Origin of the sequence: Spirillospora sp. NPDC047418 (assembly GCF_040643275.1) — a bacterium.
Lineage (GTDB): Bacteria > Actinomycetota > Actinomycetes > Streptosporangiales > Streptosporangiaceae > Spirillospora.
Genome location: NZ_JBEYTW010000067.1, coordinates 1 through 48,167, shown reverse-complemented (window position 1 = coordinate 48,167; position 48,167 = coordinate 1). Strand labels below are relative to the sequence as shown.

Sequence of the window (48,167 nt, the reverse complement as noted above, 5' to 3'; positions counted from 1 at the left end):
GTAGACCCTTGTGCGAATGCTCGCGGGTGCTAGCCGTTATAAGCCGCTGTTGCGGTACTTCCGTGCTGTACTGCAGCCGCCCGCCCAAGGTCTGGTTTTGGGCTAAACCTAGTCAGACCTGCGTCCCGGCTGCGGCCAGTTGTGCTGATTAACTTCGGCGTCGCCGCCTCCCCCGAGCCGTGCAGCCCTTGCTGGCGAGTTAGCTTGCGAGGCGCTTCCGTGCGCCGGTGAGGTTGACCCGCCAACGGATCATTTCCACGCTGCAGCCGAAGTGATGCGCTGCCTCTTCGAAGCTCATCTTGCGTTTGACCAACCACCAGGCGGCAGCGCGAGGGACCAGAAGAGCGCCAGCGAGGTAGCTGGCCTCGTCCTCTACGTCTTCGTTCCATAGTCGGCAGCCCCGGCGGTCAAGCACGGGCGCCGCCGGGTGAAGCAACAGGCCGTGAGCAGCTTCGTGTGCCACGTTGCTTGCTTGGCGTGCTTCACCATGTGTGTCGTTATGGACGATCACACGTCGAGGCCCGTTAAAGACAGTGAAGGCGGACAAAGCTGTTTGTTCTACTCCGGACAGGAGGGAGACCGCGTCCTGTAGGCCAGGAGTTGACTGGGCGCGGCTGGGTAGTGAACTCAACGTCCAGACTGGGATGTCGAGGTACTCGGCCAAGGTGAAGACGTTAAGCCGATCGACCAGTCTGAGGCCGAGGTCTTCGCGGGTCTCAGCGGAGGTTTGCTCGGCCTCGCTCTTGAACCCGTACCGGTAAGCCATGTTCAGTCCGCCTGTCGCAGGGCTTCGTAGGTGGCCTTGACGACCTTGTCTAGCGCCGTAGCAGCCTCGGGACTCAGGTTGCGGTCGGCTCGCAGGTAGGTCGAGATCATGGCAAGTGGAGCGGTCTCTGTCTTGTTGTGGACGCGGACAACAAAATCATCCGCGTTTAGGCCGCCCCAGTCGACCAGCGCGGCCAGGCTGTCGACATCAGGGCGCTTGCCCTGCGCCAGCCGAGTCAACGTGGACTGGCTGACCATGGCCTGACCTGCTACCTGCTTCCAGTTCAAGCCTCGGTCCTGGCGGGCGGCATCTAGCGCTGCGAAGAATGCTCCGGCGTCGAAGGAGGCGCGCTCTGTCATGAGCTCCCTTTCATTAGTGACGTCTGGTTGCACTGTAGGGATCGCCTGCAGTACGGTTTCACTCTAGACGTCGTCTTGCACTTCAGCAAACGCCGTCGGCGGTCCATCGTGGTCTGTGGTGGATGGCCTGCGGGCAGCGAGATACGGCGATGCCCCAGAGGCAAACCAAGGAGGCAAAATGCCGGGGAAGTCCAGCAACAGTGGCGGCAAGCGAGGCCGCAGCGCGATCACGGGGCGCTTCGTGAAGCAGAGCACCGTGAAGCGGAGTCCCAAGACGACAGTCAACGAGTCGACCAAGCCGAAACGGAAGAAGTAACTGCTCGCCTGGTGGAGCCGGCTCCCTCTCGCGATCCCCCTTGCGGCGCGTAGGGAGCGCCGAAACACTCTCAGCAAGCGAGACCGGCTCCTCGCTCGCTCAGGGAAGGATCATGAACCCTAACCAAGCTCCACCTAACTACACCAGGGTGCGGCTGGAGTGCCGAGGCGATCATGCCGCCATCTCGTTGTGCGTCCGAGTCGAGAGAGGGGTGCCCTCCCAACTCCGTTGTCAGCCAGGAGGCTCCGTAACCGTAGGGGGAGGTTCTCCTGTGTGTCCCGGTTGTTCAGGTCTCCTGCAGAACGGTGCGAAGCTGCAGGAGATCGTCAACGACGCCACCCGCCGCGGCTGGGGCGACCACATCAAAGCGGGCGCAGTCATCATCCATTGCGGCTAGACGACAACAAGACGCAACTACCGTCAGCAAGTTCTAGATACCCCACGATGCGGACAACGAGCCGGGTGGCTGTGTCGTCAGGATCACCGGCACCCGGTCGGCACCTAGCCTGGGCGTACAGCGGGCGCCTGCAGAACGGCGAGACCGAACCGCCCGAATACCTGGCCTCGGCCGTCCGCTGGCTGGAGCGGAACACGGTCGACATGGGCGACCTCGCGCCCGACCGACAGGGTCCGCAACTCGCGCGGCAAGTCCTCGACCGGCTGAGCCGTCGCCAGGACGGCTCTCCGGCGGCGGGCAGCACGGCGACGCGCAAGCGGGCGACCTTCAACAACGCCATGGAGTACGCCTGTGAGCGGCGCGTCCTGCCGGTCAACCCGCTGACCCTGGTGAAGTGGACTCGGCCGCGAGTGGCGCAGACGCTTGACCTCCGGGTGGTCGCCAATCCCGACCAGGCGCGGCGGCTCCTCGACGCCGTCCGGTGCCAGGGCAAGCGCGGTGAGCGCATGGTGGCGTTCTTCGCCGTCATGTACTACGCCGCGCTGCGGCCAGAGGAAGCGGTGGACCTGCGACGGGATGCCCTCGTGAGCCTGCCTGATGACGGCTGGGGCGAGATGCGGCTGACGCACGCCGAACCGCGTAGCGGCTCCCGGTGGACCGACAGCGGCAAGCCTCGGGACAGGCAGCCTCTCAAGCACCGGGCGCCCGGCGAGACCCGGCCCGTGCCGATCCATCCGGAGCTCGTCACGCTGCTGCGCCATCACATCAAGGAGTTCAACATCCCGGCCGGGGGCCGGCTGTTCGTCGGGCCGCGTGGCGGGATCATGACTGACCGGACGTACCTTGGGGCCTGGCACAAGGCGAGGGCGGCGGCGCTCAGTGAGCGTGAGGCAGCCTCGCCGTTGGCCAAGACGCCGTATGACCTTCGGCATGCGGCCGTGTCGACGTGGCTCGGTGCGGGCGTCCCTCCGGCTCAGGTCGCCGAGTGGGCGGGGCACAGTGTGGCCGTCCTGCTGCGCGTCTACGCCAAGTGCGTGGCCGGTCAGGAGGAGGATGCCAAGCGCCGAATCAGCGAAGCGACCAGGCCAAAGACGCCATAGAACTTCGGCACGTATTCGGCACAGCCACCCGTAGAACGCCGTAAACGATCAGAGACAGCCGGACACAACGAGAACAGCCCCTGACCGCGTTGTTGCTGGTCAGGGGCTGTTTCTGCTGGTGTGGCGGGTCCAGGATTCGAACCTGGGTAGGCTAAGCCGACGGATTTACAGTCCGCTCCCATTGGCCACTCGGGCAACCCGCCGCGCGATGGCACTGGAAAGAATAGCGGACGTCGGGAGTGGGTGTGACATCGAGGCGCGGGGTCGGGGGCGTGGGCTTGATCGTTTGGAGTCGATACGCTCTGGGGATCGGGAAGTTGCTGCTGAGGGGATGTGTGGGCCGTGGCCGACTCGTCGTTTGACATCGTGTCGAAGCTCGACCGGCAGGAGGTCGACAACGCGCTGAACCAGGCTGCCAAGGAGGTGGCCAACCGGTTCGACTTCAGGAACGTGGACGCGGGGATCAAGTGGTCCGGTGAGACGATCGAGATCCAGGCGAACACCGAGGAGCGAGCCAACGCGGTGCTGGACGTGCTGAAGGACAAGCTCGTCAAGCGGGGCATCTCACTCAAGGCGGTCGATCCGGGTGAGCCGAAGCTGTCCGGGAAGGTGTACAAGCTGGGCGTGGGGCTCAAGGAGGGCATCGCCCAGGAGGACGCCAAGAAGATCGGGAAGATCATCCGGGATGAGGGGCCGAAGGGTGTGAAGGCCCAGATCCAGGGGGACGAGCTGCGGGTCAGCTCGAAGAAGAAGGACGACCTGCAGGAGATCATCTCGCTGCTCAAGGGCAAGGACCTCGAGGTTGCCCTGCAGTTTGTGAACTACCGCTAGATCTCTGAGAGCGCGCCGGCCCCATCCCCCGCAGAAGGGGGCCGGCGTGCTCTCGTGTTCTATGACGCGGGCGAGGGCGAAGTGGTTCGGGGCAGTTAGCGGCGGCCGGCCATGCGTTCCAGGCGGGCGATGCGGTCGGCGGTCGGCGGGTGGGTGGAGAAGAGCTTGCCTATGCCGGCGCCTGAGAAGGGGTTCGCGATCATCAGGGAGCTGGTGGTCGCCAGTTCGGGGTCCTGGGGTAGCGGCATCGCGCGGGTGCCGGCGTCGATCTTGCGGAGGGCCGAGGCCAGGGACAGCGGGTCGCCGGTGAGGAGGGCGCCGGCGGCGTCGGCGGAGTACTCGCGGGTGCGGGAGACCGCCATCTGGACGACCGCGGCGGCGACCGGGCCCAGGACGAGCATCAGGAGGGCGCCGAGGATGCCGGGGCCGTCGTCGTCCTCGGAGCGGCCGATCGGGAGGAAGATCGCCAGGTGGGAGAGGTACGTGATCACTGTGGCGATCGCGGCGGCGACGGATGAGATCAGGATGTCTCGGTTGTAGACGTGGGACAGTTCGTGTCCCAGGACGGCGCGCAGTTCCCGTTCGTCCAGGATGTGCAGGATGCCGCGGGTGCAGCAGACGGCGGCGTTGCGCGGGTTGCGGCCGGTGGCGAACGCGTTGGGCTGGCGGGTCTCGGAGATGTAGAGGCGCGGCATCGGCTGCCGGGCGGAGGTCGAGAGTTCCCGGACGAGCCGGTAGAGCGTGGGGGCCTCGACCTCGCCGACCGGGTGGGCGCGCATGGAGCGCAGCGCGATCCGGTCGCTGAAGAAGTAGGCGACGCCGTTGGTGCCGAGGGCGATGACCAGCGCGATCGTCAGCCCCATTCCGCCGCCGAACGCCCATCCGGCGACGAGCATCAGGGCGGACAGCGCGGCGATCAGTGCTGCCGTCTTGACGCCATTGCTTCGCAATTCCGTTGCCTCCCCGTCGACTCCGGCATGAACATCAACGGTTTGACCTGGGTGAACGTTCCCAGTCAGGTGGCCTGCGACACCGTCTGCAGGACGATCTGCGGGGCCGCCGACAGGACGATCGCCCCGGCGGCGGTTGCGATGATCGCGGCGCGCGCGGGCAGCCCCGGCGCGACGTCGAGCTCGTCCGAAGGCGAAGGCGACGGCGTGAACAGGCGGACGGCCCAGGCCAGGTAGTAGTACAGGCCGATCACCGTGTTGATCGCCATCACGACCGCCAGCCAGGTTACGCCGCCCGCGACGGTCGCGCGGAAGACGACGACCTTGGCGAACAGACCCATGACGCCGGGTGGCAGGCCGGCGAGGCAGATCAGGAAGAAGGCGAGGGCGGTGGCGGTGGCGGGGCTGCGGCGGGCCAGGCCGCGGTAGTCGTCGAGCGTGCGGCGGCGGTGGTAGCCGATGACGACGGCGAACGCGCCGAGGTTCATGACGGCGTAGAGGGCGACGTAGGCGGTGGTGGCGGCGACGGCCTCGGGGAGGCGGTGCGAGCCGACGGCCAGGGGCGCGAGCATGTAGCCGGACTGGGCGACGGACGACCAGGCCAGCAGCCGGATCGCGGTCCGCTGGCGGAGGGCCAGCAGGTTGCCCAGGGTCATGGTGAGCGCGGCCAGGACGGCGATCACCGGCCCCCAGACGTGGCCGTACGCGGGCAGGCCCAGGGCTAGGACGATCGCCAGGCCCGCGAAGCCTGCGGCCTTGGACACCACGGACAGGAACGCGGCGACGGGCAGCGGGGCGCCCTGGTAGACGTCCGGTGCCCAGAAGTGGAACGGGACGGCGGCGACCTTGAACGCGAACCCGGCGAGGACGAGGAAGGAGCCGACCGACGCGATCGGGTCCAGGTCGGCGGGCAGCCGGGACAGGGCCGCGGCTATTCGGTCCAGGTGCATCGCGCCGGTCGCGCCGTACAGGAGGCTGATTCCGAACAGCATGATCGCGGTGGAGACGACCGATACCAGGAACAGTTTCAGTGCCGCCTCGGACGCCTTTCCGTCGTAGCGGCGGAGGGCTGTGAGTGCGAACACCGGCAGCGACAGCGTCTCGAGTGCGACTACCAGCAGGACCAGGTCGCGGGCGGCCACCAGCGCCAGAGCGCCGATGACGGCGGAGAGCAGGAGGAAGTGGTACTCGCCTACCGGCATCTTCGAGTCGGTGATCTCGCGCAGTGACAGGAGCACGACGATCGCTGCGGCGCCTAGGACGATCCCCTGGAAGAGGAGTGTGAAGTCGTCCGCGACGTAGGAGCAGGAGCGGGGGCCGCCGGCGCGCAGGCCGTCCGGGAGGCAGAACGTGGCGCGGCGGTCGCCGGAGGCCAGCGCGATCACGGCGATCAGCGCCGCCAGCAGCGATCCCGCCGAGAGCAGGGAGAGGACGCGCCGGGGCGCGTCGAACGCGTCCGCCAGCAGGAGGCCGATCGCGGCGATGGCGAGGATCAGCGGCGGCGCGATCGCCGCGTAGTCGATGCCCTGGATCATCAGCCGCCTCCGAACAGTGCGCGGACGGGGCCGGTGGTCACGTCCAGCAGGGTCTTCGGCCAGAGGCCGACGAGGAGGGTGAGCGCGACCAGCGGTACCCAGGCCGCGTACTCCTGGACGGAGACGGCGGCGACCGGGCCGCGCGCCGCCGCCTCCCCGGAAGCAGGCCCGTGGGTCAGCTTCGCGAGCATCCGCAGGAAGTAGGTCGCGGTGAGGACGGCGCCGAGCGCGGCGACGGCCATGAACGTCACGAACGTCTCGCGGGGCAGGTCGGCGTGGGGGCGGTACGCGCCGATCAGGGCCAGTACTTCGCCCCAGAAGCCGGCTAGGCCGGGCAATCCGAGCGACGCGATGGACGCGAACGTCAGGATCGAGGCCAGGCGCGGGGACGTGCCGAGCATGCCGCCGCCGATCGCGGCCATGTCGGTCGTCCCCCAGCGCTCCTTGACCGACCCGGCGAGGAAGAACAGCAGGCCGGTGATCAGGCCGTGCGCGATGTTGCCGAACAGGGCGGCGTTGATCCCGACCGGGGTGAGCGTCGCAATGCCGAGCAGGACGAAGCCCATGTGCCCGACGGACGAATAGGCGATCATCCGTTTCAGGTCGCGCTGCGCGAGGCAGGCTAGTGCGCCGTAGATGATCCCGATGACGGCTAGGAGGCCGAGCCACGGGGCCCAGAACGCGGCGCCGTCCGGGGCGAGCGGCAGCGCCACGCGGACCAGCCCGTACGTGCCCATCTTCAGCAGCACGCCGGCGAGGAGGACGGAGCCGACGGTCGGCGCCTCGGTGTGCGCGTCCGGCAGCCAGGTGTGCAGCGGCCACATCGGTGCCTTGACCGCGAAACCGACCCCCATCAGCGCGAACGCCGTGATCTGGATGCCGCGCGTCAGCCCGGACCCGTGCCGGTCGGCGAGCGCCGTCATGTCGAGGGTGCCGGACGTCGCGCCGACCAGCAGCATCCCGGCGAGGAGGAGGCCGGAGCCGAGCAGCGTGTAGAGGATGAACTTGTAGGCGGCGGCGCGGCGTCCCGTCCCGCCCCACAGCATGATCACCACGTACATGGGGACCAGGACGGTCTCGAAGAAGACGAAGAACAGCACGAGGTCGAGGGCGACGAACGTGCCGAGCATCCCGGTCTCCAGGACGAGCAGGAGCGCGGTGAGCAGCCGGGTCCGGCCGCCCGCCGGCGGGTGCCGCAGCGTGTAGAGGAAGCACAGGAACGTCAGCAGCGCAGTGAGGACGACCAGCGGCAGCGAGATGCCGTCCACGCCCAGGTGGAAGCGCAGGCCGATCGCGGGCGCCCAGGGCCGGTCGATCTCCAGTTGCATGCGGGACGTCGCGCCGAAGTCGAACGCGGTCAGCGCGGAGATCGCGACCAGCAGCGTCGCGGCCGACACGGCGGTGCCGAACGCCCGGACGGCGAAGTCCGTGCGCAGGAACCGGTTCGCCGGGACGAGCAGCGCCAGCGCCCCGAACAGCGGGATCGCCGTCATCAGCACGAAGATCAAAGGAAGATCACCACCCCGGCCACGATGACGACGACGCCGGCGAGCAGGCCGGTGAGGTAGGTCTGCGGGTTGCCGTTCTGCGGGAGGCGGAACAGTTCCGCGAGGCGGCGGGCGCCGTGTCCCGTGCCGACGACGGCGGCGTCCACGCCGATGCGGTCGAACGTCACGACGTAACGCGCAAGGGCCTTGACCGGACGGACGATCGCCGCCGCGTACAACTCGTCCACGAAGAAGCCTCGTGCGAAGACGGGACGGACCGGCCCAAGCGCGCGCGCCGGATCCAGTGCCGGGTCACGGTTCCACACCAGGAAGGCGGCACCCGCCCCAAGCGCCACCAGCAGGACGCTGAGCAACGACGCTCCAAGGTGAGGGCGCAGCTCCGAAGCACCGAGCCCGAAGAATCCAAGGATCGCGGCAGGGACGGCCAGTGCCTCGATCGTCCACGTCATGACACGCGACGGGTCGCGCACCTCGTACGACCCGCGTGTTTCACCGAAGAACGTCATCAGCCACATGCGCATCGCGTAAGCCGCCGTCAGGGCGACCGTGGCCAGCAACCCCAGATACACCAGCCACGCCACCCCGCCCGGCAGCGTGTGGGGCTCGTTGGTCCCGAGCACGAAGCCCTCACCGCGCTTGACGACGAATGACGTGTGGACGAGTCCGCCCAGCTCGCCGCCGTGCAGGGCCGAGTGCTGGGCGGCTTCGATGATGGAGTCCTTGGAGAACCATCCGCTGAACGGCGGGACGCCCGCGAGCGCGGCCAGCCCGACCGTCATCGCCCCGAACGTGATCGGCATGCCGTGCCGGAGACCGCCGTAGTCGCGGAGCATGTTCGATCCGGCCGTCACGATGACGCATCCGGCGGCGAGGAACAGCAGTGCCTTGAACGCGCCGTGCGTGAGCAGGTGGAAGACCGCCGCGGACTTCGCGCCCACGGCCAGCCCGGCGGCCATCACCGCCAGCTGGCTGATCGTCGAGTACGCCAGGACGCGTTTCAGGTCGTCCTGCGCGAGGGCCGCGCACGCCGCGCCGACCATGGAGATCACCGCCATGAGGGCCAGCACGGTCAGTGCGCCCGGCGCGGCGAGGAAGACGGGGTTCAGGCGGGCGATGACGTAGACGCCCGCCGCGACCATCGTCGCGGCGTGGATCAGCGCGCTGATCGGAGTCGGGCCCGCCATCGCGTCCGGGAGCCAGGTGTGCAGCGGGAACTGCGCGCTCTTGCCCGCGACCCCGGCGAGCAGCAGCAGCGCCGCCGCGGTGACCGTCGAGCCGGGCAGCTGCCCCGCCCGCGCGACGATCTCGGTGATCTGGAACGTCCCGGCACCGACGCCGAGGACGATCACGCCGATCAGGAACCCGGCGTCGCCGAGCCGCGTGACGAGGAACGCCTTGACCGCCGCCCGCGAGTTCGCCCGCTCCTCCCAGTGGTGCCCGATCAGGAAGTACGAGCAGATGCCCATGACCTCCCAGCCCACGTACAGCAGCAGGAGGTCGCCCGCGTAGACGACCAGCAGCATCGCGGACGTGAACAGCGAGATGAACGCCGCGTAGGACGAGTACCGCCGGTCGCCGCGCATGTAGGCGACCGAGTACACCTGGACGGCGAGGGCGACGCAGCACACCATGAGCGCGACCACGGCGGACAGGCCGTCCACCTGCAACCCGACCTCGACCGGCACCGACCCCGTGTCGACCAGCGAGAGGACGCCCGTCCGCGGCTCCGGATCGCGCCACGCGACGAACGCGACGACGGCCGACAGCACCGTCGAAACGCCGACCGGGACGCAGGCGATCACCCCCGGGCCGCCGCCCGGCAGGCCGCGCACGGCACGGGTCAGGGACGGGCCGAACAGCATCCCGGCGAACGCGGCGAGGAACGGCGGCAGCGCCACCAGCGAGGCGAGCCAGATCATTGCGCGTCGACCGCCTCGGGCTCCGATTCGGGCTCGGATTCGGGCTCGGCCGGACGCGGCCGGGGCCCGTCCTCTTCCGCGAGCGTCCGCAGGCGGTCGACGTCGATCATCTTCCGGTTCCGGAACACCAGCAGGACGATCGCCAGCCCGAGCCCGATCTCCGCCGCCGCGATCACGATGGTGAACAGCGTGAGGACCTGCCCGCCGTGCAGCTCGTCCTGGTACCAGACGTCGAACGTGACGAGGTTCAGGTTGACCGCGTTCAGCATCAGCTCGACCGACATCAGCACGAGGATCGCGTTGCGGCGCGCCAGCACCCCGTACACGCCGACGGAGAACAGCAGCGCGGCGACGACCGTCGGGTAGGCCAGGTGCATCAGCCCTCCTCCCCCTCACCAGGGCCGGACGCTCCCGGGCCGGAGGAGGCCGGGCCGATGTCGGAGCGCGACAGGACGATGGAGCCGACCAGAGAGGCCAGCAGCAGCACCGACAGCACCTCGAACGGCAGCACCCACGTCCGGAACACGGCGGCGCCGAGCTCCTCCGCCGACCCGCCGCCCGCGCGCAGCGGCATCCGCTCGTCCCGGAACCCGATGACCATCACCGTCACCAGGACGGCGGCCGTGCCGGCGGCGACGGCCAGGGCGGCCCACCGGTTGCCGGAGTCCAGGTCGGCGGACTCCCCGATCGGCGCCCGCGTCAGCATGATCCCGAACAGCAGCAGCACCACGATCGCGCCGACGTAGATGAGGACCTGCACCCAGGCGACGAACTCCGCAGTCAGCACCAGGTAGCCGCCCGCGAGCGCGCCGAACGACACGACCAGCCACAGCGCCGCGTGGACGAGCCGCCGCGTCGTCACGACCAGGATCCCGGACCCGACCGCGACCACGCCGAGCAGCGTGAACACGACCTCCTGGCCGCTCACCGGCCCGGACCCCGGCGCGCCGCGCGGTCCGCCGCCTTCTCCGCCGCGGCGATCTCCTTCGGCGGTTCGGCGGACGGGTCGTGGGCCTGCGGCGGCGGGACGGTCCACATCCATTCGCGGAGCCGCTCCTTCTCGTGGGTCAGCTCGGCGATGTCGTACTCGGCGTACTCGAACTCCGGCGACCAGAACAGCGCGTCGAACGGGCACACCTCGATGCAGATCCCGCAGTACATGCACAGTGCGAAGTCGATCGCGAACCGGTCGAGGACGTTGCGGGTCCGGGGACGTCCGCCGCCCTCGGCCGGGAGGGTCTCCTTGTGGGAGTCGATGTAGATGCACCAGTCGGGGCATTCGCGGGCGCACAGCATGCAGACGGTGCAGTTCTCCTCGAACAGCGCGATGACGCCCCTGCTGCGCGGGGGCAGATCGGGTCGCACTTCGGGGTACTGACGCGTTATGGACCGCCGCGTCATCGTCCGCAACGTGACCGCCAGCCCCTTGGCCAGCCCGCCTCCTGGTAGCCGTCCCACCCGCCCCATGATTGCGTACGACGGGCGCGGGGGGAACGCGATGCGCTCGGCATTCGTCCTACCTGGAGTAGGCCGTGTGGTATCAGGCGCGCTTACGGGCAGGGAGGGGTTGTGAGCCATCACGCAGACCGCCCGTTCGATCCCGAGCCGGGCCGCCGGCCGCGTCCCGCCCCGGGCCAACCGCATCAGGGGCACACGCAGCCGGTCCGCCGGCCGGGGTCGCGCTCGTACGGGCCGGCCGGGTGGCGCGCTCCCGGCCCGCCGTTCCCCGGGGCGCCGTTTCCGGGCCCGCCGATTCCCGGGCCGCCCTCCGCTCCTGTGCCGCCGGCGCCTTCGGAGGCCACCAGTGGCGTGCTGTGGGCGTTCGTGCCGTTCATCACACTCGGCTACGGGACGCCGTTCTCGTTCCTCTACGCGGCCATCCGGAGCGGTTCGTGGGGGCTCGGCGCCACCGCGGCCGGGTACGGGGCCGGCACGGCCGCCGTCCTGACGCTGATGCAGTCCGGGAACGCGGCCCTCACCGTGCTCGGGTCGTTCGTGGGGATCCTGCTGTGGCTTGCCGGTACCGGGCACGCGTTCGCGGTCCGGACGTCCGTCTTCCCCCGCGAGACGCCCCGCAACCGGCAGAACGAGCGCGCGATCGAGTACGCCAAGTACCGCCGGACGCTGCGCGAGGAGGCCCGCGCGCTCGCCGCCGACGACCCGGCGCTGGCCCGCGAGCTGCGGATCGGCCGTCCCGACGCGCCGCGCAGCTACGACGACGGCGGCCTCGTGGACGTCAACAGCGCGCCGCGCGAGATCATCGAGGCGCTGCCGGGCATGACCCCGGAGATGGCGGGCCGCGTCGTCCACCGCCGCGAGGAGCACGGCGGGTTCGTGTCCGCGGAGGAGATGGCGGTGGACGCCGACATCCCCGCCGACGTCCTCCCCCTCATGGCCGACTACACGATCTTCCTGCGCTGACCTCCGGGCCGGCCGTCAGAGCGCGACGCTGAGGACGCCGGTCAGCGCGAGCTGGGCCAGCGACAGCGGGACGAGCCACGCCCACGCGAGCTTCTGCAGCTGGTCCTCGCGCATGCGCGGGTAGCTGACCCGCAGCCAGATGACGCAGAACGCCAGCACGGCGATCTTGAGCATCGTCCAGAGCCAGCCGAGTTCGGTGTTCAGGAACGGGCCCTTCCAGCCGCCCAGGAACAGGACGGCCGTCAGCGCGCACAGCACCACGATCCCGGCGTACTCGGCGAGCAGGAACAGCGCGAACCGCAGCCCGCCGTACTCGGTGTACGGGCCGAAGATGATCTCCGAGTCGGCGACTGGCATGTCGAACGGCGGGCGGCGCAGCTCGGCGAGGCCCGCGACGAAGAACACCACGGCGCCGACGGCCTGCCACGGCAGCCACCACCAGCGCCACTCGCCCACGATCCCCTGCAGCGACAGCGTGCCCGCCGCCATCGCCACCGACGACGCCGCGAACACCATCGGCAGCTCGTAGGACATCAGCTGCGCGGCGACCCGCATCCCGCCGAGCAACGAGTACTTGTTCGCCGACGCCCAGCCCGCCATGATCGCGCCGATCACGCCGACGCCCATCACGGCGAGCGCGAAGAAGATCCCCGGCCCGAGGTCGAGCGCGACCTGGCCGCCCGGACCGACCGGGATCACCAGCAGGACCAGCAGGTACGGGACGAGCGCCACACCCGGCGCCAGCTTGAACACCCACCGGTCGGCGTCGCGCGGGACCACGTCCTCCTTCTGCGCGAACTTGACGCCGTCGGCGACGAGCTGCGCCCAGCCGTGGAAACCGCCCGCGTACATGGGGCCTAGGCGGCCCTGCATGTGCGCCATCACCTTGTGCTCGGCCTGCCCCACCAGCAGCGGAAGCAGCGCGAACGCCGCCGCGACCAGGGCCAGCTTGACGACGACCTCAAGCATGGGGGCCCCAATCCTCGGGGACGCCGGGGGGACGGACGCGGCGGCGGCTCGGGGCGCCGTGGCCCGATTCGCCCGGTTCCTTGGCGCCCGGCCACGGTTTCGCGACGCGGGCGGCGAGCACGAAGTCCTTGCGCAGCGGATGGCCCTCGAAACCGTCCGGCAGCAGCAGCGGGACGAGGTTCGGGTGGCCCTCGAACAGGATCCCGAACATCTCCGCCGTCTCGCGCTCGTGCCACGCGGCGCCCCGGTAGACGCCCGTCGCCGTCGCCAGCACCGGGGCCCGGCGCGGGACGCGCGTCCGGACCAGCAGGTGGTGGCGGCGCTCCAGCGAGTACACGTGGACGACGACGGCGAAACCGTCCTCCAGTTCGTCCACGCCGGTCAGCCAGTCGAAGAAGCCGCAGGCCAGGTCGTCGCGCGCGAAGGTCAGCGCGTCCACCCAGTGCTCGGGCGGGACTCCGACGGCGAGGCCGCCGGACGTCTCCTCCATGCTGACCTCGTCACCGAACCGGGCCGTCCAGGCGTCCGCCAGGCCGGCGGTCACCGCTCGCGTCCGATCCGGTCGTCGTGGTCGTCGTCGGGGCCGTCGTCGTCATCATCGTCGTCGTCGACCAGCCCGGGGATGATCGACGGATCGTGCTCGACCGACCGGACGGGACGCGTCGCCGTCTCGTCCTCCAGGGCCGGGACCGGCCGGGTCACCTCGTCGGCCGACACCTCTTCGACGGGCGCCTCCTCGGCCGGGAGCGCCCGGACGGGCTTCGTCTCGTCCTCGGCGCCCCCGCCCTCCCGGCGGGCCTCCTCGCCCATGACGTCCCAGTGCTCGAACGTCTCCTCCTCCGGTGGGGGCGGGGGCGGCGGCTGGAGGGGGCGGCGCAGCACGGTCGCCGACAGCGGGCGCGGCGCGGGCGGCGGGCTGAGCGCGTCGCCGCCGGTGTAGCGGTCGCCGAGCGACTCGGCCGCGATCTTCTCCTGCAGGTGGACGATCCCGTGCAGCAGCGCCTCCGGACGGGGCGGGCAGCCGGGCACGTACACGTCCACCGGGATGATCTGGTCGACGCCCTTGGTGACGCAGTAGGAGTCCCAGTACGGTCCGCCGCAGTTGGAGCAGGCGCCGAACGAGATGACGTACTTGGGTTCGGGCATCTGCTCGTACAGCCGCCGCACGGCGGGCGCCATCTTGTCGCTGACGGTGCCGGAGACGACCATCAGGTCGGCCTGCCGGGGGCCGGGCGCGAACGGGATGACGCCGAGCCTGATGAAGTCGTGCCGGCTCATCGACGTCGCGATGAACTCGATGGCGCAGCAGGCCAGGCCGAAGTTGAAGACCCACAGCGAGTAGCGGCGGCCCCAGTTGAGCACGAACTTGATCGGCTTGGGCGCGAGCCGCGACAGCGGCCCGACGCTCGGCGGCGGTAGATCGATGGTGCCCACGGCGCCATTGTTACAGCGCGGCGCCCGCCCCTGGGGCTCACACCCAGGACAGAACGCCCTTCTTGCCCGCGTACGCGAGACCGGTCGCCAGGAACGCGAGGAAGACGAACATCTCACCGAGCGTCGTCGCCCCGTAGCCGGGGTCGGAGAAGACCGTCGCCCAGGGGAACAGGAACACCGCGTCCACGGCGAACACCACGTACAGGTAGGCGAACACGTAGTAGCGCACGTACGAGTGGGCCCAGCCCTCGCCCACCGGGTCGACCCCGCACTCGTACGTGGTCAGTTTCTCCGCCGTGGGACGATCCGGACGCAGCATCCGGTTCGCGCCGAGTGCTCCGCCGACGATCCCCGCGCCCACGAGGAGCAGGACGACCACAACGACATATGTGTCGAAATAGTTATGCACCAGGTCCTCCTCGCGTGCGTCTCATCCAGTATCCCCGGATCGAGAGTCAGGGGAGTGTGGCGTCGTACCTCCACCCCGGAGGAGCACAATGTCATGCTTTTGCTGCACACTAGGTTTGCATTGGGTCAGGTTGACCTGGAAGGACGTGACCGGATGAGCAACCCCCCGCCTCCCCCTGGCTGGGAATCCCCGGGCGGAGCCTCCTGGCCGCCCCCGCCGCCTCCGGCGGGACCGGGCGGCCCCGGTCCGGGCGGGCCCGGAGCGCCCGGCGGTCCCGGCGGGCCTCCCCCGCCCGGCGGATACGGCGGGCCCGGAACCCCGCCGCCCTTCTTCCCGCCGCCCCCCGGCGCCCCGATGGGCCCCGCCATGCCGCCGCCGAGGCGCGGCGGAGGCGGCGGGCTCATCATCGGGCTCATCGGCGGCGGGCTCGTGTTCCTCATCATCATCGCCGTGGTCGTGTACGCGGTGACGGTGAGCGGCGGCAAGTCGCCCGAGGAGAAGCTGACCGCGGCCGCGACCAGCATGTCCACGGCGCGCGCCGTGAGCCTGAAGGGCACCTTCGGCGGCTCCAAGACCCTGCGCGGCGAGCTGAACGTCACCAAGGGCGGCCGCGCGATGGGCGATGTCACCTGGGGTGGTGACAGGGTCACCGTGCTCTCCGCGGACGGCAAGCTGTTCGTGAAGGCCGACAAGTCGTACTGGGAGAAGGAGATCAGTACCGACGACCCGTTCTACCTGAAGGCCGGCCAGCAGTGGGGCCGGCTGGACGACGACGAGCTCGACATCGACTTCAAGCGGCAGCTGACGCCGTCGGTGCTGGCCTCCAAGCTCCGCACGGCCAGGACGTCCAGGGCCAAGCCGATCGAGACCACCTGGCAGGGCAAGAAGGCCCTCAAGTTCAGCACCTTCTCCTCCACCATCTACATCACCGACGAGGACGACGCGGAGCTGCTGCGCTACGAGGCGACCTCGCCGCGCGTCACGGTGGACGTCACCCCGCAGGACTCCAGTGACGCCCGGTCCCTCGTCTCCGACATGCGCTCCAGCATGGGCGAGCTGAAGGACTCCTTCAACGGCTCGGCCCGGCCCTCGGTCGACGAGTGGAAGAAGGGCGGCTGCAACAGCAGCAGCGGCTGCACCGTGCAGGCCAAGATCCGCCCGCCGTTCGGCGTGGACAAGCCCGTCACGGTCGAGGTCCGGTTCCGGATCACCGCCACCACGCTGACCGGCAAGGACCTCGGCACCTGCTCGACCCAGATCACCCTCACGAGCACCACCTCGCAGTGGGCGAGCTGCCGGGTCAGCACCAGCGCGTGGCGCAGCTGGGCCAAGGGCACCGGCGGCACGTTCTACAAGCACGCCGAGTACAAGGTGATCGGCGCCACGTCCGCCGAGGTGCAGGCGCTGCAGAACGGCCTCGAGAGCGAGTGAGCCGCAGGTGAGGCGCAGGTGACGCGCATGGAGCGCGGCGCCGCGCGCTGACCCGCGGTGAACCGGGCGCCCGGTGGTGCTCCCCCGTTGAGGGGAAAGCACCACCGGGCGCCCTTATGCTCTTGGGGACGCCCTCCAGTGCCCCGGCGGCCGCCCACCACCCCCCGGTCCGGTCCCGAGCCTCGCCGGCACCCGCTGGAGACGCATCCGCATCCCTTGCTTTGTGTCTGACGGTCGGGCCGAATCCGGGCCCCGGAAGTGAGCAGAGTGAGCCCCGAGTGAGCGCAGAACAGGACGAGCCGTCACAGCCGTCCTCCCCCCCGCCCCATCCCCCCGTCCCGGCCGGCGGCGCCCCCGCCCCGGACACCCCCGCGCCCCCCGGCGCCGTCCCCCCGAACGCCTACGCCCACATGCCCACCCCACCCGGCGGGCCCGGCGGGCCGGTGCGACCGGGCCCCTTCGCCCCACCGGGCGGCTCCACTCCACCCGGGCAGCGGGGTGGTGTGGTCATGCCTGGGAAGGGCGGGCGGCAGGGGGGCGGGCGCGGGCGGCGGGTCATGGTCGTCGCGGGGGCGGCGGCCGTCGTCGTGGTCGCCGCCGGTGCCGTGGCGGCGGTCGCGCTCGGCGGCGGTGACGAGCCGGTGAAGAAGAAGGCCACGCCGACCGTGTCGGCGCCGCCGCCGGCGTGGACGCTCGCGGCGGGCCGCAGGCTCACGTCCGGGACCGGTGTGCGCTACGACGGCACCATGACGCTGAAGGGGCAGCCCGTCCAGGCGCATCTGCGCGTGACGCCGTCCGGCTCGGCGACCGGGCGGATCACGGCGGGCACCCTCACCGCGGACGTCGCCGCGATCGACGGCATCACCTATCTCAAGGCGGGCCTCGCGTTCTGGCGCGACTACGCCGGTGAGATCGCGCATCCCGAGTACTACGCGAACCAGTGGTCGAAGGCGCCCGCGTCGATGCCCGGCTTCGACGTGTCGGACGTCCTCGGGCCCAAGTCCATCGCCAAGGCGCTGCGGAAGACGTCGGGGAACCCGCCGACCGAGGACGTGAACGGCGTCCGGGCGTACAAGGTCACGACGTCCGCCGCCGACTACCTGATCACGGCGTTGCCGCCGTACCGGCTGCTGTCGGTGCGCGCCGCCGGGCAGTACGAGCCGCGGTTCGCCGCCGCGCCCGTCGCGGCGCCCGCGACGCTGTTCACCGAGCTGCGCCCGCGGATCGCCGCGCTCGGCGGCGCGCCCGACCCGAACCTGCACTTCCGGCCGGGGACGCTGACGTTCAGCAACTGCGACCAGAACACCAACGGCTGCACGGTGACCCTGCCCGCCACGCTGACCGCCCCCCAGGGGTCGGTGCCGGACGGCGCGCGGGCCGCGCTGCGGGCGTCGATCACGTCCAGGGGCACGCCGCTCGGGTCCTGCAGGACTTCGGGTGCGGTGCAGGCCGACCGCTCACTGACGCTGCGCTGCACCGTGACCAGCAAGCTGTGGCGGAACTGGACGAAGAAGGCCCTCGACAACCCCGGCTCCTACCCGTACGAGGCGTCCGCCCGCGTCGTCGGCGAGGCGCTGGACAAGACGGACGTCCCCGCGCTGCTCGCGCAGGTCGACCGGGAGCGCAAGGCCGTGCTCAGGCGGAAGAACGCGACGCCGGATCCGGCCACGTCCGGCCCCGCCACACCGGGGGCGCCGACGGCCGAGCGGTCCGACGGGCCGGAGATCGCCACATCACGATCACCAGGGCGTCCCTAGCGCACCACGCGCCCCCACCCCTGGCCGCGCGCGACACCGACATCGGACGCGCGCGATACCGACATCGGACGCGCGTGTCCAGGGGCGGTGCCGCCCGGGCGGATCCGCGCTGTCTACACTTCGCTTCGTGAACTCCACGCCCCTGGGGAGCCGCGGCTCCTCGACGAGCCTCGCGCGGCGGCTGGTCCGGCGACTGCACGTCGACCTGTGCCGACAGCGCAGCAGCCTCTGTTCCGGGATGAACTAGGGCACCGCCCCAGGTCGTACCTTCCGGTGAGCGGTCGTCCCGATAACACCATCCGATCCCGGACATACCATGAAGGCAAGCCTAAGTAGCATCACGATCCCGGGTGCCTCCCCCGGGACGGTGCTGCCCGTCGAGGAGGTCTTCCTCTGTGACCAAACAGGTCCAGCAACTCGACCGCGTCATCATCCGATTCGCCGGAGACTCCGGCGACGGCATGCAGCTGACCGGTGACCGCTTCACCCAGGAGACCGCGGCGTTCGGCAACGACTTGTCGACGCTGCCCAACTTCCCGGCCGAGATCCGCGCCCCGGCCGGGACGCTGCCCGGCGTGTCCAGCTTCCAGCTGCACTTCGCCGACCACGACATCCTCACGCCCGGGGACGCGCCCAACGTACTGGTCGCGATGAACCCGGCCGCACTCAAGGCCAACCTCGCGGACCTGCCGCGCGGCGCCGACCTCATCGTCAACACCGACGAGTTCAGCAAGCGCAACCTCGCCAAGGTCGGTTACGAGACCAGCCCGGTCGAGGACGACTCGCTCGCCGAGTACCGCGTGCACGCGCTGCCGCTGACCTCGATGACGGTGAAGGCCCTTGAGGACTTCGACATCTCCAAGAAGGACGCCGAGCGCGCGAAGAACATGTTCGCGCTGGGGCTGCTGTCCTGGCTGTATCACCGTCCCACCGAGGGAACACTCGGCTTCCTGGAGCGCAAGTTCGCCAGCAAGCCCGAGATCATGAAGGCGAACATCGCGGCCTTCCAGGCGGGCTGGTCCTACGGCGAGACCACCGAGGCGTTCTCGGTGCAGTACGAGATCAAGCCGGCCGACCACGAGCCCGGCCTGTACCGCAACATCACCGGTAACCTCGCGCTCGCGTACGGGCTGGTCGCCGCGGGCGTGCAGAGCGGGCTGCCGATCTTCCTCGGCTCGTACCCGATCACCCCGGCGTCCGACATCCTGCACGAGGTGTCCAAGCACAAGAAGTTCGGTGTGCGGACGTTCCAGGCCGAGGACGAGATCGCCGCGGTGGGAGCGGCGCTCGGCGCCTCGTTCGGCGGGTCGCTCGGCGTCACCACGACGTCCGGTCCGGGCATCGCGCTGAAGAGCGAGACGATCGGGCTCGGCGTCGCGACGGAACTGCCGCTGCTGGTCATCGACGTGCAGCGGGCGGGTCCGTCCACCGGCCTGCCGACCAAGACCGAGCAGGCCGACCTGCTGCAGGTCATGTACGGACGCAACGGCGAGGCGCCCGTCCCGGTCATCGCGCCGCAGTCCCCGTCGGACTGCTTCTACGCGGCGATCGAGGCGGCCCGGATCGCGGTCAAGTACCGCACGCCGGTGATCCTGCTGTCGGACGGCTACCTCGCGAACGGCTCCGAGCCGTGGAAGCTGCCGGACGTGGCGTCGCTGCCGACGATCGAGCCGAACTTCGCCGAGCCCTCGCAGGAGGACTTCCAGCCGTTCAAGCGCGACCCGGAGACCCTCGCCCGTCCGTGGGCGATCCCGGGCACCGCGGGGCTGGAGCACCGGATCGGCGGCCTGGAGAAGGCCGACGGGTCCGGCAACATCTCCTATGACCCGTCCAACCACGACACCATGACCCGGCTCCGCCAGGCCAAGGTGGACGGCATCGCAAGCGACGTCGAGCCGCTCGCCGTGGACGACCCGTCCGGTGCCGCCCGCGTGCTCGTGCTGGGCTGGGGCGGGACGTACGGGGCGATCTCCGCGGGCGTCCGGCGGGTCCGCGCGACCGGCCGGAACATCGCGCAGGCGCACGTGCGGCACCTCAACCCGTTCCCCGCGAACCTGCCCGAGGTGCTGCGCTCCTACGACCGGGTCATCGTCCCGGAGATCAACCTCGGCCAGCTCTCGATGTTGCTGCGCGGCCGGTTCCTCATCGACGTGATCGGCTACAACCAGGTCCGCGGCCTGCCCTTCAAGGCGGAAGAGCTGCAGGGCGTCATCCAGGATGTGATCGACAGTGAGTGAGAACGGCTCTCCCAACGGGAACGGCGCCGTCAACGGGAACGGGAACGGGCACGCCGGCGGGAACGGCAGGTCGCCGCTCTCCCTCGTCCCGAAGACCGACCAGAAGCAGACGCTGAAGGACTTCAAGACCGACCAGGAGGTGCGCTGGTGCCCCGGGTGCGGTGACTACGCGATCCTCGCGGCCGTCCAGTCCTTCCTGCCCGAGCTCGGGCTGCGCCGGGAGAACATCACGTTCATCTCCGGCATCGGGTGCTCGTCGCGGTTCCCGTACTACATGAACACCTACGGGTTCCACTCGATCCACGGCCGCGCGCCGGCGATCGCGACGGGGCTCGCCACGTCCCGGCCCGACCTGTCGGTGTGGGTGGTGACCGGGGACGGCGACTCGCTGTCGATCGGCGGCAACCACCTGATCCACGCGCTGCGCCGCAACGTCAACCTGAAGATCCTGCTGTTCAACAACCGGATCTACGGGCTGACGAAGGGCCAGTACTCGCCGACGTCCGAGCTCGGCAAGATCACCAAGTCGACGCCGATGGGGTCGCTGGACGCGCCGTTCAACCCGCTGTCGCTCGCGATCGGCGCGGAGGGCACGTTCGTCGCCCGGACGATCGACTCCGACCGCAAGCACCTGCAGTCGGTGCTGCGGGCGGCGGCGCAGCACCGCGGCACCGCGCTCGTGGAGATCTACCAGAACTGCAACATCTTCAACGACAACGCGTTCGAGCCGCTGAAGGACCCGGACGTCCGCGACGACATCACGATCCGGCTGGAGCACGGTGAGCCGATCGTGTTCGGGGCGGACCGCTCCAAGGCGCTGCGCCGCACGCCGACCGGGTCGTTCGAGGTGGTGAACGTCGCGGACGTGTCCGCGTCGGAGATCGCCGTGCACGACGCCCACAACCCGGACCCGTCGCAGGCGTTCGCGCTGTCGCGGCTGGACCAGCCGGCGTTCGAGCACACCCCGATCGGCATCTTCCGGAACGTCGACCGGCCGTCCTACGACGAGCTGATGCGGGCCCAGCTCGACGAGGCCGTCGAGAAGCAGGGCGAGGGCGACCTGGCCGCGCTGCTCGGCTCCGGCGACACCTGGCGCATCGACTAGCCGTCCTGATTGATCACCTTTGTACAGGCCCGGCCCCGGTTCGTCCGGGGCCGGGCTTTTTCGCGCGTATTGAACGCGTGCGAACGGGGCACTGTTGGACATGACGACCACTGGAGGATTCGCGGCGGTCTTCCGGCGAGACACGATGCGGGGCGGCGTCTCATGCTGAAAGACTGGCGGAGATCATGGAGCCGGGGAGGTGACGATGCGGGTCATTCCGCGCCGCAACAAGGATCGTCCGCGCGACCGGGCGCCCGCGCCCGCCCCGCCTTCCCCCGCTCCACCCTCCTCACCCCCCGCTGACCAGGCATCGGACGAGCAGGCCTCGGCGTCCACCGCTCCCCTGGAGGCCGGCGGCACGCGACCGCTGGACGCCGGGTCCGGCGGCGATCCGGCGGCGGCGCCGGGCCGGGAGAGCCTCCGGGCCGGGACGAGCGTCCAGGACGCGCCAGGCGCACCGGACGCGGCGCGGCCGGAAGCGGCCACGGCGCCACAGCCGGAAGCGGCCACGGCGCCACACCCAGAAGCGGCCACGGCGCCACAGCCGGGAGCGGCCACGGCGGTGCTGCCGGCCCCGGGCGGCGAGGCGGCCCGGCGGCGCGCCCGCGCGGCCGAGCGGCAGCGGCGGGCGGCGGAGGTCAAGCGGAGCCGCGCGGGACGGCGGCGACCGGTCCGGCAGCCGGCCGCGCCGGCCAGGGCCGCCGACCAGCACCGGTCCGCGCTGCTGGTCATGGTGCTGACGCTGGGGCTGCTGATCGCGGCCGTCGCGGTGACCGGCGGGCTGATCGCGTCCTCGATGCGGACCCGGCCGGTCGCGCTGGCCGCGCCGCTGCACATCTACCCGGTCGCGCAGGCGAGCCCCGGCCCGTGCCCGGCCGGGACGCGGGGCATCACCGGGCAGGCCGCCACCGGCCCGACGTGCTACCGCCTCACCCAGGGCATCGCGATCCACAAGGTCGCCGACCTGCGCATCCAGAAGTCGCGGGTGAAGCCCGGCGGGTACGACGTGGCGCTGACGCTGCGGCCGGTCGACCGGGCGGCGTTCGCGCGGCTGACCCGGGCGACGGTGGGGCGCGACCTCGCGTTCATCGTCCGCGACAGGCTCGTCACGCTGCCCCGCGTCGACATGGCGATCACCGACGGGAAGGTCGTGGTGACCGGCTCGCCGGACAAGGCGACGGCGAAGAAGCTCGTCCGCGACCTCAAGGGGCGCTAAGGCCGCCTAGCCTTCCGGGAGCTCCTCGCCCTGGACGGCCTGGATCTCCAGTTCGACGCGGAGGCTCTCGCCGACCAGTGCGACGCCCGCCTCCAGGATCTGGTTGAACCGGATGCCGAAGTCGGCGCGGCGCAGCTCGGCCGTGGCGCGGAACGCGGCCCGCACGCCGCCCCACGGGTCCGAGCCGCCGCCGAGGTAGGTCAGGTCGAGGTCGACCGGCCGCGTGATCCCGTTGAGGGTGAGGCGGCCGTGCACGGTCCAGCGGTCGGGCCCGGCGGCGGTCAGCCCCTCGCCCTCGTAGGTGATGACCGGGTTGACGTCGGCGTTCATGAAGTCGGCCGAGCGCAGGTGGTCGTCGCGCATCTTGTTGCCGGTGTCGATGGACGCGGCCTCGATGCGCGCCGTGACCCGTGACTCCTCGGCCGGCTCGGCGACCTCGATCCGCCCCTCGAAGGCGGCGAACCGGCCGCGGACGCTGGACAGGCCCAGGTGCTGTGCGACCGCGCCGACCGTGGAGTGCGCCGGGTCGATCGTCCACGGGCCGGGCGCCGGCAGCTCGGTGCCGCCGGCCCGGCCCAGGACGATCTTCCCGACGTCGGCGGTGCCGGACGTCGACACGATCAGCGTGGCGGCGGCCGGCTGGAAGCCCGCCGCCGTCACGATCACCGTGTACGTCCCGGTGGGCAGCGGGCCGGCGGCGAGCACGCCGTCCTCCCCGGTCCGCTCCCGCGCGACCTGGTCGCCGGCCAGGTCGGTCACCGTGACGATGGCGTGCGGCACCGCCCAGCCGTCCTTCGTCCGCACCGTCCCGCGCAGACCACGTTCAGCGTCCATCAACGACCTTCGTGTCGGGGGCCGGCCACCGCCGGACGGCCCGGGGTCCCGCCTGTCATGCGCCGGGGTAGCCGAGCGTCACGTCGTGCTCGTCCAGCCCGCTGCCCGAAAGCGACAGACCGGTGGCGACCGGAGGATATCCGGACGCGATCACGGTGTACTGGCCGCCGGTCAGGTCGGTGAACGCGTACTCGCCGTCCGGGCCGGTGATCACCATCGCGACGACGTTGCCGGCCGCGTCCACCAGCGTGACCCGGGCCTCCGCGATCGGTTCGCCCGCCTCGCCGCGGATCGTCCCGCGGACGCGGGCGCCGGGCGGCATCTCCACGTCCTGCCGGGACTGGCCGTTGCCGACCACCTCCACCGGCAGCGCGACCGGGCGGTGCGCGGCGGCGGACACGGCGAGCGTGTAGGTGCCGGACGTGATGTCCTTGAACAGGTAGTTCCCGTCGCCGTCGGTGCGGCCGGTTCCGACGACGTCGCCGCGCACGTCGGTGACGACGACCATCGCGCCCGCGATCGGGCTGCCGTCGCCGCTGCGGACCGTCCCGGCGAGGCCGCCGTTGCCCGCGAGCAACAGGTCGAACTCGACCGGCTTGTCCCCGACGACCAGCGTCGCGGCCTGCGGCTCGTGCTCGCCGGTCGCGGCGATCAGCACGTAGCTGCCGGGGCCGGGGGTCGGCAGCGCGTACCGGCCGTCCTCGCGGGTGATCGAGCGGGCGAGCTGGTGGCCGTCCACGCCGATCAGGGTCAGCGCGGCGGACGGGACGGGCACGCCGTCGCCGGTCCGCACGGTGCCCTGGACGGGGACGCCGCCGTCCTGCCCGCCGTGCCCGTTCTGCTCGGCGAGGAGCTGCGCCTGCGTCGCCAGGTCGGGCGCCGCCGGTGCCTGCGCGGGCGCGGCGACCGTGCTGAGCGGCACGTCCGGGGCGTGTCCGTTCTCGCGTGCGTGCCGGCCGGCGACCCCGCCGACCGCGCTGGCCGCGCCGATGGCGCCGACCGCGCCGGTCCGCGCGACCGGGGACGGGGGACGGACGACGCCGTCCTCGGCCGGGCCGTCGCCCGCCGGAGGCTTCTTGGCCCCCTTGCCCCGGTCCGCCGACCCGCGCAGCGGCAGCTCCTTCAGCGCGAGGACCGCGAGGAAGCCGATCACCGCGACCGGGACGCCGACCAGGAAGACGGCCTCCATGGCCTTGGTGAACGCCTCGGTGATGATGCCGTGCACCGGCTCGGGCAGGTTCTGGATCTCCTCGGGCGAGCCGAGGTTGCCGGCCGTGCCGGACGGCATCGGGATGCCCGCCGCGCGGAAGCCGGAGGAGATCTCCTCCGCCACCCGGTTGGTGAGGATCGCGCCGAACGCGGCGACGCCCATCGCGCCGCCGAGGTTGCGGAAGAACGAGACGCCGGACGTGGTCGAGGCCAGGTCGGCGGGCGCCGCGGCGTTCTGCGCGGCCAGGATCAGGATCTGCAGCGTCAGCCCCATCCCGACGCCGAGGAGCGCGAGGTCGGCGCCGATCACGACCTTCGAGGAGTCGGTGTGCAGCTGCGACAGCAGGAACATCCCGCCGGCGACGCAGGCCAGGCCGATCACCGGGAAGATCTTGTAGCGGCCCGTCCGGGTCACGATCTGCCCGGAGCCGGTCGAGGTGACCAGCATGCCGAGCACGAGCGGCAGCGTCATCAGGCCGGACGCGGTGGGGCTCATCCCCTTGACGATCTGCAGGTACTGCGGCATGTAGATCATCGCGCCGAACATCGCCATGCCGACGCAGATGGAGACGAACGAGGTCAGCAGGAACATCCGGTTGCGGAACAGCCGGGGCGGCAGGATCGGGTCGCGGGCGATGCGCTCGGCGAAGATCGCGAGGACGAGCAGGACGACCGCGCCGCCGAGCAGGATGTAGGTCCACGGGGAGTTCCACTCGAACTCCGTCCCGCCCATGGACAGGACGAGCATGAGCAGGGCGGCGCTGCCGGTGATGGTGAACGCGCCGAACCCGTCCACCCGGGTGTCGCGCCGCACCTTCGGCAGCTTCAGCACCCGCTGGATGACGAGGAACGCGACCACGGCGAGCGGGACGCACACGTAGAAGCACCAGCGCCAGCCGAGGCCGTCGGCGTCCACGATGAACCCGCCGAGCAGCGGGCCGGCGACCGTCGCGACGCCGAAGACGGCGCCCATGTAGCCGGCGTAGCGGCCGCGCTGCCGGGGCTCGACGACGTCCCCGAGGATGACCTGGGCGAGCGCGGAAAGGCCGCCGACGCCGAGGCCCTGGAACGCGCGGGCCGCGATCAGCTGGCCGATGTCCTGCGACAGCCCGGCGCCCACCGAGGCGAGCACGAAGACCAGCAGGGCGGTCTGGAACATGAGCTTGCGCCCGGCGATGTCCGACAGCTTGCCCCACAGCGGGGTCGAGGCGGTCATCGTGAGCAGTGACGCGCTCGCCACCCAGGACAGCTGGTCCTGGCCGCCGAGGTCGCCGACGATCGTCGGCAGCGCCGTGGCGACGACCGACGTCGAGATCATCGACGTCAGCATCGCCATCATCAGACCGGCGAGGATCTTCAGGATCTGCCGGTGCGTGTATTGCGGTCTAGCGGGCTCGGACGCCGCCTGGCCGTGCGACGTCACGCTGGTCTGTGCCACCCTGCCCCCATGCGTACGGAAATTACCTGTGCCGTGCATGTATCCTAGGTAGACGCTTGTTTACTTGCAACTCGTTGGATACTGAACACTGACCGTTACCGACAGGCCAGGGATGGGGATGCAGGTCGAGGACGAGCGCACGCTCTCCGCTAGGAACCAGGACGCGAGCAGGGCCGGCGGCCGGGGCCGGCGACCGCGGCGGGACCGGGAGGCGACCGAGCGGCGCATCCTGAAGGCAGCCCGCGACCTGTTCGGCGAGCACGGCTACGACGGCGTCACCGTCCGCGAGATCGCGGCGCTGGCCGAGGCGAACGTCGCGCTGGTCAACCGGTACTTCGGCTCGAAGGCGGCGCTGTTCGGCGACGTCCTGGCGGGCGAGTCGGTGATCCGCGGCGTCATCGCGGGCGACCCGGCGGGGCTGCCGCGGCGGCTCGCCGAGCACTTCGTCCGGCAGATCGACCAGGGCCCGGCCACCGCCATGTCCCGGATGCTGGACCGGTCGGCGGGCCAGCCCGAGGTCAAGGAGATACTGCTCCGCTACCTGGAGGACGTGATCGTCCAGCCGATGATCGAGCAGCTGGACGGGCCGGACGCCCGCGCCCGCGCGCTGCTCGCGTCCACGATCATCATGGGCGGCGGTCCGGTCCGGCGGCTGTTCGGCCTGGACGACCTGCGCGCCGCCGACCCGGCCGAGGTCACCGACCGGCTCACCGCCATGTTCACCGCCGCGCTCGCCCCGCCCGTACGCCACCGGGCGTAGCCCGCACGGCGGAGATCGTCTTCCGGTCGGAGACCCGCGCGGCGCGCCGCGCATAGGGTTGCTGACCATGAGGCTGGGGGGCGCTGTCCGGGCGCGGTGGGGCAGGACGGGACGGGCCACGCGCTGGACGGCGGCCGGCGCGGCGGTCGTGCTGGCGGGCGGCGGCGCCGCCTGGGGGTTCACGGCCGGCGACGCGCCGCACGTCGAGACGTCCGAGCAGCGCATCGCCGTGGTGGACGGGCCGGAGAACGACCAGCACGTCGTCCTCGACACGACGTTCTACCGGCCGGTCGGGCGGTCGAAGGGCCCGGCGGTGATGCTGGGGCACGGCTTCGGCGGCTCGAAGCGGGAGGTGGCGGGCGAGGCCCGCGAACTGGCCCGCGCCGGGTACGCGGTGCTGGCCTGGTCGGCGCGCGGGTTCGGGCGCTCGACCGGGGAGATCGCGCTCAACTCCCCCGACTACGAGGTCAAGGACACCCGGCAGCTCATCGACTGGCTCGCGAAGCGCCCCGAGGTCGTCCTGGACGGGCCGGGCGACCCGCGCGTCGGCATGGCCGGGCAGTCCTACGGCGGCGCGATCGCGCTGATGACCGCCGCCTACGACCGGCGGGTGGACGCCATCGCGCCGCAGATCACCTGGAACGGCCTCGCGGACGCGCTGTTCCCGTCCGCGACCGGCGCCGGACCGGCGGAGGGCGTGTTCAAGAAGCTGTGGGCGGGGGTCTTCTTCACGAGCGGCGCGGACCGGACGGCGTGCGGGCGCTTCCTGCCGTCCCTGTGCGAGATGTACCAGGAGGTCGCGGAGACGGGCCGGCCGACCGCGGCGGCGATCGAGACGCTGCGGAGGTCGAGCCCGGCGTCGGTCGCCGACCGGATCCGGGTGCCGACGCTGCTGGTCCAGGGGCAGACCGACTCGCTGTTCCCGCTGAACCAGGCCGACGCGAACGCGCGGGCCATCGCCCGGAACGGCGCGCCGGTGTCGGTGGTGTGGTTCCAGGGCGGGCATGACGGCGGCGACCCGGAGACCGAGCGGGTCGAGGGGCTGGTGCGCGACTTCTTCGACGCCCGGCTCCGCCGCTCGGGACCGGCTCTGGACGGTTTCACGGTGACGCGGGCGGGCGGGCTCGACTCGTCCACGCAGCGGGTCGTCGTGGAGGAGGCGACGACGTCGCGGTATCCGGGGCTCGCCGGTGATCCGGTCGGGATGCGGCTGTCGGGGCGGGAGCAGATGATCTTCAATCCGGCGGGCGGGTCGCCGCCGTCGATCTCGTCGGCGCCGGGGCTGGGCGCGCTGTCCTCGCTGGGCGCGCTGGGCGGGTCGGTGCCGTCCGACATGCCGGGCCAGACCGCCGCGTTCGACACGGCTCCGCTGGACCATCCGGTGCGGCTCACCGGGGCGGCCACGGTCCGCCTCAAGGTGCGGGGAGACGGGCCGCTGTTCGCGAAGCTCTACGACGTCGCACCCGGTGGCAACGCTGCTCCGGCGCGTCGGCTGGCGGCACCGTTCCGGGTGTCGGGTGGTTCGTCTGGCGGCGAGGTGACGGTGACGCTCCCGGCGATGGACTACCGGTTCGACCGCGGCCACCGCCTGCGCCTCGTCATCGCGACGACCGACATGGGCTTCGCCACCCCTGCCGCGCCTTCGTCCTTCAAGGTGCAGGTGGTGTCGCCGCTGAGCGTCCCGACGGTCCCGGCGCTGACGACGGCGTCCGCGCCGTTGCCCGCGTGGGTGTGGGCGCTGCCGGCGGCTGGGCTCGCCATTGCCGTCGCCATCCTCCTGCCCGGGCGTCGTAGGCGCGACTCGTCCGCGGACAGCGACGTCCCGTTGGAGATAACCGGTCTGACGAAGGCGTACAAGAACGGTCATCTCGCTGTGGCCGACCTGTCGTTCCGTGTCGAGAAGGGTCAGGTGCTGGGGCTCCTGGGCCCGAACGGTGCGGGGAAGACGACGACCCTGCGCATGCTCATGGGTTTGATCCACCCCGACTCCGGCGAGATCCGCATCTTCGGTCAGCGCGTGACGCCCGGGGCGCCCGTCCTGTCCCGCCTCGGCTCATTCGTCGAGGGGCCCGGGTTCCTCCCCCACCTCTCCGGCCGCGACAACCTGGACCTGTACTGGCGCGCCACCGGCCGTCCCCAGGACGAATCCCACCTGGACGAGGCGCTGAAGATAGCCGGCCTGGGCTCCGCGCTCGACCGGGCGGTGCGCACCTACTCGCAGGGGATGCGGCAACGGCTCGCCATAGCGCAGGCCATGCTCGGCCTGCCCGACCTCCTCGTCCTGGACGAACCGACCAACGGCCTCGACCCGCCCCAGATCCGCGAGATGCGGGAGGTGCTCGTCCGGTACGCCGCCGCCGGGCGGACCGTGATCGTCTCCAGCCACCTGCTGGCGGAGGTCGAGCAGTCCTGCACGCACGCGGTCGTCATGGCGGGCGGACGCCGCGTCGCGGCCGGCCCGGTCAGCGAGATCACCGGCTCGGGCCGCCGGCTGGAGGACGCGTTCCTGGAGATCATCGGAGAGGCGCCATGACGACCTACGACGTCCGGCGGACGCTGCCCCTGCGCGTCGAGGCCGTCCGCCAGTTCCGGCGCCGCCGGACCCTCGTCGCGTTCGGGATCCTGCTCGTCCTGCCGTGGGTCCTGGTGCTCGCGTTCAAGCTGGGCGGCGACCCGGGCCCCGACGGACTCCCCAGCCTGGTCGACGTCGCCACGTCGTCCGCGCTGAACTTCGCCCTCTTCGCCCTGTTCGTCTCGACGGGGTTCCTGCTGGTGGTGGCCGTCGCCCTGTTCTGCGGCGACACCGTGGCGAGCGAGGCGGGGTGGTCGTCGCTGCGCTACCTGCTGGCCGCGCCCGTCCCGCGCGCCCGGCTGCTCCGCCAGAAACTGGTCGTCGCGCTCTCCTACGCCGTCGTGGCGGTCGTCAGCCTGCCGCTGATGTCCCTCGCGGCCGGGACGGCGGGCTTCGGCTGGGGCGACGTCGAACTCCCCACCGGCGGCACCGTCCCTGTCAGCACCGCACTGGGCCGGATGGCGATCATCGTCGGCTACTCCCTGATCGCCCAGCTGGTCGTCGCCGCCCTCGCGTTCCTGCTGTCGGTGACCACCGACTCGCCCCTCGGTGCGGTCGGCGGCGCCGTCGGCCTGGTCATCGTCAGCAACATCCTGGACGCCGTCACCGCGCTCGGCGCGTGGCGCGACTTCCTCCCGACCCACTGGATGTACGCGTGGATGGACGCCCTCCAGCCGCAGATCCAGTGGACGGGCATGGCGAAAGGCTCGGCGATATCCGTTACCTACGCGCTGATCCTTTTCGCCCTGGCGTTCCGCCGCTTCCGATCGCGCGACATCGTGTCGTGAATTTCCGACACGTATTGTGACCGTCCAACGACGTTACGCCGACAAGATCTTCCAGAAAATCGGTCGAATCGACCGTGTTCGTCGCATAAGCTCAGCGAACCTTGCCCGCGCCGGCCGCGTCGCATGAGGTGACGACGATTAAGCCGGTCCCGTTGGGGGGAGATGATCACCATGGCACGGCAGCAACTCATCAAGCGCCCCAAGCCCCCACGTCCACCGAGCCAGCCCGACCTGAGGACGCCCTCCGGCCGCCTGCTCCCCTACTGAAGCCGCGCCAGGAACCTCTCCCGCTCGACCACCACTCGCTCGACACGGCCGATTCCCACGACGCCCCGCGCGTCGACGGCCCTGATCCCGAACAGCAGCCGCCTACCGTCGACCTCTTCGAGCTCCGCCTCCACGGTCACCCGCGCGCCGACCGGGCTGGCCGCGCGGTGCTCCAGTTCGACGCGCGTCCCGACGGACGTCCGGCCGTCCCCGAGATGGCTCCTGACCGCCTCGACGGTCGCCGCCTCGGCGAGCGCCAGCAGCCGGGGCGTGCCGAGCACGGGGACGTCTCCGCTGCCCGCCGCGATGGCCGTGTCCGTGTCGCCCACGACGATGGACACCTGCCCGTGCAGTCCCGGTTTCACAGTTCGCGCTCCAACCGCGCCGCGACTTCTCGATACCGGCTCACCGGAACGAGGTGCACGCCGTCGAAGGCGCCGCTGTCCCTGAGGGCGAGGATCTGCTCGCAGGCCGCCGCGACGCCCGCCGCCCGATCCCGTTCGACGGCCTCGACGAGCTCCGCAGGGATATCGATGTCGGGAATGGCCGCGGCCAGATTCCGGGCCATCCCGGCACTGGCCAGGACCATGACCCCCGCGTAGACGGGCCCGTCGACCTCGACGCTCTCCCGCCACCGCACCAGGCTCTCGACCGAGTAGCTGACCTGGACGAACGTGAAGTCCGCGGCCTGCTTCCACTCGGGCACGCTCCGGAGCCCGGACGTCACCCCCACCTGGAACGGCCGGCACCCGGCGAACACTTCGTCCTCGCTCGCCGCGCGGGCCTCCTCCATCATGGCCCGGACGGTCAGCTCGCTCGTCCGTCCGCCGGCACGCGGCTTGTCGCCGTAAACGAACAGGAAGCGCTCGACCCCGTACGCGGCGGCGGTGAGCAGATCCCTGCGGAACCCGAGCAGATTGCGGTCCCGCGAGTTCAGGCAGGCGATCCCCCGCGCGCCCATGGCCTGCACCTCATGGGCGACGGCCACACTCGACACGGTGGCCCGGCCAATATGGTTGTCGGGAATCAGGAACGAGTCCGCGACGGGACTCAGCACCCCGATCTGATGCCGCACCTTCTGCAGATCGGGCCGAGTAGGCGGCTCGACCTCGCAAACAACCTCGAACCCCATACCCGCCCCTTAGTCGCCGCGTTTCAACCGCCCCTAATGTACGGGACGGCCTCCCGACCGCGTCGCACTAGGGAAGGGCGCGAAACGTACGTGCGATCTCGTCCAGTTCCTTGATGTCGTCGCCCGGCTTCATCCCGAAGGTCAGCCCGCAGATCTTGTCGCCGGGCACCAGCACCCGGAACTGGACGGCGCGCGCGGCGATCGTGGCCTTCACCGTGTAATCGACCCTTACCGCGGGCATCCCGCCGATCGTCAGAGTGCTGGATTCGACGTCCTGGGCACCGACACGGGCCAGCCCCACCTTGGTGACGAGCTCCAACTGCTCGGCCGTGACTCCGCCGTTCGGCCCGCAGATGCCGCTGATGTTGTTGATGTATCCACCGGAGGCGCCGGCCGTGTCGACCACATAGAGCAGGTTCTTGCCCTCCAGTTGGGCCGCGCCTCGTTCGATGGCCTCCGCCGTGGCGCCGGAGACTCCGGCCTTCCTGAGGGACTCCACGATATCGCCCGTGCCGACGTCGATCTCGATCCATCGCTTGGGGACGGCGATCGACAGCCCGACCTCCGGGCTCTCGATCTTGCGCCACCCGTCTGGTACGGCCTGCGTGGACGGCGCGGCCGTCGAGGCCGGCGTGGCCGAAGCCGACGTGCCGGCACTTTTCGCCGCCCCGGCCGCGTCATCGCCACCGGAGGAACAGCCGGCCAGAAGAGCCGCACTCAACGTCACGGCAACAATCAACGCACGGTTCACCGGGCTTCTGGGGCGGATGCCCCGTCCTTCAGGGCGGGGAGGAAGCCCCTCCAACTAGTCATGTTCTGTCGGTCCCTTCCGCTAGCGTCGTGTGTGTGGCCCGTTACCGTTTGCAGCCGACGTCTGTCCAGGAGCAGGGGCTGCTGGAGCATTGCGGGCACGCCCGGTTCGTGTGGAACCTCGCCGTCGAACAGCAGTCCTGGTGGACACCGCGTCGTGGGCGGGCGCCGGGGTTCCCCGAGCAGTGCCGCCAACTGACGGAGGCCCGCGCCGCGTTCGAGTGGCTGCGCGCCGGTTCCCAGACGGTCCAGCAGCAGGCCCTCAAAGACTTCGCCCAAGCCATGGCGAACTTCTTCACCGCGACGCACGGGCGGCCGACATGGCGGAAGGCCGGGCGGCGCGAAGGGTTCCGGATCGTTGGGCAGCGTGGCCGCGCATGGGAGGTACGACGTATGTCCCGCCGAGTCGGTGAGGTGCGGGTGCCGAAGGTGGGGTGGGTGCGGTTCCGCTGGACCCGCGCCGTCCCGCCGGATGTGAAGTCGTTCCGCGTGTCCCGTGACCGGGCCGGGCGGTGGCATGTCGCGTTCGCGCACATCCCCGCCCCGATCCCCGCGCCGGGGAACGGGCAGGCGGTGGGTGTGGATCGGGGTGTGACCGTGTCGGCGGCGTTGTCCACCGGGGAACTCCTGAACGCCCCCGCCCTCACCGACCGGGAAGCCGAACGTCTCCTGCGTCTCCAGCGCAAGCTCGCCCGTGCTCGCCGCGGCTCGAACCGCCGCGCCCACGTCAAGGCCGCCATCGCCCGGCTGAAGGCCAGGGAGGCCGACCGGCGCCGCGACTGGGTGGAGAAGACCACCACAGCCCTGGCCACCGAGTTCGATGCCATCGCGGTTGAGGACCTGAACGTGCGGGCCATGACCCGGTCGGCGCGCGGCACCATCGACGCGCCCGGCGCGGGCGTGCGGCAGAAAGCCGGACTCAACCGCGCGATCCTCGCCAACGGCTGGGGGCAGGTCCTCGCCCGGCTGGGGCACAAGGCGCCTGGCCGCGTCATCAAGGTCGATCCGCGTTACACGTCGCAGACCTGTCATGCATGCGGGCACCGCGCCCCGGAGAACCGTGAGAGCCAAGCGGTGTTCCGGTGCACGGCCTGTGGGCACCGGGCCAACGCCGACGTCAACGCCGCCCGCAACATCAAAGACACCGCCATCAAAGACACCGCCGTGGGACGCACGGTGGCCGCGCGGGGAGGCACGCCGTTGGGCGGGCCGGTGAACCGCGAACCTCAACCTGTTCTCTTCCCTGCGTAGGGGACGGGTTGGAATCCCCTGCCTTCAGGCGCGGGAGGACGTCAATCAATACCTCGCCAGGGGGACGCCGCGCGCCGACAGCCGCGCGATGAAGCGTCAACACCCTAGACCGGTCCGCCGTTCTGCGACTGCCCATTTATGGGCCCCAAGTCGGATACTGGCCCTCACGAGCGAACCGGCGCACCCGCCGCAGGACGCTGACCAGCACCGAACGCTTTCCGCCCTCCGATGGCAATTCCCCGGTGCAAGGCGATCCAGACACGAGGAGGGTCATGACATCTGATCCGAATGATGCGGAGTTGATCGCCCGGTCGCTCGACGGCGATGAGGACGCCTTCGTCGAGGTCGTCCGGAACCACGAGGCGGCCGTCGGGGCCTACCTCGCCCGCCGGGTCGGCCGGGAGCAGGCCGAGGACCTGCTCGGCGAGGTGTGGCTGGCGGCGCTCGCGTCCCGCGCGGCCTACGACCGCTCCTTCCCCGACGCGCGCCCGTGGCTGATCGGCGTGGCGCACAACATGCTCCGGCGGCACTGGCGCTCCCGCCGCCCCGAGCAGCCGCGGGCGGACGTCCCACCGTCCGGCTGGGACCCGTGGGCCGCCGTCGACGACCGCGTCGACGCCGAGCCGGTGCTGCGCCGCGCCCTGGCGCTGCTCGGCCCGCAGCAGCGGGAGATCGTGACCCTGGTCGCCTGGGAGGACCTGACCGTCGCCGACGCGGGACGGGCGATCGGCATACCGCCCGGGACGGCGCGCCGCCACATGCACGAGGCGCGCATGGTGCTGCGGAACGCGCCGGGGATGGCCGCACTGCTGAACGACCACAACACGGTGAAGGAGGCCCACTGATGGTCGACGAATTGGACCTGCTGAAGAACATGAGGGACGTCGAGCCGGTACGGCCGCACGCCTACGAGGAGGCAAGGGCCGTGCTGCGGTCGGCGACGGCCACCGAGGAGGCACCGACCCGGCGCGCCCGATGGGGCATGCGCCGCAAGGCGGGTCTCGGCGCCGCCGCCCTGATCGCCGCATCCGTGGCGACGGCGCTGGTCGTCACGTCCACGTCGTCCAGCGAACCCATTGCGACACCCGCGCCGGCGACGAAGGCGAACCCGATCCTGACCAAGCTGGTGGCGGAGATCTCGCCCATGCAGCCCGAGTTGTCGGGCGATGCGACGCTGACCGTCCGCAACCTGTCGCCGACCAGTGACAAGGTGGCCGACAACGGCATCGACCTGTACACCGACGACGGCGTCTACTACTGGGGGAACGACGCCGCCGCCCTGCGACGAGCCATCGCCGGCAAGAGAGGCGACAGCACCTACAAGCGCGGCATAGGCGTGGCGCTCTACGCCGTGAAGGGCGACCTCGGCACCGCGCGCGCACGGATGGCCGTCGCCAACTTCCCCCCGGGCACGGACATCGAGGCCGCGAACCGCGCCGGGGAGCGGACGAAGATCGAGAAGCTCAAGGCCGCCGCCAAGGCGCGGGGCGAGAAGTACGTCCCGCCGAAGCCGCTGACCCCCGAGCAGAAGAAGGGCATCACCGACAACCACATCTGGTCGAACGCCATCGACGCGCTGATCGCGGCACCGGAGAACCCCCAGGTCCGGGCCGGCGTGCTCCGCATCATGGCCACGATGCCGAAGGTCAAGGTCACCAAGACCACCACGGCCGGCCACCCCACCCTCACCCTGGCCGACACCTGGGCGGGCGCCGGGACGGAAACGGTGGTCATCAACGCCGACACAGGCCAACCCGTAGCCCTGACGAGCACCCTGACGGACGCCCCCACCCGCACGATCTACTACCACACCACCCGCGTGAACCTAGCCGACATCAAATCCGGCAAGTTCTAACCCACCCACCCCACCCGTGCGGGCCGCCCACTAACCCGGTCGGCCCGCACACCTACGTCTACCTCATGACCGATCACCATCACATACAGCAACGATCAGCTCCGCCGTCCGCACCAGGGGTGTGTCAAGTTAACGGCTGATCTTGGTTGTTGAGGTGTTCAGTTGGCAGTCGGGGTGAGTCGGCCTTCGAACTCGATCTGGAAGGCGTTCAGGGGTGCCTTCCAGCGCATGGTCCATCGCTTGCGGCCCTTGCCGGTCGGGTCCAGGGACATCAGCGCCATGTAGATGCACTTCATCGCTGCGGCCTCGTTCGGGAAGTGCCCACGGGCGCGGACGGCCTTTCGGATGCGGGCGTTCACGCTCTCGATCGCGTTCGTGCTGCAGACGACCTTGCGGATCTCCACGTCGAAGCGGAGGAAGGGCACGAACTCGGCCCAGGCGTCCGACCAGAGCTTGATGATCGCCGGATACTTACCGCCCCAGGCCTCCTGGAACTCCAAGAACCGTTCCTCGGCCACTTCCTGGTTCGACGCCGTGTAGATCGGCTTGAGCGCCTTGGCGATCTTGTCCCAGTCCTGGCGGGCCGCGTAATGGAAGCTGTTGCGCAGCAGGTGAACGATGCAGGTCTGGACAATCGTGCGAGGCCAGACGGTCTCCACCGCCTCGGGCAGGCCCTTGAGGCCGTCGCAGACCAGCATCAGCACGTCCTGGACGCCGCGGTTCTTGCACTCGGTGAACACGTGCAGCCAGTACTTGGCGCCCTCACCGCCGTCGCCGGCCCAGATGCCCAGGATGTCGCGGTGGCCCTCCGCGGTCACCGCCATCACCACGTAGATCGGCCGGTTGGCGACCTGCCCGTCCCGGATCTTGACGTTGATCGCGTCCACGAACAGGACCGGATAGACGCGGTCCAGGGGCCGGTTCTGCCATTCGGCCATGCCGTCCATGACCTTGTCGGTGATCGTCGAGATCGTCTGCTTGGAGACCTGGGCGTCGTAGACCTCGGCCAGGTGCGCGCTGATCTCCCCGTGGGTGAGACCCTTCGCCGACAGCGACAGCACCATCTCGTCCACGCCGGTCAACCGGCGCTGCCGCTTGCGCACGATCTGCGGCTCGAAGGTGCCGCCGGTGTCCCTGGGCACCTTGACCTCGACCGGACCGACATCGGTGAGCACCGTCTTGGCCCGCGTGCCGTTGCGGCTGTTGCCGCTGCCCCGGCCCGCCGCGTCGTACTTGTCGTAGCCGACGTGGTCGGTGATCTCGCCCTCCAGGGCGGATTCCAGCACCCGCTTGGTCAGCTGCTGCAACAGCCCGCCCTCACCGGTCAACTGCAGCCCTTGGGTCCGAGCACGGTCCACCAGCATCGCGATCAGCTGCTCCTCCGACGCCGCACCCCGCGGCGCCTGGACCGGCTGCTCCCCGGACTCGTCCTCAACAATGCTTTCGGTCACCCGGCGTCTCCTTGATCATCGGATCCGCCGTTAATTAGACACTCCCCGCACCAGCCGATCTCGCGTCATCGAGCGTCTCGGCGGGGGGGGGTGGCCGGTCAGCGGTGGCGGCTCATATGGCGACTACCTTGACGGACTTTCCGCAGAGGGTCGTCATGTCGTCCTCCTCGGAGGTCAGGAGGACGACGGGTTTGGGGGACCGGAGCGCCGTGGAGGCAACGACCGCGTCGATCGCGTACTTGTGCCCGTGAAGCCGGTGAGTGCGCAGCAGGTCCATTGCGGCCAGACTGATCTCTTCGGTGACCGGTTCGATGCGGAGCCTGGACAGGTACCAGCGAAGCCGGTCCGGCTTGGTCCGCACGTCCTGGGCCTCGATCGGGGTGAGTGCACTGATCACCACGCGAAAGTCGTTCTCCTGAGCTTCGCGGGCCATCGCCGTGACGCGCTGGTCGGCCTGGCACCACTTCACCAAACCTTCGCAGTCGAGGACGAGTGTGCCGGCGCTCAGCCTGCTTCGTTCCCGACCCACTCGGCACCCTCCTGCAACTCGGGTGCCGCCTTGACGCCACGGAAGATCTCTGCGGCCTCATCGCGCAGCACCTGCGGGATCGGGCCCGACGCGTCCTCGTTGGCACGCAGGGCCTCTTCGAGCAGGTCACGCTCTACCTGACGCTCGACGGCCGCATCGACGTAGGCGGAGAATCCACGCGCGCCCACCCGGTCGCGGACGGCACGGATGTTCCCGGCTCTCAGCGAGACGCTCGCCTTCACCGCCGGGCCTTCTCCCAACCCGAACTCCCTGTCCTCACCCATGGCCGCAGTTTACTACTTCAAGTAGCAAATTATCTTCAGGCTTGGGGAGTAGCCGAGAGGCTGTCATGGGGTCATGAGCGTTGGGTTGGGTGGGTGGTTACGGAGTAGGGTTCGCGGGTGGTCAGGCGGGGGATGGCGTTCGGGGTCGGCGCCTATGCGTTGTGGGGGCTGTTTCCGCTGTACTGGCCGCTGCTCAAGCCGGCGGGGGCGGTCGAGATCCTCGCGCACCGGATCATGTGGTCGCTGGTCGCGGTCGGGGTGGTGCTGGCGGCGCGGCGGACGTGGGTGCGGGGGCTGACGGCGCGGCAGATGTGGCTGCTGGTCGCGGCGTCGGTGGTGATCAGCGTGAACTGGGGCACCTACATCTACGCCGTCAACAGCGGGCAGACGATCGAGTCGGCGCTGGGGTACTTCATCAACCCGCTGATCAGCGTGGTGTTCGGGGTGGTCGTCTTCCGGGAGCGGCTGCGGCCGGGGCAGTGGGCGGCGGTCGGGCTGGGCGCGGTCGCCGTCGTCGTGCTGACGGTGGACTACGGGCGGCCGCCCTGGATCGCGCTGGTGCTGGCGCTCGCGTTCGGCATGTACGGGTTGCTGAAGAAGTCCGCGGCCGTTCCGTCGGCCGAGAGCCTGGCCGTCGAGACCGCCGTGATGTTCCTGCCGGCCCTGGTCTTCGTGGTCGCGCTGGAGGGGCGGGGGGACGCGGCCTTCGGGCACCACGGGCTGGGGAACGTGCTGCTGCTGGTGGGGGCCGGGATCGTCACCGCCGTCCCGCTCATGCTGTTCAACTCGGCGGCGATCAGGCTGCCGCTGACGGTCGTCGGCATGCTGCAGTACCTGACGCCCATGCTCCAGTTCGCCATCGGCGTGTTCGTCCAGCATGAGGTGATGCCGTCCAGCCGGTGGGCGGGGTTCACGCTGGTGTGGCTCGCGCTGGCGGTGCTGACATGGGACGGGCTCCGGGCGGGACGTCGCGAAGCGGCCCCCGAGGCGGTCCGGACGGGCTAAAGTGCCGCACGTCAAATGCCCGGATTCGAGGAGTCGCGTTGCGCCTGGTCACCGTCACCGTGTTGGGAACGGCGCTCGTGGCGGCCGGGATGCTCGCGCCGGCGACGGGCGAGGCGACCGCGACCGGGCGGCACGGCGTGGTGCTGGAGCCGGGCATGGTACGGCCTGGCGAGCGTGTCCGGGTCGAGGTGCCGGGCTGCGCGGGGCGGGTGCGGGTCGTGTCCGAGGCGTTCACCGGACGGGCCGTCGGCGGAACGGCGACCGTGAAGCAGGACGTCGCGCCGAGCACCTACGCGGTCGTGGCGCACTGCGGGTCACGGAAAGTGACCGGCGAGGTCCGGGTGGCGGGGCGGCTCGCATGGCCTGACCTTCTGCCTAGCGGGCACAGCCGCCAGTAATCGCGGCGAGCGGGTTTTTGCTCACGATGTGACTGTCACGGTACGTGTTCATCTTCTGACGTACCGCCTCCTTGCCGCGGCCACCTGCGCGGACGCTGTCAAGATCGCTCGACAAACGGGACAACCCGTCCGGCAAGTGATGGACGTCACCCAAAACGGGCTGATATTTCTTCCTTCTCACCCCTTGATCGCGTTAATTGATCATGTGATACTTCCACGGAAATCTACAAATCGCCCAAGCCTCACATACGTCTCTAATCGCTCCCTCTGCTCCCGCCGCCCCACCCGCCCGGTGTGGACGGCATCGGCAGGGGGTCGATTGCTTTAACTCCGCAATGGGGGGCAGTCGGAAGTGTCCGTTGACGTTGGTGCCGCTCCTGTCCACAGAGCAAAGAACTTCCCGCTCTACCGCACGGTCTCCAGGCTCATGCGCGACCCGCTGCGGGAGATCCTCCGCATCAGCACGGCCGCCGGCGGCGAAATCGCCCGGCTGGACCTCGGCGCATCCCATCCCTACCTCGTCACCCACCCTGACCACGTCCAGCAGGTGCTGCGCAAGCAATCGGAGAACTTCGTCCGGGACGGGACGTTCTGGCGCCCTCTGCACAGCCTCTTCGGCGACAGCATCATGTCCGAGTACGCCGAGTGGGAGCTGAGCAAGCGCATCCTGCAGCCGGCGTTCTCGACCCGCACCATCCGGTCCCTCGGCGACCACATGGCGCTCGCCATCAACGAGGCCGTCCAGCAGCTGGACGCGCCGGCGCGCGAGGGCCGGCCCATCGAGGTGCTGCCGGAGATGGGGCGCATCGTCCACGAGACCGTGATCAAGGTGCTGTTCGGCGACAAGATCCGGCAGGCGGAGGCCGACCGGATGATCCCGGCGATGGAGCGGCTCGCCACCTCGATCGCGTTCCGCTTCCTGCTGCCGTTCGTCCCGAAGTCGATCCCGCTGCCCGGCGACCGCGCGTTCGCCGAGGGGCTCCAGATCATGGACGAGACCCTGCACGAGCTCGTCGACCGGTTCCGCTACGACCCGGGCGAGGGCTACGACATCTTCACCGTGCTGTGCCAGGCCCGGATGAGCGAGGGCAGCGGCCTCGGCGACGGCTGGGTCCGCGACAACCTGCTCGCCATGTGGGCCACCAGCACCGAGACCACGACCGTGGCGCTGACCTGGCTGTGGCCGCTGCTCGCCGAGCACCCCGAGGTGGTGGACCGGCTCCGCGCCGAGATCACCGGGGTGGTGGGGGACGAGGACGTCCGGCCCGAGCACCTGCGCCGGCTGCCGTACGTGCAGCAGGTCGTCCAGGAACTGCTGCGGCTGTACCCGGTCGGCTGGATCTTCCCGCGCATCGCGCTCGCCGACACCACCATCGGCGGCGTCCCGATCAAGACCGGGCAGACCGTGCTGACCAGCCCGTTCCTCACGCACCGCCTCGAATCGGTGTGGGACCGGCCGCTGGAGTTCGACCCCGGCCGGTTCACCGTCGAGGCGAACCGCACCCGGCACCGCTACGCCTACTACCCGTTCGGCGGCGGCCCGCACCAGTGCATCGGACGGCACGTCTTCAACATGGAGGCGGAGCTGATCCTCACCGCCATCCTGAGCCGGTACCGCCCGTCGCTGGTGCCGACCGACGGCCCGGTCGAGGCGCGGATCGGCGCGACCCTGCGGCCGAACCAGCCGCTGTACCTGAAGCTGGAGCCGGCGGGGCGGCCGCGATGACGGAGACCGCGTCCGGGGACCCCACCGAACCTCCCCATCCGGGCAGCCCGCGGAGCCGGGCCACGACCGCCCTCGAGGCGGGGACGATCTGCGCCGTCGCGGGCCAGGCGCAGCGGCAGATGCGCGGCTGGGCCGCCGAGCACCCCGCGCTGTACGACGCGAAGGCGTTCGATCCCGCGCTGTTCAGCACGCTCGCGCTCGCGGCGGCGTTCAGCGGCCCCGGGCTCGGCGCCGAGCGGCTGCGCATGGCCAACCGCGTCTGCCTGTGGTGCTTCGGCCTCGACTGGCTGATCGACTACGCCGCGTCGTCCCGCGCGGAGGTCGCGGGCCTCGTCCGGCGGTGCGCGAGCATCGCGGACGGCGCGTCCCCTGCGGAAGGTGACGTGGACGGCGCCTCGGACAGTGCCTCCCCCGAAGACGAGCTGGCGCGCTTTCTCGCCGACGTCCGCGACGAACTGGCCGGCGCACCGGCCTATCCGGAACTGCGCGACGTCTGGCGGGACGAGCTGCAGCGCATGCTCGACGCGATGGCCCTCGAATGGGAGTGGAAGACCGCGCGGGAGAAGGGTGAGCCCGGCCCGTCCTTCGAGGAGTACCTCGCGAACGCCGACAACCTGGGGTTCTCGTTCGTGTTCGCCTCGCACTGGATCGCGTCCGGGGGCGGCGGGAACGTTCCGGCGGTGCGCGAGGCCAGCCGGGCCGTCCAGCGGGTCGTCCGGCTGCTGAACGACCTCGGCACGTACGAGCGCGACGTCCAGTGGGGCGACCTGAACGGCCTGCTCCTCGACCGGACGCGCGCGCAGGTGCAGGAACGAATCGGGGAGCTGACCAGTGAGGCCCGCACGCTGCTCCACGACGTCGCGAAGGACGTCCCGGAGTTGGCGCGCTACATGGAACGGCAGATGGACTTCTGCGCGGGCTTCTACGGAGTGACCGACTTCTGGGGCACGTTGTGAGCGTCGACGACCGTCCTGTACCGATGACCGCCGTCCCGGCCCCGCGCGCCCCGGGGCACGCCGATGCCGACACGGTCGAAGCCGCGCGGGAGCTGATCGAGGGCCTCGTCGCCTACCCGTGGGGGCAGGTCTCACCGTCGGTGTACGAGACCGGCCGGCTCGTGACGCTCGCCCCATGGCTGAACGGCCACGACGAGCGCCTCTCCTATCTCGTGGAGTCGCAGCGGCCGGACGGCACCTGGGGAGCACCGGCCACCGGGTACGCACTCGTCCCGACGCTGAGCGCGGTCGAGGCCCTGCTCGCCGAACTGACCACCGAACCGACCCCCGAACCGACCGCCGGGCGCCGGACCGCTGTGGACGGCGACCGGCTGGCGCGGTCGGCCGCCGCCGGGCTGCGGGCGATCGACGCACGGATGTGCGGGCCCTCGGGCGCGTCCGTGGAACTGCCCGACCTGCCCGCGATCGAACTGATCGCCCCGTCCCTGACCCAGCGGATCAACGCGTCGCTGGCGCGGCTGCGCGACCGTCCCGTCCCCGGGCTCGACGCATGGGCCGGACGCGAACTCGGCCCCCCGGCGGGGCTGGACGGCGCGAAGCTCGCATTCGTCCGCGCGCTGCTCGGCTCCGGCGCGGACGTCCCGCAGAAACTCCTGCACGCCCTGGAGATCGCCGACGACGGACCGGCCGGCCCCGCCGGGCTCGAACCGGAACCGACCGGCACGATCGGCGCGTCCCCGGCGGCGACCGCGGCCTGGCTGCGCGGGCGGGCGGCGGACGACCCGAGCAGCCCCGCCCGCTGGTACCTGGAGACCGTGGTGGCGCAGCACGGCGGGCCCGTGCCGTGCGGCTTCCCGCTGACGGTGTTCGAACGCGGCTGGGTGCTGGCGTGGCTGGTCCGCGCGGGCATCCCGGTCACCGTCCCGCCCGAACTCGTCCTCAGCCTGACGGCGCCGCTCGGCCCGGCGGGCACCCCGGCGGCGGAGGGCCTGCCGGCCGACGCCGACACCACCGCCGGCGCCCTGTACGCGCTGGCGCTGCTCGGCGCGCACCACCGGCCCGACCCCCTCTACGCCTACGAGACCGACACCCACTTCTGCACGTGGCAGGGTGAAGAGGGCGCGTCGGTCACCACGAACGCGCACGTGCTGGAGGCGTTCGGGCAGTACCTCGACGCCTGCGAGCGCACCGGCGGAGCACCCGGCGCGGACACGGCCCGCTACGCCGCGGCCATCGCGAAGACCGCGGGCTGGCTGCGCGATCAGCAGCGGCCGGACGGCGGCTGGGACGACCGCTGGCACGCGTCCCCCCTCTACGCGACGACGTGCGCCGCGATCGCGCTGGCGCGCTTCGGCGGCGCCGACTCGGCCGGCGCGGTCGACGCGGCCCGGCGGTGGGTCCTCGGATCGCAGCGCCCGGACGGCTCCTGGGGCCGCTGGGACGGGACGCCGGAGGAGACGGCGTACGCGGTGCAACTCCTGCTGCTGACCGATCCGTCCCCCGGCGCGGCCGTGCGGGACGCCGTCGCGCGCGCCGTCCCGCACCTGCGCCGCTCGCTGAGCAGGGCCGACCGCGGCGCGGCCGACGAGCCGGCGCTCTGGCATGACAAGGACCTCTACCGGCCCGCCGCGATCGTCCGGGCGGGGACGCTGGCGGCGCTGCATCTGGCCCGCACGGCCGCGTCCGCGCCCGCCTCGAAGCCCGCGTCCGAACCCACGTCCGGGCCCGCGTCCGTGCCCGCCTCGGAGGCCGCGCCGTAGCCCACGTCCGGGCCCGCGTCCGTGCCCGCCTCGGAGGCCGCGCCGTAGCCCCTGGCCGCGCCCCCGTCCGCACCCCATGTTTCCCCGAGGTGAAATCGGCCACACTCCACCGACCCGACACGCGCACCAAATGCGACAAAGTGTTCGGCGTTGACGATTCACCTTGAGGCGTTATGGTCATGTTGCTAGTCTTCTAAGCCGTATGGAACGGCGGCCTACCGTCGCCCCTGCACCCTCCACACAGCGCGACCCGCCCGGCCCTTACTACCGGCCGATGCGGGTTGCGAGCCATTTCACATATTGTTGGGGCGATAGTAATGCGATTCCGCAACTCGCGCCTGAGAACCAAGATCACGGCCCTGTTGCTCTCCCTCGTGGCACTCTGGGTTTTCGCCGCGTGGGTGACGCTGCGCGAAGGTGTCAATCTGCTCGGCGTCAGCACGCTGGACAGCGCCCTCGCGCAACCGACCGACCCCCTGCTCGCCGACCTGCAGCGCGAGCGCCGGCTGTCGATGGTGCAGATGGCGCGGCCGAGCGCCACCGCCCGCGCGGCGCTGAACGCGCAGCGCCTGGAAACCGACAAGACCCGCGCGGAGGCCGTCGAACTCGCCCGCGGCGGCAACGTCGGGCGCTTCGGCGGCGACACCCTCGAACGGCGCGTCGACCAGATGCTCGACCGGCTGAAGTCGGTGAACGAGGCCCGCCGCGCGGTGGACGCCGGGTCGACCGACCGCGCCCGGATCGCGACCGGATATTCCGAGGTCGTCGACTCCATTTTCCGGGTCTACGATTCGCTGGCCACGCTGGACGACAAGGATTTCGCCCGCGACACCCGCACGCTCCTTGAGCTGAACCGCATGTGGGAACTGCTTTCCCAGGAAGACGCATTGATGGCGGGCTCCCTGGCGACCGGCCGCATCACCCAGCCCGAGCTCATCACGTTCACCCAGACGGCCGGCACCCGGCGGCACAACACCGCGCAGGCGCTCGTCACCATTCAGGACACCGACCGCACCCTGTACGCGGGCCTGACGAAGAACGCGAAGATCACCAAGATCCAGTCGCTCGAAGACGAGATCATGCAGAACCGCCGGACCTTCCCGGCGAAGCAGACCTCGCAGCAGAACGGCCAGAACGGCCAGAGCGGGCAGCAGAACGGCCAGCAGGGCTCGCAGCAGACCGCCCAGCAGAACCGCGGCGCCCTCCGGCCCCCGATCACCGCCCAGCAGTGGGACGCCGTCGCCGAGCCCGCGCTCGCCGAGATGCGCCACCAGATCCAGTCGTCCGGTGACCGGCTGGTGGACCGCGCCACCCCGATCGCCACCGGCGTCATCATCCGGCTGCTGCTGGCCGGCGGCCTCGGGCTGATCGCCGTCATCGCGTCCATCATCGTGTCGATCACCACCGCCCGCGCGCTCGTCCGGCAGCTCGAACGGCTGCGCAACGCCGCCTGGGAGCTGGCCGAGCAGCGGCTGCCCGGCGTCGTCGAGCGGCTCGGGCACGGCGAGAAGGTGGACGTCTCCGTCGAGGCGCCGCCGCTGCGGTTCGGCGCCGACGAGATCGGGCAGGTGGGACGCGCGTTCAACGCCGTCCAGGAGACCGCGATCCGCACCGCCGTCGAGCAGGCCGAGCTGCGCCGCGGCATCCGCGACGTCCTGCTCAGCCTGGCCCGCCGCACCCAGACGCTGGTGCACCGGCAGCTCACCATGCTGGACACGATGGAGCGCCGCCGCGACATCGACGTCAAGGAGCTGGAGGAGCTGTTCCGGCTCGACCACCTCGCGACCCGGATGCGGCGCAACGCCGAGAACCTGATCGTGCTGTCGGGCGCGCTGCCCGCCCGCGGCTGGCGCAACTCCGTCCCGATGGTGGACGTCATCCGCGCCGCGGTCGGCGAGGTCGAGGACTACACCCGCGTCACCGTGCTGCCGTTCGGCCCGGTGGAGCTGGCCGGACGCGCCGTCGGCGACGTCACCCACCTGCTGGCGGAGCTGATCGAGAACGCAGTGTCGTTCTCGCCGCCGGACACCGTCGTGCAGGTCGGCGGCCACCTCGTCGCGAGCGGCTTCGCCATCGACATCGAGGACCGCGGGCTCGGCATGACCGACGACAAGCTCAACGAGATCAACGCGCGGATCGCCGACCCGCCCGACTTCAACCTGCAGAGCTCGGTCCAGCTCGGCCTGTTCGTGGTCAGCAAGCTCGCCGAGCGCTACAACCTGCAGGTGTCGCTGAAGCGGTCCGCCTACGGCGGCACCACCGCGGTCATCGTCATCCCGCGCGAGCTGATCATCGAGCAGGGCCCGGCGCCCGTCCCGGCCGGCACCACCACCCAGAACGGGCTGGAGGTGCGCCGCCCGGCCGCCGTCGGCGCCGCGGCCGGCCCGCCGCCCGCCGGGCGCGCGGTGCCCGCCGGCGCCACGGCGACGCTGCCGCCCGCGAGCACCGGCCCGCAGCCGGCCGGGCCCGCGCTCGTCGCGGTCCCCGCGCCCGCCCCCGCGCCCTCCCCCGCACCGGTGCCCCCCGCGCGGGCGCCCGGCGCGGACGGCGCCCCTGAGGCAGACCCCGAGGCCCCGGGGACGGAACCGCCCGCACGGCACGCCGGCGTGCCCGCGGACGGTGAGCGTCCCGCCACCACCCAGCCGGAGGACCAGCCAGCCGTGCCCGACATCTCCACCACACCGTCCGGCCTGCCCGTCCGGGTGCCGCAGGCGAACCTCGCCGAGCCCCTGCGCGCCGATGAACCCGTCGCCGCCGAGGAACCGGAGGAGCAGGAGGACCCGGGCCGCTCCCCCGCGGAGATCAAGCGGATCATGGGCTCCTACCAGCGCGGCACCCGGCGCGGCCGGTCCGACGCCGCCCGGTCGGACCCCTCCCCCGCGGCGGAGGACGGCGCGGCCGAAGGCCCCGCGCAAGAAGGCGGCACGGATCCCGGCAACAACGCAGCGGAAGGCGAGAAAGATCAGTGACACAGAAGACCGGTTCCTCCTCCGATCTGGGCTGGTTGCTGGACGACCTGGTCCACCGGCTGCCGCACACCCGCAACGCGGTGGTGCTGTCGGCGGACGGACTGCTGATGGCGTCCTCGGAGGGCATGACGCAGGACGACGGTGAGCACCTCGCCGCCGTCGCCGCCGGCATCCAGAGCCTCGCCAAGGGCGCCGGGGTCCGGTTCGGCGGCGGGCCCGTCCGGCAGACGATCGTCGAGATGGCCTCGGCGTTCCTGCTGGTCACGGTCGCCGGGAAGGGCGCCTGCCTGGCCGTCCTCGCCGAGGAGGACGCCGACGTCGGCCTGATCGCCTACGAGATGGCGATGCTCGTCACCGCCATGGGCCACCACCTGACCTCGCCCGCGCGCACCGAATCCGCCGGGGAGGGACGGCCGGCATGATGCCCCCCGAGGATCCCCCGCCGCCCGAACCGTGGGCGGACGATCCCGCGCCGCGGCCCGCGCACGACCGCTACCTCGACGACCAGGCCGGTCCGATGGTGCGGCCGTACGTGATGACCAGCGGCCGCATCGAGCCGACCCGCGGCAAGTTCGACCTGATCACCCTGGTGGTCGCGGTCAGCGCCGAGCCGGAGGGCGCGATCGGCCTCGGTCCCGAGCACCTGGCCATCATCCGGCTCTGCCAGAGCGTCATGTCGGTCGCCGAGCTCACCGGTCACCTCGACCTGCCGGTCGCGACCGTGCGGGTGATGCTCGGCGACCTGCTCGACAAGGGGTTCGTCTCCATGCAGGAACCCGAACCGGAGGCGGACATGCACGACATCAGGCTCTACAAGGCGGTGATCGATGGTCTCCGGGCCCTCTAGGGGCGTGCGCGCCCGCCGGCTCCCCACCGCGGTCAAGATCGTGATCGCGGGCGGTTTCGGGGTCGGCAAGACCACGATGGTGGGCACGGTCTCCGAGACCAAGCCGCTGCGCACCGAGGAGATCCTCACCGACCAGGGTGTCGGCGTGGACGACGTCTCCGGCGTGGAGCGCAAGAACACCACCACGGTCGCGATGGACTTCGGCCGCATCACGATGCGGAACGAGTACGTCCTCTACCTGTTCGGCACCCCGGGCCAGGAGCGCTTCTGGTTCATGTGGGACGAGGTCTCGCTCGGCGCCCTCGGCGCCGTCGTCCTCGCCGACACCCGCCGGCTGTCCGACTGCTTCCCGTCGGTGGACTACTTCGAGCGCCGCGGCACCCCGTTCATCGTCGCCGTCAACTGCTTCGAGGGCGCCCAGCGCTACGACCTCGAAGAGATCACGATGGCCCTCAACCTGGGGCCCAAGGTCCCGGTCATGCTCTGCGACGCCCGCAGCATCGACTCGTGCAAGGAGGTCCTCATCGACCTCGTCCTGCACGCGATGAAGTACCGCGGCCTGGCCGAACCCGAAACCCAGAACGCCTAAAAGCAGAACGCCTGAAAGCAGAAGCGGGGGCCGGGGGGGGGGGGGTCGCGCGGCCCGGGGGGGGGGCGCGCCGCCGC

General features: G+C 70.9%; 44 protein-coding genes and 1 tRNA gene. 23 read left to right on the top strand and 22 right to left on the bottom strand.

Annotation, left to right across the window (positions count from 1 at the left end):
- Window positions 1–199 precede the first annotated feature (199 nt).
- Window positions 200–766 (bottom strand): ImmA/IrrE family metallo-endopeptidase, encoded by a 567-nt coding sequence (locus ABZ806_RS31850; protein WP_500221137.1) that lies wholly within the window; start codon window positions 764–766, stop codon window positions 200–202.
- Window positions 767–768: 2 nt separating this feature from the next.
- The gene (locus tag ABZ806_RS31845; RefSeq protein ID WP_500221136.1) at window positions 769–1,125 is read right to left on the bottom strand and encodes a helix-turn-helix domain-containing protein; all 357 of its coding nucleotides are present in this window, start codon (window positions 1,123–1,125) and stop codon (window positions 769–771) included.
- 760 nt (window positions 1,126–1,885) lie between these two features.
- On the opposite strand from ABZ806_RS31845, the gene ABZ806_RS31840 reads away from it, so the two are divergent.
- Window positions 1,886–2,938 (top strand): tyrosine-type recombinase/integrase, encoded by a 1,053-nt coding sequence (locus tag ABZ806_RS31840; RefSeq protein ID WP_500221135.1) that lies wholly within the window; start codon window positions 1,886–1,888, stop codon window positions 2,936–2,938.
- Between the two features lie 121 nt (window positions 2,939–3,059).
- Here ABZ806_RS31840 and ABZ806_RS31835 read toward each other — a convergent pair.
- Window positions 3,060–3,141: transfer RNA gene (locus ABZ806_RS31835), tRNA-Tyr, on the bottom strand.
- Between the two features lie 139 nt (window positions 3,142–3,280).
- On the opposite strand from ABZ806_RS31835, the gene ABZ806_RS31830 reads away from it, so the two are divergent.
- A complete protein-coding gene (locus tag ABZ806_RS31830; RefSeq protein WP_500221134.1) occupies window positions 3,281–3,769 on the top strand; it encodes a YajQ family cyclic di-GMP-binding protein in 489 nt (162 codons plus the stop codon).
- A gap of 95 nt (window positions 3,770–3,864) precedes the next feature.
- On the opposite strand, the gene htpX is transcribed toward ABZ806_RS31830, so the two are convergent.
- The 7 genes from htpX to ABZ806_RS31795 form a co-directional block, all read right to left on the bottom strand.
- Window positions 3,865–4,719: a zinc metalloprotease HtpX gene (gene htpX / locus ABZ806_RS31825; protein ID WP_500221133.1), complete on the bottom strand. Its 855-nt coding sequence runs from the start codon at window positions 4,717–4,719 to the stop codon at window positions 3,865–3,867.
- Between the two features lie 65 nt (window positions 4,720–4,784).
- Entirely contained in the window at window positions 4,785–6,254 is a 1,470-nt protein-coding gene (locus ABZ806_RS31820; protein ID WP_500221132.1) for an NADH-quinone oxidoreductase subunit N, read from the bottom strand.
- Window positions 6,254–7,747 carry a complex I subunit 4 family protein gene (locus ABZ806_RS31815; RefSeq protein WP_500221131.1) on the bottom strand — a complete coding sequence of 498 codons (1,494 nt, stop codon included), beginning with the start codon at window positions 7,745–7,747 and terminating at the stop codon, window positions 6,254–6,256. Before ABZ806_RS31815 ends, ABZ806_RS31820 begins: the two co-directional genes overlap by 1 nt.
- A gap of 11 nt (window positions 7,748–7,758) precedes the next feature.
- On the bottom strand, window positions 7,759–9,681 hold the full coding sequence (locus ABZ806_RS31810) for an NADH-quinone oxidoreductase subunit 5 family protein (RefSeq protein WP_500221130.1): 1,923 nt from the start codon (window positions 9,679–9,681) through the stop codon (window positions 7,759–7,761).
- Window positions 9,678–10,058 carry an NADH-quinone oxidoreductase subunit NuoK gene (gene nuoK / locus ABZ806_RS31805; protein WP_500221129.1) on the bottom strand — a complete coding sequence of 127 codons (381 nt, stop codon included), beginning with the start codon at window positions 10,056–10,058 and terminating at the stop codon, window positions 9,678–9,680. The genes ABZ806_RS31810 and nuoK overlap by 4 nt, the downstream gene beginning before the upstream one ends.
- Window positions 10,058–10,609 (bottom strand): NADH-quinone oxidoreductase subunit J family protein, encoded by a 552-nt coding sequence (locus tag ABZ806_RS31800; protein WP_500221128.1) that lies wholly within the window; start codon window positions 10,607–10,609, stop codon window positions 10,058–10,060. The genes nuoK and ABZ806_RS31800 overlap by 1 nt, the downstream gene beginning before the upstream one ends.
- The gene (locus tag ABZ806_RS31795; RefSeq protein ID WP_500221127.1) at window positions 10,606–11,046 is read right to left on the bottom strand and encodes a 4Fe-4S binding protein; all 441 of its coding nucleotides are present in this window, start codon (window positions 11,044–11,046) and stop codon (window positions 10,606–10,608) included. Before ABZ806_RS31795 ends, ABZ806_RS31800 begins: the two co-directional genes overlap by 4 nt.
- Before the next feature lie 459 nt (window positions 11,047–11,505).
- On the opposite strand from ABZ806_RS31795, the gene ABZ806_RS31790 reads away from it, so the two are divergent.
- Window positions 11,506–12,102, top strand: coding sequence for a ComEA family DNA-binding protein (locus ABZ806_RS31790; protein WP_500221126.1), 597 nt, complete (start codon window positions 11,506–11,508; stop codon window positions 12,100–12,102).
- A gap of 15 nt (window positions 12,103–12,117) precedes the next feature.
- On the opposite strand, the gene ABZ806_RS31785 is transcribed toward ABZ806_RS31790, so the two are convergent.
- The 4 genes from ABZ806_RS31785 to ABZ806_RS31770 are packed head-to-tail and all read right to left on the bottom strand — an operon-like array spanning window position 12,118 to window position 14,914.
- On the bottom strand, window positions 12,118–13,071 hold the full coding sequence (locus tag ABZ806_RS31785; protein WP_500221125.1) for a complex I subunit 1/NuoH family protein: 954 nt from the start codon (window positions 13,069–13,071) through the stop codon (window positions 12,118–12,120).
- On the bottom strand, window positions 13,064–13,615 hold the full coding sequence (locus ABZ806_RS31780; protein WP_500221124.1) for an NADH-quinone oxidoreductase subunit C: 552 nt from the start codon (window positions 13,613–13,615) through the stop codon (window positions 13,064–13,066). Before ABZ806_RS31780 ends, ABZ806_RS31785 begins: the two co-directional genes overlap by 8 nt.
- Window positions 13,612–14,505, bottom strand: a complete 894-nt coding sequence (locus tag ABZ806_RS31775) for an NADH-quinone oxidoreductase subunit B (RefSeq protein ID WP_500221123.1) — start codon at window positions 14,503–14,505, stop codon at window positions 13,612–13,614. The genes ABZ806_RS31780 and ABZ806_RS31775 overlap by 4 nt, the downstream gene beginning before the upstream one ends.
- 37 nt (window positions 14,506–14,542) lie before the next feature.
- Entirely contained in the window at window positions 14,543–14,914 is a 372-nt protein-coding gene (locus ABZ806_RS31770; protein ID WP_500221122.1) for an NADH-quinone oxidoreductase subunit A, read from the bottom strand.
- 366 nt (window positions 14,915–15,280) lie between these two features.
- Here ABZ806_RS31770 and ABZ806_RS31765 point away from each other — a divergent pair, with 366 nt between their 5' ends.
- The 5 genes from ABZ806_RS31765 to ABZ806_RS31745 all read left to right on the top strand — a co-directional run bounded on the left by ABZ806_RS31765 (window position 15,281) and on the right by ABZ806_RS31745 (window position 22,660).
- Window positions 15,281–16,345 (top strand): hypothetical protein, encoded by a 1,065-nt coding sequence (locus tag ABZ806_RS31765; RefSeq protein WP_500221121.1) that lies wholly within the window; start codon window positions 15,281–15,283, stop codon window positions 16,343–16,345.
- 509 nt (window positions 16,346–16,854) lie between these two features.
- Window positions 16,855–18,102: a LolA-like protein gene (locus ABZ806_RS31760; protein WP_500221120.1), complete on the top strand. Its 1,248-nt coding sequence runs from the start codon at window positions 16,855–16,857 to the stop codon at window positions 18,100–18,102.
- Window positions 18,103–18,497: 395 nt separating this feature from the next.
- The gene (locus ABZ806_RS31755; RefSeq protein WP_500221119.1) at window positions 18,498–20,339 is read left to right on the top strand and encodes a 2-oxoacid:acceptor oxidoreductase subunit alpha; all 1,842 of its coding nucleotides are present in this window, start codon (window positions 18,498–18,500) and stop codon (window positions 20,337–20,339) included.
- Window positions 20,332–21,444, top strand: a complete 1,113-nt coding sequence (locus tag ABZ806_RS31750; RefSeq protein WP_500221118.1) for a 2-oxoacid:ferredoxin oxidoreductase subunit beta — start codon at window positions 20,332–20,334, stop codon at window positions 21,442–21,444. The genes ABZ806_RS31755 and ABZ806_RS31750 overlap by 8 nt, the downstream gene beginning before the upstream one ends.
- 562 nt (window positions 21,445–22,006) lie before the next feature.
- A complete protein-coding gene (locus ABZ806_RS31745) occupies window positions 22,007–22,660 on the top strand; it encodes a SecDF P1 head subdomain-containing protein (RefSeq protein WP_500221117.1) in 654 nt (217 codons plus the stop codon).
- Window positions 22,661–22,666: 6 nt separating this feature from the next.
- Here ABZ806_RS31745 and ABZ806_RS31740 read toward each other — a convergent pair whose 3' ends face one another.
- Together ABZ806_RS31740 and ABZ806_RS31735 are read right to left on the bottom strand one after the other, a co-directional pair.
- Window positions 22,667–23,494 (bottom strand): YceI family protein, encoded by an 828-nt coding sequence (locus ABZ806_RS31740; protein WP_500221116.1) that lies wholly within the window; start codon window positions 23,492–23,494, stop codon window positions 22,667–22,669.
- A gap of 55 nt (window positions 23,495–23,549) precedes the next feature.
- On the bottom strand, window positions 23,550–26,180 hold the full coding sequence (locus ABZ806_RS31735; protein ID WP_500221115.1) for an MFS transporter: 2,631 nt from the start codon (window positions 26,178–26,180) through the stop codon (window positions 23,550–23,552).
- A 79-nt stretch (window positions 26,181–26,259) separates the two neighbouring features.
- Between ABZ806_RS31735 and ABZ806_RS31730 the strand changes: the two genes are divergently transcribed.
- The 3 genes from ABZ806_RS31730 (at window position 26,260) to ABZ806_RS31720 (ending at window position 30,261) form a co-directional block, all read left to right on the top strand.
- Window positions 26,260–26,901, top strand: coding sequence for a TetR/AcrR family transcriptional regulator (locus ABZ806_RS31730; protein ID WP_500221114.1), 642 nt, complete (start codon window positions 26,260–26,262; stop codon window positions 26,899–26,901).
- 67 nt (window positions 26,902–26,968) lie between these two features.
- On the top strand, window positions 26,969–29,434 hold the full coding sequence (locus tag ABZ806_RS31725) for an alpha/beta fold hydrolase (RefSeq protein ID WP_500221113.1): 2,466 nt from the start codon (window positions 26,969–26,971) through the stop codon (window positions 29,432–29,434).
- The gene (locus tag ABZ806_RS31720) at window positions 29,431–30,261 is read left to right on the top strand and encodes an ABC transporter permease (protein WP_500221112.1); all 831 of its coding nucleotides are present in this window, start codon (window positions 29,431–29,433) and stop codon (window positions 30,259–30,261) included. Before ABZ806_RS31725 ends, ABZ806_RS31720 begins: the two co-directional genes overlap by 4 nt.
- 260 nt (window positions 30,262–30,521) lie before the next feature.
- On the opposite strand, the gene ABZ806_RS31715 is transcribed toward ABZ806_RS31720, so the two are convergent.
- The 3 genes from ABZ806_RS31715 to ABZ806_RS31705 all read right to left on the bottom strand — a co-directional run bounded on the left by ABZ806_RS31715 (window position 30,522) and on the right by ABZ806_RS31705 (window position 32,411).
- Complete coding sequence (locus ABZ806_RS31715; protein WP_500221111.1) at window positions 30,522–30,893, bottom strand: thioesterase family protein; 372 nt, start codon at window positions 30,891–30,893, stop codon at window positions 30,522–30,524.
- Window positions 30,890–31,660 (bottom strand): methylenetetrahydrofolate reductase, encoded by a 771-nt coding sequence (locus tag ABZ806_RS31710; RefSeq protein ID WP_500221110.1) that lies wholly within the window; start codon window positions 31,658–31,660, stop codon window positions 30,890–30,892. Before ABZ806_RS31710 ends, ABZ806_RS31715 begins: the two co-directional genes overlap by 4 nt.
- 67 nt (window positions 31,661–31,727) lie before the next feature.
- Window positions 31,728–32,411 (bottom strand): hypothetical protein, encoded by a 684-nt coding sequence (locus ABZ806_RS31705; protein ID WP_500221109.1) that lies wholly within the window; start codon window positions 32,409–32,411, stop codon window positions 31,728–31,730.
- Between the two features lie 95 nt (window positions 32,412–32,506).
- Here ABZ806_RS31705 and ABZ806_RS31700 point away from each other — a divergent pair, with 95 nt between their 5' ends.
- The 3 genes from ABZ806_RS31700 to ABZ806_RS31690 all read left to right on the top strand — a co-directional run bounded on the left by ABZ806_RS31700 (window position 32,507) and on the right by ABZ806_RS31690 (window position 35,576).
- Window positions 32,507–33,721, top strand: a complete 1,215-nt coding sequence (locus tag ABZ806_RS31700; RefSeq protein ID WP_500221108.1) for an RNA-guided endonuclease InsQ/TnpB family protein — start codon at window positions 32,507–32,509, stop codon at window positions 33,719–33,721.
- Between the two features lie 272 nt (window positions 33,722–33,993).
- Entirely contained in the window at window positions 33,994–34,566 is a 573-nt protein-coding gene (locus ABZ806_RS31695; protein ID WP_500221107.1) for an RNA polymerase sigma factor, read from the top strand.
- Window positions 34,566–35,576 carry a hypothetical protein gene (locus ABZ806_RS31690; protein ID WP_500221106.1) on the top strand — a complete coding sequence of 337 codons (1,011 nt, stop codon included), beginning with the start codon at window positions 34,566–34,568 and terminating at the stop codon, window positions 35,574–35,576. Before ABZ806_RS31695 ends, ABZ806_RS31690 begins: the two co-directional genes overlap by 1 nt.
- Before the next feature lie 158 nt (window positions 35,577–35,734).
- On the opposite strand, the gene ABZ806_RS31685 is transcribed toward ABZ806_RS31690, so the two are convergent.
- The 3 genes from ABZ806_RS31685 to ABZ806_RS31675 form a co-directional block, all read right to left on the bottom strand.
- Window positions 35,735–36,940 carry an IS256 family transposase gene (locus ABZ806_RS31685; RefSeq protein WP_500221139.1) on the bottom strand — a complete coding sequence of 402 codons (1,206 nt, stop codon included), beginning with the start codon at window positions 36,938–36,940 and terminating at the stop codon, window positions 35,735–35,737.
- A 199-nt stretch (window positions 36,941–37,139) separates the two neighbouring features.
- Window positions 37,140–37,556 (bottom strand): PIN domain-containing protein, encoded by a 417-nt coding sequence (locus ABZ806_RS31680; protein ID WP_500221105.1) that lies wholly within the window; start codon window positions 37,554–37,556, stop codon window positions 37,140–37,142.
- Window positions 37,532–37,840, bottom strand: a complete 309-nt coding sequence (locus ABZ806_RS31675; RefSeq protein WP_500221104.1) for a hypothetical protein — start codon at window positions 37,838–37,840, stop codon at window positions 37,532–37,534. Before ABZ806_RS31675 ends, ABZ806_RS31680 begins: the two co-directional genes overlap by 25 nt.
- Before the next feature lie 132 nt (window positions 37,841–37,972).
- Between ABZ806_RS31675 and rarD the strand changes: the two genes are divergently transcribed.
- The 9 genes from rarD to ABZ806_RS31630 all read left to right on the top strand — a co-directional run bounded on the left by rarD (window position 37,973) and on the right by ABZ806_RS31630 (window position 48,090).
- Window positions 37,973–38,845, top strand: coding sequence for an EamA family transporter RarD (gene rarD, locus ABZ806_RS31670; RefSeq protein ID WP_500221138.1), 873 nt, complete (start codon window positions 37,973–37,975; stop codon window positions 38,843–38,845).
- A gap of 38 nt (window positions 38,846–38,883) precedes the next feature.
- Window positions 38,884–39,243 carry a hypothetical protein gene (locus ABZ806_RS31665; protein ID WP_500221103.1) on the top strand — a complete coding sequence of 120 codons (360 nt, stop codon included), beginning with the start codon at window positions 38,884–38,886 and terminating at the stop codon, window positions 39,241–39,243.
- 352 nt (window positions 39,244–39,595) lie between these two features.
- Window positions 39,596–40,969 carry a cytochrome P450 gene (locus ABZ806_RS31660; RefSeq protein ID WP_500221102.1) on the top strand — a complete coding sequence of 458 codons (1,374 nt, stop codon included), beginning with the start codon at window positions 39,596–39,598 and terminating at the stop codon, window positions 40,967–40,969.
- Window positions 40,966–41,925 carry a terpene synthase family protein gene (locus ABZ806_RS31655; RefSeq protein ID WP_500221101.1) on the top strand — a complete coding sequence of 320 codons (960 nt, stop codon included), beginning with the start codon at window positions 40,966–40,968 and terminating at the stop codon, window positions 41,923–41,925. The genes ABZ806_RS31660 and ABZ806_RS31655 overlap by 4 nt, the downstream gene beginning before the upstream one ends.
- A complete protein-coding gene (locus ABZ806_RS31650) occupies window positions 41,922–43,685 on the top strand; it encodes a prenyltransferase/squalene oxidase repeat-containing protein (RefSeq protein ID WP_500221100.1) in 1,764 nt (587 codons plus the stop codon). Before ABZ806_RS31655 ends, ABZ806_RS31650 begins: the two co-directional genes overlap by 4 nt.
- A gap of 374 nt (window positions 43,686–44,059) precedes the next feature.
- Window positions 44,060–46,654: a sensor histidine kinase gene (locus ABZ806_RS31645; protein WP_500221099.1), complete on the top strand. Its 2,595-nt coding sequence runs from the start codon at window positions 44,060–44,062 to the stop codon at window positions 46,652–46,654.
- Entirely contained in the window at window positions 46,651–47,076 is a 426-nt protein-coding gene (locus ABZ806_RS31640) for a roadblock/LC7 domain-containing protein (protein WP_500221098.1), read from the top strand. The genes ABZ806_RS31645 and ABZ806_RS31640 overlap by 4 nt, the downstream gene beginning before the upstream one ends.
- On the top strand, window positions 47,073–47,501 hold the full coding sequence (locus ABZ806_RS31635) for a DUF742 domain-containing protein (protein ID WP_500221097.1): 429 nt from the start codon (window positions 47,073–47,075) through the stop codon (window positions 47,499–47,501). Before ABZ806_RS31640 ends, ABZ806_RS31635 begins: the two co-directional genes overlap by 4 nt.
- On the top strand, window positions 47,482–48,090 hold the full coding sequence (locus ABZ806_RS31630) for a GTP-binding protein (protein ID WP_500221096.1): 609 nt from the start codon (window positions 47,482–47,484) through the stop codon (window positions 48,088–48,090). The genes ABZ806_RS31635 and ABZ806_RS31630 overlap by 20 nt, the downstream gene beginning before the upstream one ends.
- The last annotated feature ends 77 nt before the right edge of the window (window positions 48,091–48,167 follow it).

Bases quoted from the DNA above. Each gene is read 5' to 3' on its own strand.
- ABZ806_RS31850 (WP_500221137.1), bottom strand. From the start codon at position 766: ATGGCTTACCGGTACGGGTTCAAGAGCGAGGCCGAGCAAACCTCCGCT.
- ABZ806_RS31845 (WP_500221136.1), bottom strand. From the start codon at position 1,125: ATGACAGAGCGCGCCTCCTTCGACGCCGGAGCATTCTTCGCAGCGCTA.
- ABZ806_RS31840 (WP_500221135.1), top strand. From the start codon at position 1,886: ATGCGGACAACGAGCCGGGTGGCTGTGTCGTCAGGATCACCGGCACCC.
- ABZ806_RS31820 (WP_500221132.1), bottom strand. From the start codon at position 6,254: ATGATCCAGGGCATCGACTACGCGGCGATCGCGCCGCCGCTGATCCTC.
- ABZ806_RS31815 (WP_500221131.1), bottom strand. From the start codon at position 7,747: ATGACGGCGATCCCGCTGTTCGGGGCGCTGGCGCTGCTCGTCCCGGCG.
- ABZ806_RS31810 (WP_500221130.1), bottom strand. From the start codon at position 9,681: ATGATCTGGCTCGCCTCGCTGGTGGCGCTGCCGCCGTTCCTCGCCGCG.
- nuoK (WP_500221129.1), bottom strand. From the start codon at position 10,058: ATGCACCTGGCCTACCCGACGGTCGTCGCCGCGCTGCTGTTCTCCGTC.
- ABZ806_RS31785 (WP_500221125.1), bottom strand. From the start codon at position 13,071: ATGCTTGAGGTCGTCGTCAAGCTGGCCCTGGTCGCGGCGGCGTTCGCG.
- ABZ806_RS31765 (WP_500221121.1), top strand. From the start codon at position 15,281: ATGCCGCCGCCGAGGCGCGGCGGAGGCGGCGGGCTCATCATCGGGCTC.
- ABZ806_RS31760 (WP_500221120.1), top strand. From the start codon at position 16,855: ATGCCTGGGAAGGGCGGGCGGCAGGGGGGCGGGCGCGGGCGGCGGGTC.
- ABZ806_RS31740 (WP_500221116.1), bottom strand. From the start codon at position 23,494: ATGGACGCTGAACGTGGTCTGCGCGGGACGGTGCGGACGAAGGACGGC.
- ABZ806_RS31735 (WP_500221115.1), bottom strand. From the start codon at position 26,180: ATGCACGGCACAGGTAATTTCCGTACGCATGGGGGCAGGGTGGCACAG.
- ABZ806_RS31730 (WP_500221114.1), top strand. From the start codon at position 26,260: ATGCAGGTCGAGGACGAGCGCACGCTCTCCGCTAGGAACCAGGACGCG.
- ABZ806_RS31725 (WP_500221113.1), top strand. From the start codon at position 26,969: ATGAGGCTGGGGGGCGCTGTCCGGGCGCGGTGGGGCAGGACGGGACGG.
- ABZ806_RS31720 (WP_500221112.1), top strand. From the start codon at position 29,431: ATGACGACCTACGACGTCCGGCGGACGCTGCCCCTGCGCGTCGAGGCC.
- ABZ806_RS31710 (WP_500221110.1), bottom strand. From the start codon at position 31,660: ATGGGGTTCGAGGTTGTTTGCGAGGTCGAGCCGCCTACTCGGCCCGAT.
- ABZ806_RS31695 (WP_500221107.1), top strand. From the start codon at position 33,994: ATGACATCTGATCCGAATGATGCGGAGTTGATCGCCCGGTCGCTCGAC.
- ABZ806_RS31690 (WP_500221106.1), top strand. From the start codon at position 34,566: ATGGTCGACGAATTGGACCTGCTGAAGAACATGAGGGACGTCGAGCCG.
- ABZ806_RS31685 (WP_500221139.1), bottom strand. From the start codon at position 36,940: ATGCTGGTGGACCGTGCTCGGACCCAAGGGCTGCAGTTGACCGGTGAG.
- ABZ806_RS31675 (WP_500221104.1), bottom strand. From the start codon at position 37,840: ATGGGTGAGGACAGGGAGTTCGGGTTGGGAGAAGGCCCGGCGGTGAAG.
- rarD (WP_500221138.1), top strand. From the start codon at position 37,973: ATGGCGTTCGGGGTCGGCGCCTATGCGTTGTGGGGGCTGTTTCCGCTG.
- ABZ806_RS31655 (WP_500221101.1), top strand. From the start codon at position 40,966: ATGACGGAGACCGCGTCCGGGGACCCCACCGAACCTCCCCATCCGGGC.
- ABZ806_RS31635 (WP_500221097.1), top strand. From the start codon at position 47,073: ATGATGCCCCCCGAGGATCCCCCGCCGCCCGAACCGTGGGCGGACGAT.
- ABZ806_RS31630 (WP_500221096.1), top strand. From the start codon at position 47,482: ATGGTCTCCGGGCCCTCTAGGGGCGTGCGCGCCCGCCGGCTCCCCACC.